50 protein-coding genes, 2 pseudogenes and 1 riboswitch (2 of these 53 cut by a window edge) are annotated in these 56,496 nt (G+C 71.8%); of the genes and pseudogenes, 19 read left to right on the forward strand and 33 right to left on the reverse strand.

All coding sequences use genetic code 11. The features are described 5' to 3' along the window. Positions 1-382 carry the 3' portion of a TrkA family potassium uptake protein gene (locus ACFY0K_RS40070; protein WP_351491936.1) on the forward strand. 290 nt of this gene lie to the left of the window's left edge, so the window shows 382 of its 672 coding nt (coding positions 291-672); the start codon falls outside the window, past its left edge; its stop codon occupies positions 380-382. Between the two features lie 106 nt (positions 383-488). On the opposite strand, the gene ACFY0K_RS40075 is transcribed toward ACFY0K_RS40070, so the two are convergent. The 8 genes from ACFY0K_RS40075 to ACFY0K_RS40110 form a co-directional block, all read right to left on the reverse strand. Next, positions 489-1,247 carry a DUF3159 domain-containing protein gene (locus tag ACFY0K_RS40075; protein WP_390644007.1) on the reverse strand — a complete coding sequence of 253 codons (759 nt, stop codon included), beginning with the start codon at positions 1,245-1,247 and terminating at the stop codon, positions 489-491. Positions 1,248-1,250: 3 nt separating this feature from the next. Next, on the reverse strand, positions 1,251-1,649 hold the full coding sequence (locus ACFY0K_RS40080; RefSeq protein WP_390644008.1) for an OB-fold nucleic acid binding domain-containing protein: 399 nt from the start codon (positions 1,647-1,649) through the stop codon (positions 1,251-1,253). A 60-nt stretch (positions 1,650-1,709) separates the two neighbouring features. Next, on the reverse strand, positions 1,710-2,423 hold the full coding sequence (locus tag ACFY0K_RS40085; protein WP_351960178.1) for a response regulator: 714 nt from the start codon (positions 2,421-2,423) through the stop codon (positions 1,710-1,712). Next, positions 2,420-4,978 (reverse strand): ATP-binding protein, encoded by a 2,559-nt coding sequence (locus ACFY0K_RS40090; RefSeq protein WP_390644009.1) that lies wholly within the window; start codon positions 4,976-4,978, stop codon positions 2,420-2,422. The genes ACFY0K_RS40085 and ACFY0K_RS40090 overlap by 4 nt, the downstream gene beginning before the upstream one ends. A 151-nt stretch (positions 4,979-5,129) precedes the next feature. Continuing rightward, on the reverse strand, positions 5,130-6,299 hold the full coding sequence (locus ACFY0K_RS40095; RefSeq protein ID WP_390644010.1) for an alginate lyase family protein: 1,170 nt from the start codon (positions 6,297-6,299) through the stop codon (positions 5,130-5,132). A gap of 198 nt (positions 6,300-6,497) precedes the next feature. Further along, positions 6,498-7,262 (reverse strand): DUF3710 domain-containing protein, encoded by a 765-nt coding sequence (locus ACFY0K_RS40100; protein WP_390644011.1) that lies wholly within the window; start codon positions 7,260-7,262, stop codon positions 6,498-6,500. A 1-nt stretch (position 7,263) separates the two neighbouring features. Beyond that, positions 7,264-7,845, reverse strand: coding sequence for a dUTP diphosphatase (gene dut, locus ACFY0K_RS40105; protein WP_390644012.1), 582 nt, complete (start codon positions 7,843-7,845; stop codon positions 7,264-7,266). After that, complete coding sequence (locus ACFY0K_RS40110) at positions 7,842-8,432, reverse strand: PaaI family thioesterase (protein WP_390644013.1); 591 nt, start codon at positions 8,430-8,432, stop codon at positions 7,842-7,844. Before ACFY0K_RS40110 ends, dut begins: the two co-directional genes overlap by 4 nt. Positions 8,433-8,490: 58 nt before the next feature. On the opposite strand from ACFY0K_RS40110, the gene ACFY0K_RS40115 reads away from it, so the two are divergent. Then, entirely contained in the window at positions 8,491-8,958 is a 468-nt protein-coding gene (locus ACFY0K_RS40115; RefSeq protein WP_390644014.1) for a DUF3093 domain-containing protein, read from the forward strand. Positions 8,959-9,054: 96 nt separating this feature from the next. Here ACFY0K_RS40115 and ACFY0K_RS40120 read toward each other — a convergent pair whose 3' ends face one another. From ACFY0K_RS40120 to ACFY0K_RS40135, 4 genes are all read right to left on the reverse strand, one after another. After that, positions 9,055-10,008, reverse strand: a complete 954-nt coding sequence (locus ACFY0K_RS40120; protein WP_390644015.1) for a hypothetical protein — start codon at positions 10,006-10,008, stop codon at positions 9,055-9,057. A 13-nt stretch (positions 10,009-10,021) separates the two neighbouring features. After that, positions 10,022-10,318 (reverse strand): DUF4193 domain-containing protein, encoded by a 297-nt coding sequence (locus ACFY0K_RS40125; protein WP_003997302.1) that lies wholly within the window; start codon positions 10,316-10,318, stop codon positions 10,022-10,024. A gap of 401 nt (positions 10,319-10,719) precedes the next feature. Beyond that, the gene (locus tag ACFY0K_RS40130; protein ID WP_390644119.1) at positions 10,720-11,970 is read right to left on the reverse strand and encodes a sensor histidine kinase; all 1,251 of its coding nucleotides are present in this window, start codon (positions 11,968-11,970) and stop codon (positions 10,720-10,722) included. 5 nt (positions 11,971-11,975) lie between these two features. Next, positions 11,976-12,629 (reverse strand): response regulator transcription factor, encoded by a 654-nt coding sequence (locus tag ACFY0K_RS40135; RefSeq protein ID WP_003993508.1) that lies wholly within the window; start codon positions 12,627-12,629, stop codon positions 11,976-11,978. A gap of 419 nt (positions 12,630-13,048) precedes the next feature. Between ACFY0K_RS40135 and ACFY0K_RS40140 the strand changes: the two genes are divergently transcribed. Next, positions 13,049-13,222, forward strand: coding sequence for a hypothetical protein (locus ACFY0K_RS40140; protein ID WP_167450044.1), 174 nt, complete (start codon positions 13,049-13,051; stop codon positions 13,220-13,222). A gap of 399 nt (positions 13,223-13,621) precedes the next feature. On the opposite strand, the gene ACFY0K_RS40145 is transcribed toward ACFY0K_RS40140, so the two are convergent. Further along, positions 13,622-14,437 (reverse strand): inositol monophosphatase family protein, encoded by an 816-nt coding sequence (locus ACFY0K_RS40145; protein WP_390644016.1) that lies wholly within the window; start codon positions 14,435-14,437, stop codon positions 13,622-13,624. 8 nt (positions 14,438-14,445) lie between these two features. After that, positions 14,446-15,573: a ferrochelatase gene (locus ACFY0K_RS40150; protein ID WP_382729602.1), complete on the reverse strand. Its 1,128-nt coding sequence runs from the start codon at positions 15,571-15,573 to the stop codon at positions 14,446-14,448. Positions 15,574-15,736: 163 nt separating this feature from the next. On the opposite strand from ACFY0K_RS40150, the gene ACFY0K_RS40155 reads away from it, so the two are divergent. The 4 genes from ACFY0K_RS40155 (at position 15,737) to sepH (ending at position 20,514) form a co-directional block, all read left to right on the forward strand. Then, positions 15,737-16,975 (forward strand): MFS transporter, encoded by a 1,239-nt coding sequence (locus tag ACFY0K_RS40155; RefSeq protein ID WP_390644017.1) that lies wholly within the window; start codon positions 15,737-15,739, stop codon positions 16,973-16,975. Next, a complete protein-coding gene (locus ACFY0K_RS40160) occupies positions 16,935-18,254 on the forward strand; it encodes a D-arabinono-1,4-lactone oxidase (RefSeq protein ID WP_390644018.1) in 1,320 nt (439 codons plus the stop codon). The genes ACFY0K_RS40155 and ACFY0K_RS40160 overlap by 41 nt, the downstream gene beginning before the upstream one ends. 29 nt (positions 18,255-18,283) lie before the next feature. Beyond that, positions 18,284-18,673 (forward strand): hypothetical protein, encoded by a 390-nt coding sequence (locus ACFY0K_RS40165; RefSeq protein ID WP_390644019.1) that lies wholly within the window; start codon positions 18,284-18,286, stop codon positions 18,671-18,673. An 803-nt stretch (positions 18,674-19,476) separates the two neighbouring features. Continuing rightward, complete coding sequence (sepH, locus tag ACFY0K_RS40170; protein ID WP_351960190.1) at positions 19,477-20,514, forward strand: septation protein SepH; 1,038 nt, start codon at positions 19,477-19,479, stop codon at positions 20,512-20,514. Between the two features lie 55 nt (positions 20,515-20,569). On the opposite strand, the gene ACFY0K_RS40175 is transcribed toward sepH, so the two are convergent. Then, positions 20,570-21,412 carry a sulfurtransferase gene (locus tag ACFY0K_RS40175; RefSeq protein WP_390644020.1) on the reverse strand — a complete coding sequence of 281 codons (843 nt, stop codon included), beginning with the start codon at positions 21,410-21,412 and terminating at the stop codon, positions 20,570-20,572. A 313-nt stretch (positions 21,413-21,725) separates the two neighbouring features. Between ACFY0K_RS40175 and ACFY0K_RS40180 the strand changes: the two genes are divergently transcribed. Further along, entirely contained in the window at positions 21,726-22,529 is an 804-nt protein-coding gene (locus ACFY0K_RS40180) for a VOC family protein (protein ID WP_390644021.1), read from the forward strand. An 87-nt stretch (positions 22,530-22,616) separates the two neighbouring features. Here the strand turns inward: ACFY0K_RS40180 and ACFY0K_RS40185 are convergent, their stop codons facing one another. The 5 genes from ACFY0K_RS40185 to ACFY0K_RS40205 all read right to left on the reverse strand — a co-directional run bounded on the left by ACFY0K_RS40185 (position 22,617) and on the right by ACFY0K_RS40205 (position 29,128). Then, the gene (locus tag ACFY0K_RS40185; protein WP_390644022.1) at positions 22,617-23,378 is read right to left on the reverse strand and encodes an SDR family NAD(P)-dependent oxidoreductase; all 762 of its coding nucleotides are present in this window, start codon (positions 23,376-23,378) and stop codon (positions 22,617-22,619) included. A 57-nt stretch (positions 23,379-23,435) separates the two neighbouring features. Further along, complete coding sequence (locus ACFY0K_RS40190; RefSeq protein WP_351960194.1) at positions 23,436-24,086, reverse strand: thymidine kinase; 651 nt, start codon at positions 24,084-24,086, stop codon at positions 23,436-23,438. 52 nt (positions 24,087-24,138) lie between these two features. Further along, positions 24,139-25,332, reverse strand: a complete 1,194-nt coding sequence (locus ACFY0K_RS40195) for an alkaline phosphatase family protein (RefSeq protein WP_390644023.1) — start codon at positions 25,330-25,332, stop codon at positions 24,139-24,141. Continuing rightward, the gene (locus ACFY0K_RS40200; RefSeq protein WP_093498645.1) at positions 25,332-25,928 is read right to left on the reverse strand and encodes a DUF5998 family protein; all 597 of its coding nucleotides are present in this window, start codon (positions 25,926-25,928) and stop codon (positions 25,332-25,334) included. Before ACFY0K_RS40200 ends, ACFY0K_RS40195 begins: the two co-directional genes overlap by 1 nt. Before the next feature lie 125 nt (positions 25,929-26,053). Next, complete coding sequence (locus ACFY0K_RS40205) at positions 26,054-29,128, reverse strand: GNAT family N-acetyltransferase (RefSeq protein ID WP_390644024.1); 3,075 nt, start codon at positions 29,126-29,128, stop codon at positions 26,054-26,056. 177 nt (positions 29,129-29,305) lie between these two features. Here ACFY0K_RS40205 and ACFY0K_RS40210 point away from each other — a divergent pair, with 177 nt between their 5' ends. After that, positions 29,306-29,587 (forward strand): HPr family phosphocarrier protein, encoded by a 282-nt coding sequence (locus tag ACFY0K_RS40210; RefSeq protein WP_007385204.1) that lies wholly within the window; start codon positions 29,306-29,308, stop codon positions 29,585-29,587. Positions 29,588-29,839: 252 nt separating this feature from the next. Here ACFY0K_RS40210 and ACFY0K_RS40215 read toward each other — a convergent pair whose 3' ends face one another. The 4 genes from ACFY0K_RS40215 to ACFY0K_RS40230 all read right to left on the reverse strand — a co-directional run bounded on the left by ACFY0K_RS40215 (position 29,840) and on the right by ACFY0K_RS40230 (position 34,806). Beyond that, positions 29,840-30,535 carry a GntR family transcriptional regulator gene (locus tag ACFY0K_RS40215; protein WP_351502842.1) on the reverse strand — a complete coding sequence of 232 codons (696 nt, stop codon included), beginning with the start codon at positions 30,533-30,535 and terminating at the stop codon, positions 29,840-29,842. Between the two features lie 360 nt (positions 30,536-30,895). After that, a complete protein-coding gene (locus ACFY0K_RS40220) occupies positions 30,896-31,651 on the reverse strand; it encodes a M23 family metallopeptidase (RefSeq protein ID WP_390644025.1) in 756 nt (251 codons plus the stop codon). Positions 31,652-31,663: 12 nt separating this feature from the next. Beyond that, a riboswitch (cyclic di-AMP (ydaO/yuaA leader) is annotated at positions 31,664-31,827 on the reverse strand. A gap of 190 nt (positions 31,828-32,017) precedes the next feature. After that, complete coding sequence (locus ACFY0K_RS40225) at positions 32,018-33,406, reverse strand: M16 family metallopeptidase (RefSeq protein WP_390644026.1); 1,389 nt, start codon at positions 33,404-33,406, stop codon at positions 32,018-32,020. Then, on the reverse strand, positions 33,403-34,806 hold the full coding sequence (locus ACFY0K_RS40230; RefSeq protein WP_351960199.1) for a pitrilysin family protein: 1,404 nt from the start codon (positions 34,804-34,806) through the stop codon (positions 33,403-33,405). Before ACFY0K_RS40230 ends, ACFY0K_RS40225 begins: the two co-directional genes overlap by 4 nt. A gap of 301 nt (positions 34,807-35,107) precedes the next feature. Between ACFY0K_RS40230 and ACFY0K_RS40235 the strand changes: the two genes are divergently transcribed. Further along, complete coding sequence (locus ACFY0K_RS40235) at positions 35,108-37,564, forward strand: DNA topoisomerase (ATP-hydrolyzing) subunit A (protein WP_390644120.1); 2,457 nt, start codon at positions 35,108-35,110, stop codon at positions 37,562-37,564. Here the strand turns inward: ACFY0K_RS40235 and ACFY0K_RS40240 are convergent. Beyond that, positions 37,561-38,646: a CobW family GTP-binding protein gene (locus ACFY0K_RS40240; RefSeq protein ID WP_390644027.1), complete on the reverse strand. Its 1,086-nt coding sequence runs from the start codon at positions 38,644-38,646 to the stop codon at positions 37,561-37,563. The genes ACFY0K_RS40235 and ACFY0K_RS40240 overlap by 4 nt on opposite strands. Before the next feature lie 925 nt (positions 38,647-39,571). Between ACFY0K_RS40240 and ACFY0K_RS40245 the strand changes: the two genes are divergently transcribed. Then, positions 39,572-40,387: an SAM-dependent methyltransferase gene (locus tag ACFY0K_RS40245; protein WP_388604589.1), complete on the forward strand. Its 816-nt coding sequence runs from the start codon at positions 39,572-39,574 to the stop codon at positions 40,385-40,387. A gap of 230 nt (positions 40,388-40,617) precedes the next feature. Further along, a pseudogene (locus ACFY0K_RS40250) lies at positions 40,618-40,912 on the forward strand (IS5/IS1182 family transposase); the annotation flags it as partial. A gap of 277 nt (positions 40,913-41,189) precedes the next feature. Here the strand turns inward: ACFY0K_RS40250 and ACFY0K_RS40255 are convergent. Further along, on the reverse strand, positions 41,190-42,227 hold the full coding sequence (locus tag ACFY0K_RS40255) for a sugar phosphate isomerase/epimerase family protein (RefSeq protein WP_390644028.1): 1,038 nt from the start codon (positions 42,225-42,227) through the stop codon (positions 41,190-41,192). Positions 42,228-42,375: 148 nt separating this feature from the next. Between ACFY0K_RS40255 and ACFY0K_RS40260 the strand changes: the two genes are divergently transcribed. After that, positions 42,376-43,467 (forward strand): Gfo/Idh/MocA family protein, encoded by a 1,092-nt coding sequence (locus tag ACFY0K_RS40260; RefSeq protein WP_390644029.1) that lies wholly within the window; start codon positions 42,376-42,378, stop codon positions 43,465-43,467. A 4-nt stretch (positions 43,468-43,471) separates the two neighbouring features. Here ACFY0K_RS40260 and ACFY0K_RS40265 read toward each other — a convergent pair whose 3' ends face one another. Next, on the reverse strand, positions 43,472-44,770 hold the full coding sequence (locus ACFY0K_RS40265) for an ROK family protein (RefSeq protein WP_351960204.1): 1,299 nt from the start codon (positions 44,768-44,770) through the stop codon (positions 43,472-43,474). A gap of 55 nt (positions 44,771-44,825) precedes the next feature. On the opposite strand from ACFY0K_RS40265, the pseudogene ACFY0K_RS40270 reads away from it, so the two are divergent. From ACFY0K_RS40270 to ACFY0K_RS40290, 5 genes and pseudogenes are all read left to right on the forward strand, one after another. After that, positions 44,826-45,374 (forward strand): annotated as a pseudogene (locus ACFY0K_RS40270) (formyltetrahydrofolate deformylase); the annotation flags it as partial. Positions 45,375-45,479: 105 nt separating this feature from the next. Continuing rightward, positions 45,480-46,736: a citrate/2-methylcitrate synthase gene (locus ACFY0K_RS40275; protein ID WP_390644030.1), complete on the forward strand. Its 1,257-nt coding sequence runs from the start codon at positions 45,480-45,482 to the stop codon at positions 46,734-46,736. Between the two features lie 68 nt (positions 46,737-46,804). After that, on the forward strand, positions 46,805-47,749 hold the full coding sequence (locus tag ACFY0K_RS40280; RefSeq protein ID WP_390644031.1) for a sucrase ferredoxin: 945 nt from the start codon (positions 46,805-46,807) through the stop codon (positions 47,747-47,749). 82 nt (positions 47,750-47,831) lie between these two features. Beyond that, positions 47,832-49,505, forward strand: a complete 1,674-nt coding sequence (locus ACFY0K_RS40285; RefSeq protein WP_390644032.1) for an ATP-binding protein — start codon at positions 47,832-47,834, stop codon at positions 49,503-49,505. Then, on the forward strand, positions 49,502-50,182 hold the full coding sequence (locus tag ACFY0K_RS40290) for a response regulator (RefSeq protein ID WP_390644033.1): 681 nt from the start codon (positions 49,502-49,504) through the stop codon (positions 50,180-50,182). Before ACFY0K_RS40285 ends, ACFY0K_RS40290 begins: the two co-directional genes overlap by 4 nt. 18 nt (positions 50,183-50,200) lie before the next feature. Here ACFY0K_RS40290 and ACFY0K_RS40295 read toward each other — a convergent pair whose 3' ends face one another. From ACFY0K_RS40295 to ACFY0K_RS40305, 3 genes are all read right to left on the reverse strand, one after another. After that, positions 50,201-51,244 (reverse strand): ABC transporter substrate-binding protein, encoded by a 1,044-nt coding sequence (locus tag ACFY0K_RS40295; RefSeq protein WP_390644034.1) that lies wholly within the window; start codon positions 51,242-51,244, stop codon positions 50,201-50,203. A 61-nt stretch (positions 51,245-51,305) separates the two neighbouring features. Next, positions 51,306-52,172 carry an ABC transporter permease gene (locus ACFY0K_RS40300; protein ID WP_390644035.1) on the reverse strand — a complete coding sequence of 289 codons (867 nt, stop codon included), beginning with the start codon at positions 52,170-52,172 and terminating at the stop codon, positions 51,306-51,308. Beyond that, entirely contained in the window at positions 52,162-52,977 is an 816-nt protein-coding gene (locus ACFY0K_RS40305) for an ABC transporter ATP-binding protein (RefSeq protein WP_352363923.1), read from the reverse strand. Before ACFY0K_RS40305 ends, ACFY0K_RS40300 begins: the two co-directional genes overlap by 11 nt. A 158-nt stretch (positions 52,978-53,135) precedes the next feature. Here ACFY0K_RS40305 and ACFY0K_RS40310 point away from each other — a divergent pair, with 158 nt between their 5' ends. Next, entirely contained in the window at positions 53,136-53,828 is a 693-nt protein-coding gene (locus ACFY0K_RS40310; RefSeq protein WP_390644036.1) for a response regulator, read from the forward strand. Positions 53,829-53,843: 15 nt separating this feature from the next. On the opposite strand, the gene ACFY0K_RS40315 is transcribed toward ACFY0K_RS40310, so the two are convergent. The 3 genes from ACFY0K_RS40315 to ACFY0K_RS40325 form a co-directional block, all read right to left on the reverse strand. Continuing rightward, positions 53,844-55,436 (reverse strand): cation acetate symporter, encoded by a 1,593-nt coding sequence (locus tag ACFY0K_RS40315; protein WP_390644037.1) that lies wholly within the window; start codon positions 55,434-55,436, stop codon positions 53,844-53,846. Continuing rightward, complete coding sequence (locus tag ACFY0K_RS40320) at positions 55,433-55,990, reverse strand: DUF485 domain-containing protein (protein ID WP_390644038.1); 558 nt, start codon at positions 55,988-55,990, stop codon at positions 55,433-55,435. The genes ACFY0K_RS40315 and ACFY0K_RS40320 overlap by 4 nt, the downstream gene beginning before the upstream one ends. Before the next feature lie 69 nt (positions 55,991-56,059). After that, positions 56,060-56,496 carry the 3' portion of a response regulator transcription factor gene (locus tag ACFY0K_RS40325; RefSeq protein ID WP_217552983.1) on the reverse strand. Its footprint extends 247 nt past the window's final position, so the window shows 437 of its 684 coding nt (coding positions 248-684); the start codon falls outside the window, past its right edge; it ends in the stop codon at positions 56,060-56,062.

A 56,496-nucleotide genomic window follows, 5' to 3' on the forward strand; every position in this document is an offset into this window, starting at 1 on the left:
GGTCAACAACCCGAAGAACGAGTGGCTGTTCAACGAGGCCTGGGGCGTGGACGTCGCCGTCTCGACGCCGCGCCTGATGTCGGCGCTGGTGGAGGAGGCGGTGTCGGTCGGCGACCTGGTCCGGCTGCTGCGCTTCAGCCACGGCGACGCGAACCTGGTCGAGCTGACGCTGCCCGAGGAGTCGGCGCTGGCCGGCACCCAGGTCGGCGACGTGGAGTGGCCCGAGGACACCTCGCTGGTCACGATCATCCGCGGCACCCGGGTCCTCACCCCGTCCAAGGAGGACTCCCTGGAAGCCGGCGACGAGCTGCTGTTCGTGGCGGCCCAGGCCCGCGAGGAGCAGCTGGAGGACCTGCTGTCGGTACGGCGCGAGGACAGCTGACGCAGCTGACGCGGACAAGAACGAACCCGCCCACCTCTCGACTCACCGAGTCGGGTGGTGGGCGGGCGAGGTCTCGGGGGTCCGGGGGCGGAGCCCCGGGGGACGGTCACCCCTCGCGGCGGTGCCGCGCACCCGCGGCCTCAGCCGCGGTCTGCTTTTCCTCGGCCGCCTTCTCCGCCGCCTCCATCTCCGCGAACACGTCGATCGGCGCCGGTGCCTTCGCCAGGAAGACCCAGGTGAGCCAGACCGCGAGCAGGAACGGCGGGATCTTGAGGGCGACCAGGACCCAGCCGAGCTGGGCGGTGTTGGCCCACCAGTACAGCGGGAAGAGGATCGCGCACTTGGCGAGCAGGATCAGGCCCCACGCCCAGCTGGCCTTGGCGTACGCCTTCTTGCGGCCGGGGTTGCGGGTGCGCCAGGAGAGGTTCTCCTTGAAGACCGGGCCGAGGATCAGGCCGATCAGCGGGACCCCGCACAGGGTCGTGACGATGTACGCCAGCGCCAGGCCCAGGGTGTAGAGCATGCCGGGGAGGTAGAAGTCCTTGGCGTTGCCGGTCATCATCGCGAAGACGACACCGAAGGCGACCCCGAAGACACCGCTGAAGGCGTGCTTGACGGTGTCCCGCATGGCGAGGCGGACCACGACCAGCACCACGGAGACCGCGAGGGCGGCGATCGCCGACCAGTGCAGGTCCTTGTTGACGGTGAAGATCGTGACGAAGAGCAGGCCGGGCAGGACCGTCTCGACCATGCCCCGGACACCGCCGAACGCCTCGAAGAGCGCGGCCTCGGTCACCGCCCGCGCGTCTTGCTGCGGGGCGTCCTCCGCCTGCGTTTCTTCGGTCGGCTTGTCGAGCGACGTCACCGGCTACTCCCTACCGAGGGGTCTCAGTTCGTACTTGGGATTGAACAGCACCCGGCGGCCCCGGCTCAGCGAGATCCGGCCCGATGCGATCAGCCTGCGTCCCGGTTCTATGCCGACGATGGAACGCCTGCCGAGCCACACCACGTCCAGCGCGGCCGAGCCGTCGAACAGCTCGGCCTCCAGGGCCGGGACTCCGGCGCGCGGCCGCAGGGTGACCGTGCGCAAGGTACCAGTTACGGTGACGATCTGCCGGTCGTGGCAGTCGCCGATCCGGATGCAGCCCGCGGTGTCGGCGTCCTCGCGCAGCTCCTCCGACTCCAGGTCCTCCTGGGACGTGGAGAGCCGGTCGAGCATGCGCCGGAACCGGCCGGCCGGCTTCTCGGAACGAGGAACAGCACTCATGTGTGAAGCGTACCGGGGCACACCGACACCGCCGTAGTCCAGCTCACTTCGCGATCCGCCTCACTCTCCGAACCGCCCCGATCCGTCCTGTCTCTCGAACCGGTACCCCATCCCGGGTTCCGTGATGAAGTGCTTCGGGTGCGAGGGATCCGCCTCCAGCTTCCTGCGCAGCTGTGCCATGTACACGCGCAGGTAGTTGGTCTCCGTCCCGTACGACGGCCCCCACACCTCCTGCAGCAGCTGCTTCTGGCTGACCAGGCGGCCGGTGTTGCGGACCAGCACCTCCAGGAGGTGCCACTCGGTCGGGGTGAGCCGGACGTCCCGGCCCGCCCGGTTTACCTTCTTCGCGGCCAGGTCGACGGTGAACCCCTCGGTCTCCACCAGGACGTCGTCCTCGCCGCCCCCGGCGACGGGCTCGGCCCGGCGTACCGCGGCCCGCAGCCGGGCCAGCAGCTCGTCCATGCCGAAGGGCTTGGTGACGTAGTCGTCGGCGCCCGCGTCGAGCGCCTCGACCTTCTCGTCGGAGGAGTGCCGGGCGGAGAGGACCAGGATCGGCACCCGGGTCCAGCCGCGCAGCCCCTTGATCACCTCGACGCCGTCCATGTCGGGCAGGCCGAGGTCGAGGACGACCACGTCGGGGTGGCGGGAGGCGGCCAGTTCGAGGGCGGTACGGCCGTCGGGGGCCGCGTCGACCTCGTACTTGCGCGCCTTGAGGTTGATCACGAGGGCGCGCACGATCTGCGGCTCGTCGTCGACCACGAGCACACGGGTCATGAGGCCTGCCTTTCCGGTTCTGCCAGGGGTTCTGCCACGGCCTGCGCCGCTGCGGTGACCGATCCTGCCGCGCGGAGGCTGAGGACCATGGTGAGCCCGCCGCCGGGCGTGTCCTCCGCGTTCAGGGTGCCGCCCATCGCCTCCGCGAAGCCCCGGGCGACCGCGAGCCCGAGCCCGACCCCGGCGCCGCGCGGAGCGTCACCGTAGCGCTGGAAGGGCTCGAATATGCGCTCCTTGGCCTCGTCGGGCACACCGGGCCCGCGGTCCACGATCCGCACCTCCACCCGGTCCGCGATGGCGCTGGCGGAGACCAGCACGGGCCGGTCGGGCGGGCTGTACTTGACGGCGTTCTCGACCAGGTTGGCCACCGACCGCTCCAGGAGCCCGGCGTCGGCCTCGACCATCGGCAGGGTCTCGGGGACGTCCAGGTCCACGCTGCCGTCCGGCACGCCGACCAGCGCCATCGGGACCACCTCGTCGAGGTCGGTCTCGTGGACGATCGGGGTGACGGTGCCGGTCTGCAGGCGGGACATGTCGAGCAGGTTGCCGACGAGGTGGTCAAGGCGGTCGGCGCCCTCCTCGATGCCTTCGAGGAGCTCGGCCCGGTCCTCCTCGGACCAGTCCACGTCGTCCGAGCGCAGCGAGGTGACCGCAGCCTTGATGCCGGCCAGCGGGGTGCGCAGGTCGTGGCTGACGGCGGCGAGCAGGGCGGTACGGATCCGGTTGCCCTCGGCGAGCGTGCGGGCCTGCTCGGCCTCCTCCTGGAGGCGCCTGCGGTCCAGGACGACGACCGCCTGGGCGGCGAAGGCGGCCAGCACCCGGCGGTCCTCGGCGGGCAGCACCCGGCCGGTCAGCGCGAGGGCCATGTGGTCGCCTATGGGCATGTCGACGTCGCCGTCCTCGGGCCGCTCCAGGGCGGGTCCGAAGCCGGCGCGCCCGGCGCAGCTCCACGGCTCGACGTCGCTCGCCCGCTCCAGGAGGGCGGCGGACTCCATGCCGAAGGTCTCGCGAACCCGCTCAAGGAGCTCTTCCAGGCTCGTCTCCCCTCTCAGCACGTTGCCGGCGAGGAAGGAGAGGATCTCCGACTCGGCGCGCAGCCGGGCCGCCTGGTGGGTGCGGCGGGCCGCGAGGTCCACGACCGAGGCGACGGACAGCGCGACCCCGAAGAAGATCACGATGGCCACGATGTTCTTCGGGTCGGCGATGGTCAGCCGGTGCAGGGGCGGGGTGTAGAAGTAGTTCAGCAGCAGCGACCCGAAGGCCGCCGAGGCGAGCGCCGGGAAGAGCCCGCCGAGCAGCGCGGCCGCGACCGTGAGGGTCAGGAACAGCAGCATGTCGTTGGCGAGGCCGAGGTCGACGGTGTTGAGCAGCACCGCCATGACGGCCGGGCCGGCCAGTCCGACCAGCCAGCCCGCGATGATCCGGCCGCGGCCGAGCCGGGCGCCCCGGGCCACCGGCAGTCCGCGGCCTTTGCCGGCCTCGCCGTGGGTGACGATGTGGACGTCCAGGTCGGGTCCCGACTCGCGGGCGACGGTGGCGCCGACGCCGGGTCCGAGGACGTACTGCCAGGCCTTGCGGCGGGAGGAGCCGAGGACGATCTGGGTGGCGTTGACGCCGCGTGCGAAGTCGAGCAGGGCCGCGGGGATGTCCTCGCCGACGACGTGGTGGAAGGTGCCGCCCAGGTCCTCGACCAGGGTGCGCTGGACGGCGAGTTCCTTCGGGGAGGCGGACGTCAGGCCGTCGCTTCGGGAGATGTAGACGGCGAGCACCTCGCCGCCCGCGCCCTTCTCGGCGAGCCGTGCGGCCCGTCGGATCAGGGTCCGCCCCTCCGGTCCGCCGGTGAGCCCGACGACGATCCGCTCCCGGGAGCCCCAGATCGCCGAGACCTGGTGCTCGTTGCGGTACTGCTTCAGGTACTCGTCGACCCGGTCGGCCACCCACAGCAGGGCCAGTTCGCGCAGGGCGGTGAGGTTGCCCGGCCGGAAGTAGTTGGACAGGGCCGCGTCGACCTTGTCGGACTTGTAGATGTTGCCGTGCGCCATGCGCCGGCGCAGCGCCTGGGGCGACATGTCGACCAGCTCTATCTGGTCCGCGCGCCGTACCACCTCGTCGGGCACCGTCTCGCGCTGGCGCACGCCGGTGATGGACTCGACGACGTCGCCGAGCGATTCGAGGTGCTGAATGTTGACGGTCGAGATCACGTCGATCCCGGCGGCCAGCAGTTCTTCCACGTCCTGCCAGCGCTTGGCGTTGCGGGAGCCGGGGACGTTGGTGTGGGCGAGCTCGTCCACCAGGGCGACGGCGGGGGCCCGGCGCAGTACGGCGTCCACGTCCATCTCCGTGAACACGGCGCCCCGGTAGTCCAGTTCCCTGCGCCGGATCTGCTCCAGGCCGTGCAGCATCACCTCGGTGCGCTGCCGTTCGTGGTGCTCGACGAAGGCGACCACGCAGTCGGTGCCCCGCTCCACCCGCCGGTGCGCCTCGGAGAGCATGGCGTAGGTCTTGCCCACGCCCGGTGCCGCACCGAGATAGATCCGAAGCTTGCCGCGTGCCATGGTCCTATTGTCTTCCTGCAACTGCCGTCAACGCAGCGTCGACCTTACGGCCAACAATCCCGGCGAATGGTGCAGGGGGCCCGGCAGCGGGCATCTTTGACGCAACCCTGATGGGCGCCGGTGCCGCGGCTCCGGCGCCCGTACCGGCGGCTCAGTTGGGGTTGTCGCCGTGGGTGAGGGTCTCCCAGGCCACGAAGAGATTGTTGGTGCCTGCGGGGCGGTTGTTCTGGGTGAGCGTCTGGGTGTTGGTCATGGCGATGCCGAGGCGGTTGTGGAGCGCGTTGTAGCCGACCTCGGTGACGGGCCCGAGCCCCAGGTTCAGGGAGCCGCCGCAGAGCCAGCTGGGGACGGCGGTGCCCAGCTGGTACTTGGCCTGGAAGCCGAGCGCCTGCCGCAGCCGCTCGCCGACGTCCGTGCCGTACAGGTCCTGGCCCTGGATCCGGCTGGTCTCGGCGACGTGCGAGATCGCGGAGATGCCGTACCCGGTGTGGGTGAAGTCCCGGCAGGTCTCCTGGGTGAGGCCGGTGACGAAGGTGGACTGGCCCTGCCAGTAGGAGACGATCTTCGCGGTGGTGTCCAGGTTCTGACTGGGCACCGTCTTCGGCACCGACCCGTCGGAGGCCAGGTAGACGTAGGCGGCGGTGCGGGTGCGGAACTTCGCCATGGCCGTGTCGTACGAGGTCTTGTCCTCCAGGAAGACGGAGATGCCGACGGCGGCCTCCATCATCGACAGCTCCCAGTTGCCGTTGGAGTTGGAGCCCTTGATCACGGTGGGGAGGTAGACGTTGCGCAGCATGGTGGCGAAGCGGGCCTCGTTCGTCCAGGTGCCGGTGTACGTGTACCTGATGATCTCGGCGGCCTTGGGCCAGGAGGAGCCGGCCCAGCCCGTCTGGAGTGGCGCGTTGCTGTTGGTGTGACTGGTGATGGTGGCCGACCAGGCGTCCATGATCTGGATGGCCTTCTGGGCGTAGCGCGCGTCCTTGGTGATGTACCAGGCGAGGGCGTCGGTGTAGGCGGCGATCGCGTCCTCGCGCTCGTCGGTGCAGCCGTAGTTGGGGTTCGAGTACGAGCCGCACTCGACCGTGGCCCAGGGTGTGGGGGTGCGGTTCAGGTCGGCGTACTTGCTCGCCATCATCTGGTCGTAGGCCGCCTTCCAGGGCTGGGCGCCGGCCAGCACCTCGGTGCGGGCGAAGTCCAGCTGGGCCTTGGAGACGGTGACCCCGGGGTGCACGAAGGTGCTCGGGGCGGAGTGGGCGGCGGGGGCCGCGAAGACGCCAAGGAGCAGGGCTCCCACGGCCGCGAGCAGGGGGATGCGACGCACAGCGACTCCGTTCTCGTATGTTCACGTAGGTGAACCTGGAGCGCCTCTGTGAACATAGGCGTTGACCCGAGACCGTAGGTACGGACCAGACTTCCGTCAAGGTGTGAAGTAAGCGGCAGCCGTTCACACCGCGGCATCCGCGCATGTGAAAGGGCCGCACCCCGGGTGCGGGGTACGGCCCTGTCGCTCTCGGCTCCGCTAGCGGACCTCGGTGATCTCCGGTCCGCGCTGGAGCTGGCCCATGCCGCCGGAGAAGCGCGAGGACTCCTCCTGCTGGACGCCCTCGGGGACCATCTGGGCGTCGTTGGGCAGCTTCAGGACGATCGGGTCGCGGGGCGCCATCGGGCCCTCGCCGCGGACCACGACGGTGTCCCGGAAGATCTGCTCCAGGAGGCCGGCCGCCTGCGGCTGCACCGCACCCTGCCCGGAGATCACCCCGCGCAGGAACCAGCGCGGACCGTCCACGCCGACGAACCGCACGACCTGGAAGCCGCCCGTGCCGTCCGGCAGCTGCACCGGCACCTGGGCGCGCAGCTCCCAGCCCAGCGGACCCTCGACCTCGTCGACGATGCCGCCCTGCTGGGTGATGCCGGTCGCGATCTCCTCGCGGACCTCACCCCAGATGCCCTCGCGCTTGGGGGCGGCGAAGGCCTGCAGCTGGATGGCGCTGTCGCGCAGTACGACGGTCGCCGCGACGATCGCGTCGCCCGCGACCTCGACCCGGAGCTCCATGCCGTCCACGCCGGGCACGAACAGACCGCCCAGGTCCACCCGGCCCTCGCCGGGCTCGCGCACCTCAGTGTCGTCCCACGGCCCGTCGGGCCGGGGCTCCGGCTCCAGACGAACGCGCTCGCGCTCGCCCTCCGCTTCCTCGTCCGCCTCGGTGTCGACGCTGTCGACGACCTGCTCGGCCTCGCCGGCCGCGTCCTCGGCGGCACCCTTCTTGTTGCGACGTCCGAACACGTCACTGTCCTTCCCGGTCGGATACGACCGAAGCGTATCGATTCCCACCCGTCCGACCGCCCTCGGCGGCCTGACCGCTTGTGCCGCTCACATCGCCCACCGCGGCATGACCGCCGGTGGACCCGAAGCCCCCCTCGGCCCGCGCCGAGCCGGGAAGTTCCGCCACCTCGTGGAAGCGGACCCTCTCGACCTGCTGGACGACCAGTTGGGCGATCCGGTCGAAGCGCTCGAACCGCACCGCCTCGCGCGGGTCGAGATTCACCACGATCACCTTGATCTCCCCACGGTACCCGGCATCAATCGTCCCCGGGGCGTTCACGAGGGCCACACCGCACCGGGCGGCGAGCCCCGAACGAGGGTGCACGAAGGCCGCGTACCCCTCCGGGAGGGCGATCGACACCCCCGTGGGCAGTACGGCCCGTTCCCCGGGCCTCAGCTCGCACGCCTCGGTGGTGCGCAGATCGGCTCCCGCGTCACCCGGGTGCTCGTACGCCGGAAGCGGTACGTCAGGGTCGACGCGGCGGACGAGGACGCCGAGCGGGGCCACCGAGCGGGCCGGGGTCAGGAATTCTGCAGGGTTCACGGATTCACCTCGAAGGCGCGGGCGCGCCGGGCCTGGTCCGGGTCCTTCATGGCGGCCTGGATCTCTTCCGTGCGGCCGTGGTCGACGAAGTGTTCGACCGGGACCTCGACGAAGAGGGCGTCGGCACGGACGGCGACGGGGCCCGTGGGGCCGTCCACGCGTCCGGTGGCGGTCGAGTAGATCTTCCGGCCGGCCACGGCGACCACCTCGGCCGCCAGGTGGAGCGTGGTGCCCACGGGGACGGGCCGTACGAAGTCGGTCTCCAGCCGTCCCGTCACGGCGATCTTCCGCAGCAGCCAGTTGAGCGAGCCCAGCGTCTCGTCCAGTGCGGTGGCGAGCACCCCGCCGTGCGCGAGGCCCGGGGCGCCCTGGTGGGCGGGGCGCACGGTGAACTCGGCGGTGAGGGAGACGCCCTCGCCGGCCCGTACCTCCAGGTGCAGCCCGTGGGACTGGGACTGCCCGTGCCCACAGCCGAAACAGTGTTCGTAGTGTGCACCGATGAGCTCGCCGGGCGCGGGCGCGTCGGGGTGCCGCTCCGGTTTCCGGGCACTGGCAGGAGGCTGAAGAGCTGCGGAACTACCACTCACAGCCGCAGACCTTACCCGCGCGTCCAGTGAATCCGGACACCGTGCCAAGCTTGGCTCCATGCAGCTCTCCGCCACACCGTACGAAGAACGCCTCACCGCTCCCCGGTCCTGGTGGTTCATCAGCTTCCTGGTCGGCGTCTCGTTCGCCCTGATCCTGCTGCCGTTCGGCACCCTGCCGATGCTGGGCGGCCTGGTCGGCGGCACCGCCGCGGCAGCGGTGGTGGCCAGTTCGTACGGCTCGCCGCGGATCCGGGTCGTCGGTGACTCGCTGATCGCGGGCGAGGCGAAGATCCCCGTGTCTGCCCTGGGCCCGGCGGAGATCCTGGAGCCGGACGAGGCGCGCGCCTGGCGCACGTACAAGGCGGACGTGCGCGCCTTCCTGCTGCTGCGCTCCTACATCCCGCGGGCCCTCCGGGTGGAGGTCACGGACCCGGAAGACCCGACCCCGTACCTGTACCTGTCGACCCGGGAGCCGGAGGCCCTGGCGGCGGCGATCGAGGCGGCGAAGAGCAGCACGAAGGCGTAGGCGCGCCAGGCGCGCCGCCGGGGTGCCGCGATCCTGCCGAGCCGCAACGGGCTTCGCCGGACCCGCTCCGCGGCCCGCTGAGACCGGTCGGCCTGGTCAGCCGCCGAAGTCCTCCGGCAGTTCGGCGATCGGCAGCGGCTCAGCCGGCTTCTCCAGCGGCGGCAGCTCCGGCAGTTCCTCCCAGGGCACCTGGATCTTCCTCAGGTCCGCCCGGATCCGCGCGGCGAGCTTTCTGGTGTCCCGGCGGTTCATGACCGCCCCCACCGCGGCGCCCACCATGAACGGCATCAGGTTGGGCAGGTCGCGCACCATCCGCTTCATGATCTGCTGGCGCAGCTCGCGCTTCATCTGCCCGCCGAGGGCGTTGTTGAACGTCGACGGCTTCATCACGTCGATCCCGCGCTCCCCCGACCAGGAGGACAGATACGCGGTGCTGCGGGCCTTCAGGTTCCCCGGCGGCCGCACGCCGTACACCTCGTGGAGCTCGGCGATCATCTTCAGCTCGATCGCCGCGACCCCGGTGATCTCCGCGGCCAGCTCGGTCGGCATCGCCGGCGGCACCGGCAGCATCGCCGCCGCCCCGACCCCGGCCCCGACCGCCGAGGTCGCGCCCGCCGCGCCCGCCACCAGCTTGTCGGCGAGCTGTTCGGGCCCGAGGTCCGGGAACTGCCGGCGCAGGGTCTCGAGGTCCCGTACGGGGACACGAGGGGCGATCTCGATGATCCGGTCCGCGAGGTACGCCAGCCCCGCTTTCGCGCGGCTGCCGCCCTTACGGGCCCCTTCCCGGGCCATGTCCACGGCCCTGTCCCGGATGGCCGCGGCCCTCCCCCGCTCTCGACTTCGCTCGAGCGGGGGGACCCCCACCCGTGCGACGGGCGCGGGGCTGTCCGCCGGTGCCGGGAGGTCACCCCGGCCGGCCGCCGGTTCGAGCGAGGCTCCCGCGCCGGGAGAGCCCCGCTCGTCATCACGCGCGCGTGGGCCGCCGGACGGCCCAGAGTCCGCTCCCGGGAGCGGGAAGCGGCGCTTCCGAGGTGGGGTCGAGCCAGTCATGCCCGACCCGCCCTCAGTCGCAGTCGCGGCAGATCGGCTGACCGTTCTTCTCCCGGGCCAGCTGGCTGCGGTGGTGCACCAGGAAGCAGCTCATGCAGGTGAACTCGTCCTGCTGCTTGGGCAGCACCCGGACGGCCAGCTCCTCGTTCGAGAGGTCCGCGCCGGGCAGCTCCAGGCCTTCGGCAGCCTCGAACTCGTCGACGTCCACCGAGGACGTTGACTTGTCGTTCCGCCTGGCCTTCAGCTCTTCAAGGCTGTCCGAGTCGACGTCGTCGTCGGTCTTGCGTGGAGTGTCGTAATCGGTTGCCATGTCGCTCTCCCCCTCTGGGTGTCTGCGGTGTCTCCAGCGCACGTAACGCGTGAGAGGCCGGACTTGTGCCCGACCCGAGGCGGAGATTTTGCCTCACATCAAGGTCTGTTACTCAATCGACACCCAACCGGATCCCTCGAGAGTGATCGGGTTGAATGGCGATGGGGACCGTACACGGTCCTGTCGAGGCACTTCAAAGGCGCCTCACCCTGTACTTCCCGTGATCAAGACCCCTGAAAACAGGGATTTTCCCGGCTTTATTCCCCTGCCCATGATCACGGACAGTAGATGGCCGGAAATCCGCCCTTGTGATCGATCACACAGAGGGGAATGTGCCACGCCGCTGGAAATTTCAGCGCAAAGCGAACACCCCCCGCGTGTGTCGCGATCTTGTAACGGCGTCAGACCGGCAACGTGACCCGCATCACGAGTCCACCGCCCTCCCGGGGCTGGGCCACGATGTGCCCGCCGTGCGCCCGCGCCACGGACCGCACGATGGACAGGCCGAGGCCCACCCCCTTGTCACTGCCCGTCCGCTCGGTACGGAGCCGCCTGAAGGGCTCGAAGAGGTTGTCGATCTCGTACGCCGGGACCACCGGCCCGGTGTTCGCGACGTACAGCACCGCCTGCCCGTGCTGGATCTCGGTGTTGACCTCGACCCAGCCGTCCTCGGGCACGTTGTAGCGCACCGCGTTCTGCAGCAGGTTCAGGGCAATCCGCTCCAAGAGCACGCCGTTGCCCTGGACCACGGCCGGTTTCTGTACGCCCCGGACCGTCACGCCCTTGGCCTCCGCCTCGGCGCGCACCTGGTCGACGGCCTGGGAGGCCACCTCGGCCAGGTCGACCGGTTTGCGCTCGACGATCTGGTTGTCGCTGCGGGCGAGCAGCAGCAGGCCCTCCACGAGCTGCTCGCTGCGCTCGTTGGTGGCCAGCAGCGTCTTGCCGAGCTGCTGCAGCTCCACGGGTGCGCCGGGGTCCGAGAGGTGCACCTCCAGGAGCGTGCGGTTGATCGCCAGGGGTGTGCGCAGCTCGTGCGAGGCGTTGCCGACGAAGCGCTGCTGGGCGGTGAAGGCCCGCTGCAGCCGCTCCAGCATGTCGTCGAAGGTGTCCGCGAGCTCCTTGAGCTCGTCGTCCGGGCCGTCCAGCTCGATCCGGCGGGACAGGTCCGAGCCGGCCACCGCTCGGGCGGTGCGGGTGATCCGGCCGAGCGGGGAGAGCACCCGGCCGGCCATCGCGTAGCCGAACGCGAAGGCGATCACCGCCAGGCCCAGCAGGGCGAGGAGCGAGCGGCTGAGCAGGTTGTCCAGGGCCGCCTGGCGCTGGCGGTCCACGCACTGGGCGATCGCGGCGTTGAAGTCCGAGATCTGCAGGTTGTTGGTCCCGGTGATCGCCGGGCAGTTGTCGCTGGAGACCCGGATGTTCGTGCCATCGATGATCTTGAAGAATGGCTGGTTGCCGGTGCTGATGGCCTGGGCGGCCAGCAGGTAGATGATCGAGAGCAGCAGGATGCCGGCGATCAGGAACATGCCGCCGTACAGCAGCGTGAGCCGTATCCGGATGGTCGGGCGCAGCCACGGCAGGACCGGCTGCGGCCTTCTCGGGTCCCAGGTGGGCTTGGGTGGTGCCTGTGGGGGTGCGGGGGTGGTGGCCACGGTCATCAGATCCGGTAACCCGAGCCGGGGACGGTGACGATCACCGGGGGCTCGCCCAGCTTGCGGCGCAGGGTCATCACGGTCACGCGCACGACGTTGGTGAAGGGGTCGGTGTTCTCGTCCCACGCCTTCTCCAGGAGCTGCTCGGCGGAGACCACCGCGCCCTCGCTGCGCATCAGCACCTCCAGCACCGCGAACTCCTTCGGCGCGAGCTGGACCTCCTTGCCGTCGCGGAAGACCTCGCGGCGGTTCGGGTCCAGCTTGATGCCGGCGCGCTCCAGGACGGGGGGCAGCGGCACGCTGGTACGGCGGCCCAGGGCGCGTACGCGCGCGATGAGCTCGCTGAAGGCGAAGGGCTTGGGGAGGTAGTCGTCGGCGCCGATCTCCAGGCCCTCGACGCGGTCGCTGACGTCACCGGAGGCGGTCAGCATCAGCACGCGGGTGGGCATGCCGAGTTCGACGATCTTGCGGCAGACGTCGTCGCCGTGCACGAGGGGGAGGTCGCGGTCGAGGACGACCACGTCGTAGTCGTTGACGCCGATGCGCTCCAGGGCGGCCGCACCGTCGTACACGACGTCGACGGCCATGGCCTCCCGGCGCAGTCCGGTGGCCACCGCATCGGCGAGCAGTTGCTCGTCCTCGACGACGAGTACGCGCACGTCGCTTGTCCTTCCTCTGTCCACCCGCGTAGCGCGCACCGGCGCACCCGGGCAGGGGTCTCCATGGGATGTGTGACCTCCATCCTGCCCTTTTCGGCCATAAGTCGGCAGTAAGACAGGGGCCCGGGCAGCCGGATCCGAGGCGGCCGGGCGGGAATGCGGGATTTTCTCCTGCGGTTGAGGTTTCCACGGAGAGGAGCGGGGGGAGGACGGCATGTACACCCCGCGATCACGCTCTGCATGTGCCGCAGCACCATGCGGTACGTACACCGCCGCTACAGCAGAGTGGACGATGGGGGTGTCCGGCGCCGTCGCCGCCCAGCAGGGCAGCGCTGGGCACCCGCGAGAGACGTGATCGCCCCTTCCGAACGGCACACCCCCGTGCCACCGACCCACGACCCAGGACGAGGGGGCGCAGCATGGACGCATTCACCGCAGGACTTCTGCAGCGCATAAAGGCGACCGAGTCCGACATCACCCGGGCTCGTGACGAGGGTGACGACTTCCTCGTCGAAGTGGAACAGGCCGAGCTCGACGACCTGCGCCGCCTCGCAGCCGAACACGGTGTGGAAGTCGGCGCGACCAGCGTCTGACAGTCCCGCAGCACAGCACCACGAGAACAGGGCCCCGGCGAATCCAGCGCCGGGGCCCTGCTCTTGCCTGATCCCTTCCCCCGCATCGGCGTTCGATTCCTGCCGACCGCCAAGCCCCGAGATCTTTTTCCCGTGCCCGAGAGGTCCGGGCACGGGACCTCTCGGGCACGGGTCATCCGGACTCCCGGACCCTTGCGACACCGATGCCCAGAACTCTGAGCGCTCCGCTGGAGGTGCCGCGCGACGCGCTTCGGTCGACCGCGGCACCGTCGTGGCTGATCGCGCAGTTCCCCGCGCCCCTACGGGGCGCGAACCACCCAGCGGACTTCGCCGGACCCGCTCAGCAAGCCCGATGTCCGGAATCCTCTCCCGCCCGCCGCCGCGGCGGGCGGGGGGGATTCAGTCGTGCCAGGCTCCGAAGTCCTCCAGGAGGCGCTGGAGGGGCTCGAAGACGCCGGGGGTGCCGGCGACCGTCAGGGAGCGTGCGGGGCGTTCTCCGGGGCGGCCGCCGGTCAGGGCGCCGGCCTCACGGGCGATGAGGTCGCCCGCTCCCCAGTCCCAGGCGTTGAGGCCGCGCTCGTAGTAGCCGTCCAGCCGGCCGCAGGCCAGGTCGCACAGGTCGATCGCGGCCGACCCGCTGCGCCGGATGTCACGGAGCAGCGGGATCAGCCGGGCCGCGACCTCGGCCTGGTGGGTGCGGACGGCGGTGACGTAGTTGAAACCGGTCGACACCAGCGCCTGGTCCAGCGGCGGCGCCGGGCGGCAGCGCAGCTCCCGCTCGCCCTCCCACGCCCCGGTCGCCCACGCCCCGCCGCCGCGCACCGCGTGGTACGTCTCGCCGCGCATCGGGGCCGCCACGACGCCGACCACGGTCTCCCCGTCCTGCTCGGCGGCGATGGAGACCGCCCAGGTCGGCAGCCCGTACAGGTAGTTCACCGTGCCGTCGAGCGGGTCGATCACCCAGCGGACGCCGCTCGTGCCCTCCGTCGACGCGCCCTCCTCGCCGAGGAAGCCGTCGTCGGGGCGGTGGCCGGCGATCAGGTCGGTGATCAGTTTCTCCGCCGCGATGTCCATCTCGGTCACCACGTCGATCGGACTGGACTTGGTCCGGGCCACGGCGAGGTCGGCCGGCCGTCCGTCCCGCAGCAGCTCGCCCGCGCGGGCGGCCGCCTCCCGGGCGAGGTCCAGCAGGTCCGTGTGCAGGGCGTCGGTCACGGGGTTCCTCACGCGTAGGGGCTGTCGGCACCGGCCGCGGCCGGGCGGGGGGCGCGGGCCGGGCAGCAGCCGACCGGGCAGACGTTGTGGCTCGCGCCGAGCGCGCCCAGGGCGCACGGCGTGACCTCCCGCCCGCTCTCCGCGGCGGCGCGCTCCAGGACCAGGTCGCGGATCGCGGCGGCGAACCGTGGGTCGTCCCCGACGGTCGCGGACCGCCGTACCGGCAGGCCCAGCTCCCCGGCCTTGGCCGTGGCCTCCGTGTCGAGGTCGTAGAGGACCTCCATGTGGTCGGAGACGAACCCGATGGGGGCCATGACGACAGCCGGGACGCCGGCGCCGTGCAGCGCCTCCAGGTGGTCGCAGATGTCCGGCTCCAGCCACGGGATGTGCGGGGCGCCGGAGCGGGACTGGTAGACGAGCCGCCAGGGGTGGTCGACGCCGGTGCGCTCCCGGACCGCGTCGGCGATCAGCTCGGCCACGTCCAGGTGCTCCTCGACGTACGCGCCGCCCTCGCCGTGCGTCTCGACCGGGCCCGAGGTGTCGGCGGACGCGGTCGGGATGGAGTGGGTGGTGAAGGCGATGTGAGCGCCCGCGCGGACGTCCTCGGGGAGGTCGGCGAGGGATGCCAGCACTCCGTCGATCATCGGATCGAGGAAGCCGGGGTGGTTGAAGTAGTGCCGCAGCTTGTCGACCCTGGGGAGTTCGAGGCCCTCGGCCGCCAGCTCGGCGAGCGAGTCCGCGAGGTTCTCGCGGTACTGGCGGCAGCCCGAGTAGGAGGCGTAGGCGCTGGTGGCGAGCACCAGGATGCGGCGGCGGCCGTCGGCGACCATCTCGCGCAGGGTGTCCGTCAGGTACGGCGCCCAGTTCCGGTTGCCCCAGTAGATCGGCAGGTCCAGGCCGTGCTCGGCGAAGTCCTTGCGCAGGGCGTCCAGCAGGGCGCGGTTCTGGTCGTTGATCGGGCTGACCCCGCCGAACAGGAAGTAGTGCTGCCCGACTTCCTTGAGACGTTCCTTCGGGATACCGCGCCCGCGCGTCACGTTCTCCAGGAACGGGACCACGTCGTCCGGGCCTTCCGGGCCGCCGAAGGAGAGCAGGAGCAGGGCGTCGTAGGGGGTGGCATCGAGCGCGTCTGACATGTGCCGATCCTGCCACCCGGCACTGACGGCCCGGAAACAGGAGCGTGAAGAGTCGGATTCGGGAGGTTTATCCCCGGTGCCGGGCGGGTGCAGGACGGCAGTCCCACTCGTAAGCTGTATCAGCCGCCATCACGCCTTACTCGCACATCTGCCGGAGAGCCCCGTGCCCAGCCCCTACCGCGCCCTGTTCGCCGCCCCCGGCAGCAAGGGCTTCTCCGCCGCGGGCTTCGTCGGCCGGATGCCGCTGTCGATGATGGGCATCGGCGTGGTCACGATGATCTCCCAGCTCAGCGGGCGGTACGGGCTCGCGGGCGCACTGTCGGCCACCATGGCGCTGTCCGCCGCCGCGCTCGGGCCGCAGGTGTCCCGGCTGGTCGACCGGCACGGCCAGCGCCGCGTCCTGCGCCCCGCGACCCTGCTCGCGCTCGCCGCGGCGGCCGGGCTGCTGCTCGCCGCGCACTACGAGGGGCCGGACTGGGTGCTGTTCCTGTGCGCCGCGGGAATCGGCGCGGTGCCGAGCCTGGGCGCGATGATCCGGGCCCGCTGGGCCGCCCTCTACCGGGGCACCCCGCAGCTGCACACCGCCTACTCGTTCGAGTCCGTCGTCGACGAGGTGTGCTTCATCTTCGGGCCGATCCTCTCCATCGGCCTGTCCACGACCTGGTTCCCGGAGGCGGGCCCGCTGCTGGCCGCCTGCTTCCTCGCCGCCGGTGTCTTCTGGCTGACCGCCCAGCGGGCCACCGAACCCGAGCCGCACCCGCGCGACCACCACGGCGGCGGTTCGGCGCTGCGCGCGCCCGGCCTCCAGGTGCTGGTGGCGACCTTCGTGGCCACCGGAGCGATCTTCGGGGCGGTCGACGTGGTGACCGTCGCCTTCGCCGACGAACAGGGCCACAAGGCCGCCTCCAGCGTCGTCCTGGCGCTGTACGCGGCGGGCTCCTGCGTGGCCGGCGCGGTCTTCGGTCTCATGCGGTTCGCGGGGAGACCGGAACGCAGGTGGCTGCTGGGCATATGCGCGATGGCCGTGAGTATGATCCCCCTCCTACTGGTCGGAAACTTGCCGCTTCTGGCCGTGGCGCTGTTCGTTGCGGGCCTGTCCATCGCACCGACGATGATCACGACGATGTCCCTCATCGAAAAGCACGTACCTCGCGCGAAACTCACCGAGGGCATGACCTGGGTGAGCACCGGCCTCGCGGTCGGGGTGGCGCTCGGCTCCTCGGTCGCCGGCTGGGTGATCGACGCGGCCGGCGCCCGTGCCGGGTACGGGGTTCCGGCCGTGTCCGGTGCCGTCGCGGTCGCGGTCGGTTTCCTCGGGTACCGCCGGCTCAGCAGGCCGGTCACGGGTCGGGGAGGCACCGTTGAGCAGTACAGCGAGCGGGAAGAACGGCACGTGGCGTAACTGGGGAGGGAATGTCACCGTCCGCCCCGCGCGGGAGGTCGTGCCCGCCTCCGTGGACGAACTGGCGGCGGCCGTACGGCAGGCGGCGGAGGACGGCCTGAAGGTGAAGGCGGTCGGCAGCGGCCACTCCTTCACCGCGATCGCCGCGACCGACGGTGTCTCGGTCCGCCCCCAGCTGTTGACCGGCATACGCGACATCGACCGCAAGGCCATGACCGTCACGGTCGAGGCCGGTACGCCGCTCAAGCGACTCAACGTGGCCCTGGCCCGTGAGGGCCTGTCGCTGACCAACATGGGCGACATCATGGAGCAGACGGTCTCCGGGGCCACCAGCACCGGCACCCACGGCACCGGGCGCGAGTCGGCGTCGCTCGCCGCGCAGATCAGGGAACTGGAACTGGTCACCGCGGACGGCTCGGTGCTGACCTGCTCGGAGAAGGAGAACCCGGAGGTGTTCGCGGCCGCGCGGGTCGGGCTCGGCGCGCTGGGCATCGTCACCGCGATCACGTTCGCGGTGGAGCCGGTCTTCCTGCTCACCGCGCGCGAGGAGCCGATGCCCCTGGACCGCGTGCTGGCCGAGTTCGACCAGCTCCGGACCGAGAACGAGCACTTCGAGTTCTACTGGTTCCCGCACACCGGCAACACCAACACCAAGCGCAACAACCGCAGCGCCGGCCCGCCGCAGCCGGTGGGGCAGCTGGCCGGCTGGTTCGAGGACGAGTTCCTCTCCAACGGGGTCTTCCACGCCGCGCAGTTGCTCGGCCGCGCGGTACCCGCCGTCGTCCCGACGGTCGCCCGGATCTCCAGTACGGCGCTGTCCGCGCGGTCGTACACGGACATTCCCTACAAGGTCTTCACATCCCCGCGCCGGGTGCGGTTCGTGGAGATGGAGTACGCGGTGCCCCGCGAGGCGCTGGTGGACACGCTGCGGGAACTCAAGGCGATGGTCGACCGTTCCGGTCTCAGGGTGAACTTCCCGGTCGAGGTCCGCACCGCCCCCGCCGACGACATCGCCCTGTCCACCGCCTCCGCCCGGGACAGCGCCTACGTCGCCGTGCACATGTTCCGGGGCACGCCGTACCAGGCGTACTTCACCGCCGCCGAGCGCATCTTCACCGCGCACGAGGGCCGTCCGCACTGGGGCAAGGTGCACACCCGGGACGCGGACTACTTCGCCGGGGTCTACCCGCGCTTCGGTGAGTTCACCGCGCTGCGGGACCAGCTCGATCCGGACCGGCTGTTCCAGAACGACTATCTGCGGAGGGTTCTGGGCCCGTAGCCGTGGCGCCGCCGGCGGAGTCGCCGGGCGTGGGGGCCGCGCTCGGCTGCCCGCTCGCGGACCCGCTCGGTGCCGGTGCCGCGGTCTCCGTGTTCGGCGGGGCGGGGGGCGCCGCCGAGGAGGAAGCCGGCGACGGGGTGGGCGAAGCGGCCGTACCGTCGCCGGAGCCCGAAGAGCCCGCGGGTCCCGGGGAGTCCGTGGCGCCGGAGGAGCCGGAGTCGCCGGAGGCGCCGGAGGTGCCGGCCGACCCGGAGGACGTGGTGCTGCGGGTGACCGCGCCGCTGACCGTCGTGCCGTGGCCGCCGCTGAAGCTGGTGCCGGCGACCAGTTCCCAGGCCGTGATGCCGGCCATGGTCACCCCGAACACCAGAGCGGCCGCGACCAGCGGGCGACGCCAGGTCCGCACCCGGGCACGGTAGACGGTGCCCTCGTTGAACTCGCCCGAGGCCGGGGGAGCTTGCTCCCGGGGGCGCTGGGTTCTGGGCCCGGTCACCGTCGCGTCGCGGAACTGTTCGCCGGTGCGCCGGAAGAAGTGCTGGAACACCGAGCCGCCGCAGGTGGCGACCACACTGACGACTCCGGCGCCCAGGATCGTCCCGTACACCCCGAAGTAGGACGCCAGTTTGGCGGCCACCACCGCGGCCACCGCGCTGCCCGCGACCTGGGGCACGTTGAGATCGATCCGCTTCGAACTTCTCTTCACCTCCTCCCCCGTACTGGTCTCGTCACCGGAACCGGGCCTTTCACGCATTACCGAACCTTGCCTGCCTTTCCCGCACTTGTTCGATCGACTGCATGAGAAAGGGACGTACGGACGAAACCATTAGTTCCGTTTCTGAGGATTGCGTGAAGTATGCCACGTTCAAGATCGCCCGATACGGGTAAACAACGGCCGGGGAGCGGTTGTTGCCAGAAGTTGGGCGGCGCGCCAATCCACGCACGTGGTCCGAATGGAGTACTGTTGCGAGCCCTGGGTCCGGTCTCCCGCCAGGGCGTCCGAGGCCTTGCAGGACCGCCGGGAGGGGGCTAGTTGCACAGGGTGACGGAGTTGGTCACTTAGCGTTGCGAATAGGTAACCGTGCCATAACGGCGGTGCAGGGCCCGTGCCCGACACGCCGGGCAACTCGGCAAGGTTGTGGCAGGCTGCACCCGGGCAGGCCACACTCGACTAGCGGAAGCAGCGACGCACGTGACGTCGGCAGGCACCACCCGGGAGGTCCCCATGCCCGAACTGCGTGTCGTGGCCGTCTCCAATGACGGCACACGGCTGGTGCTCAAGGCTGCCGACTCAACGGAGTACACCCTTCCGATCGACGAACGGCTCCGTGCCGCCGTACGCGGCGACCGGCCCCGGCTCGGACAGATCGAGATCGAGGTCGAGAGCCATCTCCGGCCACGGGACATCCAGGCGCGGATACGAGCGGGCGCGACGGCGGAAGAGGTCGCGCAGCTCGCCGGGATCCCCGTCGACCGGGTGCGGCGCTTCGAGGGTCCGGTACTGGCCGAGCGCGCCTTCATGGCCGAGCGGGCCCGCAAGACACCGGTCCGCCGGCCCGGCGAGAACTCCGGGCCACTGCTCGGCGAGGCCGTGCAGGAGCGGCTGGTGCTGCGCGGTGCCGAGAAGGACACCGTGCAGTGGGACTCCTGGCGCCGCGACGACGGCACCTGGGAGGTCCTGCTCGTCTACCGGGTCGCGGGCGAACCGCACTCGGCGAGCTGGACCTACGACCCGCCGCGGCGGCTCGTCCAGGCGGTCGACGACGAGGCGCGCTCGCTGATCGGCGAGTCCGAGGACCTCGCCGTACCGGAGCCCAGCTTTCCGTTCGTGCCGCGCATCGCGCGGCTGCCGCGGGACCGGCCGCTGGACCGTTCCGGCGACCGGGACCGCGAGCGGCCGAGCCTGCCCGCCCAGTCGTCCGACCCGGTCGAGGAGACGATCGGCGAACGGGACTCGCTGACCAGCCTGCTGGAGGCGGTACCGAGCTTCCGGGGCGACATGGTGGTCCCGGAGCGCCCGGTGGAGGTCCCGGAGGAACCCGCTCCGGAACCGGCCGCGGAGGAGCCCCCGGCCCCCGCCGCCTCGGCCGGCTCCGCCTATGCGGACGTCCTCATGCCGCGCTCCGTCGGCAGCCACCGGGACCGGCTGATCGGTGCCACCGACCGCCAGGCCGAGGCCGACGGCGTCCGCCCCGGCCGCCGTGCCGCCGTGCCGAGCTGGGACGAGATCGTCTTCGGGACGCGGCGCAAGAAGCAGGAGTAAGAGGCTGAAAGGAAGGAGGGGGGCACGCGCGCGTGCCCCCCTCCTTCCCGTTGCGCTACTGCGGGTCGGGGCCGACCGCCACCGGACGGGACGGGTCGGCGGACCACTCCGACCAGGAACCGACGTACAGCGCGGCCTCGATGCCCGCGACGGCCAGCGCCAGCACCTCGTGGGCACCGGAGACGCCCGAGCCGCAGTACACGCCCACCTCGGCGCCCGCCGAGGCGCCCAGGCCCTTGAACCGGTCCCGGAGCACGGCGGCGGGCAGGAAACGGCCGTCCGGGCCGACGTTCTCGGTGGTCGGCGCCGACACGGCGCCCGGGATGTGGCCGCCGACCCGGTCGATCGGCTCCACGTCACCCCGGTACCGCTCCCCCGCACGGGCGTCGAACAGCACACCCGAGCGGGCCAGCGCCGCCGCCCCGTCCGCGTCGAGCAACTGCCCGGCCCCCGGGGCCGGTTCGAAGTCACCCTCGGCCGGCTCGGGCACGTCAGCCGAAAGAGCGCCGGTCCAGGACGGCAACCCGCCGTCGAGGACCCGCACGTCCGGGTGACCCGTCCAGCGCAGCAGCCACCAGGCGCGGGCCGCCGCCCAGCCCTGCCCGCCGTCGTACACCACGACCGGCCGGCCCGCCGACACCCCCGCACGGCGCATCGCCGCGCCGAAGACGGCCAGGTCGGGCAGCGGATGACGGCCGTTCACGCCGGGCGGCGAGGCGAGTTCGCCGTCCAGGTGCACGTAGACGGCGCCCGGCAGATGCCCGGCCGCGTAGGCCGCCCGGCCGTCGAAGGGCGGGGTGCCGGGCGGGGTCAGCTGCCAGCGGACGTCCAGCAGGACGGGCGGGTTCGGCCCGGTCAGGCCGTCGGCGAGTTCGCTTGCGGTGATGATGGCTTCCATGGCCCCATCCTTACGCCAGGGGTGGCCGCATCGTCCAGGTACGACTACTCTGCTCGGCCGGACAGGCTCGATCACCGGGCGTACGGGATCGGGCACATGCTGTACAGCTGATGGCCACCCGACGGCAATCGGCCGGAAACGGGCGAGAAACGGCAGACCAGGCATCCTCGCGGCAAAGCCGCCCCACGGCCGTGGACGCAGGACGCCACGGAGGGTGCGAGCATCGGCACGGTGCGTGCCCGCGGCTGCGGCACAGCCGGTCCGGACAGCGGAAGCGACACGGCCACCGCGAGGGGCCGAGGAGAGAGTGACGATGACCGAGGTACGGGGAGCGGCCGGCCCGAACGGCGACACGCACGCTCGGCGCGCGCCCGGCACCCCCTGCTGGGTGAGTCTGATGGTGCACGGCTTGACCGCGACAGAGGAGTTCTACGGAGCCTTGTTCGGCTGGGAGTTCGAGCCCGGCCCGCAGCAGCTCGGCCCTTATGTCCGGGCGCTGCTCGGCGGGCGGGAGGTCGCGGGCATCGGGCAGCTGCCGCCGGACCTGCATCTGCCGATCGCGTGGACGCCGTACTTCGCCTCGGACGACGTGGACCTGACGGCCGAGACGGCCCGGCTGTGCGGCGGCACGGTGGGCGTCGGCCCGCTGGACGCCGCCGAGGCCGGCCGGATGGCCATCGCCTCCGACCCCTCGGGCGCGGTGTTCGGCATCTGGCAGGGATCGGCCCATCTCGTCACGGCCCTGACCGGTGTCCCGGGCACACCGGTCTGGGACGAGCTGCTCACCTTCGAGACGTCGAGCGTCGCCAAGTTCTACGCGGCGGTGTTCGGTTACGAGGAGGAGCCGGTGGTCTCCGCCGGCTTCGACTACGTGACCCTGCACGTCGGGGGCCGCCCGGTGGCCGGCATCCACGGAGTCGGCCTCTCGCTGCCCCGGGGCCGGGGGCCGCACTGGCTGACGTACTTCGAGGTGGCCGACACGGACGTGACCCTGCGGGAGGTCGCCGAGCTCGGCGGGCAGGTGCTGAAGCCGGCCCGGGACAGCGCGCACGGGCGGGTCGCGACGGTGGCCGACCCGGAGGGCGCGGTCTTCTCGGTGGTCCAGAGCCCGCGTTGAGCCGCCGCCGGTGCGGGACGGCGCGCGTCCGCCCGTCCCGCACCGCGGACGCGCGGGACCGGAACGCAGGGGTGGTCGTCCGCCGGATCAGGTGGTGACGCCGCCGTCGACGACGAGGTCGTGGCCGACGACGAAGCTCGACTCGTCGGACGCCAGCCACAGCACCGCGTTGACGATCTCGTCCGTGGTCGCGACGCGGGCGATCGGAACCGTCGTGGCAAGCCGGGCCGCGCGATCGGCGTCGGTCTCGCCGGGGCGCAGCGACATGCCGGTGTCCGTGGCGCCGGGGCTCACCGCGTTGATGCGCACGTTGTCCTTGATGTGGTCCAGGGCGGCGACCCGGGTGAGGGTGCTCACGGCGGCCTTGGACGCGGCGTAGGCGGCCATGCCGGGGCGGCGCCCGTGGTATCCGATGTTGGACGCGGTGTTGACGATGACACCGCCGCCGTGCGCCCGCATGTGCCGGATCTCCGGCTGCATGCTGAGCAGGACACCGTTCAGGTTGACGTCCAGCACGGACTGCCACGCCGACAGGTCCAGGTCGGCGACCGGGGCGGGCCTGCCGAAGACGCCCGCGTTGTTGTGCGCGACGTGCAGTCCGCCGTGGCGGTCCACCGTGGTGCGCACCAGGCGTTCCATGTCCTCGGGCCGGGTGACGTCGGCGACGACAGCGGCGGCCGTGCCGCCGTCCGCTGCGACGAGCCGCACCGTCTCCTCGATGGACTCCGGCCGGGCCCCGGCGGCGACCACGGTGGCACCCTCACGGGCGAAGGCCCTGGCGCTGGCCCGGCCGATGCCGGCTCCGGCCCCGGTGACGACGACGACCTTGTCCTTGAAACGGGCGGTCATGGAGGCTGCTCCTTTGCGCGAGGCCGGGATCAGGCGGCCGGAATCAGGCGGCCGGAATCAGTCGGAGGTCACCGGCAGGACGTCCGGCGAGAGCGCGCCGGCGTGGGCGGCAGCGCTCGTCACACGGCGGCGGTGGTGACGTCGGCACAGCACCTCGTAGCCGACCTCCGCCGCGGGACTGCTCACGTCACCGACGACGACCTGTTCGCCTTCCACCACCATCTCGCCGCCCACCGTGCGGGCGTTGTGCGTGGCACGCGCCCCGCACCAGCACATCGCCTCCACCTGGAGCGTCTCAAGGCGGTCCGCCAGTTCGATCAGCCGCCGCGAGCCGGGGAAGAGCTTCGTGCGGAAGTCGGTGGTGATGCCGAAGGAGAAGACGTCCAGGCCCAGGTCGTCCACGACCCGCGCCAGTTGGTCGATCTGCTCCGGCTCCAGGAACTGCGCCTCGTCGACGATCAGGTAGTCGACCCTGCCGCCCTGCGAGATCCGGTCGACGACGTGGGCGTACAGATCCATGCCCGGCACCGCCTCGACCGCGTCGGTCACCAGACCGAGCCGCGACGAGAGCTTCCCCTCCCCCGCCCGGTCGTCCCGGGTGAAGATCAGACCCTGCAGCCCCCTCGCCGACCGGTTGTGCGCGATCTGCAGCGCCAGCGTCGACTTCCCGCAGTCCATCGTTCCGGAGAAGAACACCAGCTCGGGCATGGGGAGTTGAACACCTTTCGGTCAGTGGTGGGGGCAGGGCGGGGGCAGGGTGTCAGGAGCGTACTTCGAGCAGCGGCACGAGCTGCTCGGCGGGGGTCATCGAGCCGTGGTTGCCGACCATGGCCGACTCCTTGGGCTCCCGCTCCGAGGCGATGATCAGGACGTCGTCGTGCGCGGCCGCGACCACGTCGCCGATCCGGTCGTACACCCGCTCCTCGAACCGGTCCGGCGGGCCGAACCAGCCGGCCGCGATCGCCTCGTCCCGGGAGGCCACCCAGAACTGCTCGCCGAGCACCTCGCGCCAGCAGGTCAGGACGTCGTTCGCGGCGCCGGGCACCGCGTAGACGTGCCGGGCCCGTCCCTCGCCGCCGAGCAGGGCGACGCCTGCCTTGAGCTCCCAGTCCTCGTCGAAGTCGATGCGGTGCTCTTCGTCGAACGGGATGTCGACCATGCCGTGGTCGGCGGTGACGTACAGCGCGCTGCGCGCCGGGAGTTGCTCGGCGAGCCGCTGCACGAGCCGGTCGACGTGCATGAGCTGGCCGCGCCAGGTGTCGGAGTCCACGCCGTAGCGGTGCCCGGCGCCGTCCAGTTCGGCGTAGTACGTGTAGACCAGGGCGCGGTCGGCGGCGGCGAGCTGCTCCGCCGCGAGGTCCATCCGCTCCTCGCCGGTCAGCCGCCCGTGAAACGTTCCGCCGCTGAGCGCGACCTTGGTGAGCGGGGTGTGCTCGAAATGCGGGGAGGACACCTGGGCGGCGTGCACGCCGGCGTGCTGGGCGAGCTGGAAGACGGTGGGGTACGGCTGCCAGGCGGCCGGGTCGGTCCAGGGCTGCCAGCGCAGCTGGTTCATCAGCTCCTGGGTCTGCGGGTTGCGGACCGTGTAGCCGGGCAGGCCGTGCGCGCCCGGCGGCAGGCCGGTGCCGACGGAGGCGAGGGAAGTCGCGGTGGTCGCCGGGTAGCCGGCGGTGAGGGGCCGTCCGGTGCCGCCGCGCGAGCTGCCGAGCAGCGAGGTCAGGAAGGGCGCCTCGTCCGGGTGGGCCCTGATCTGCTCCCATCCCAGACCGTCGATCAGGAAGACGCAGTTGCGGTCGGCGGGCGTCAGCTCCGTGATCGACGCGGTCATTCCGGGTACGGCCATGCCCGCGGCCAGGGTGGGCAGCAGGTCGGCGAGGGAACCGCTGCCGTACTCGGGCAGCGGCGCGGATCCGAGGGCGAGAGGTTCGGGATGGTCCCAGGCGGCGTACGCCATCAGCGGGTGACGTCCGCGGTCGCCTCGGAGATGGCCTGCGCGAAGGCGAGCGCCTGGCGCACCGTCTCCGGGCCGTCCCCGGCCTCGCTGACCCGCAGACTGAGGTCGTCCGCCGTGGAGTTGCCGGTGTAGCCGTGGTCCGCCTCGCAGTTGGGGTCGCCGCAGGCGGCGGGCTCCAGGTCGATGCGGGAGACGGCGCCCCAGCCGATGGTCAGCACGATCTCGCGGGGCAGGGTGCCCGGTGTGTACTGCTCCGGGTTGGCCACGACCCGGCTCACCACCACCGACGAGATCCGGCCGAGCTTAACCGACTCGGTGGAGGTGGTCGCGTACGGCGTCGGGGAGGTGCTGTCGGCGGCCTGCTCGTCGGTGTGGCTGACGATGAAGCGGTTGCCGGTGAGGACGAGCACGGTGACGTGCCGCCGCACCTCGTTCTGGTCGAACGTCGTCTCCTGGTGGACCAGGTACGACCGGATCGGCTCGCCGCCGATGGCGGCCTCCACCGCCTCGGCCACGAGGGCCGGGTAGTAGCCGCTGCGCTCGATCGCGACACGCAGCCCCTGGGTCGTCGTACTGGTCTTGGCCATGGCGTCCATCCTAATCCGTGGGCAGGGGGACCCGGGCCAGTCGTGCGCGGTCGCGTCCGGCGCCACGGCGGTCGCCCGCGGCGCCGTCGAACGGCGACGGGGCGTGCGGGCGTTCGTCCCGGAGGGCCGGCGGATCAGTAGGCGGGCAGGGTGCGCGGGCCCAGATCGTCGCGGGCGGGAGGCGGGGCGAGACGCACGGTTGCGCCCAGCACGCTCACGCCCTGCGGGGCGACCACGACCGGCTCCAGGGTGACCGCGACGACCTCGGGGTGGTCGTCCACCAGCCGGGAGACCCTGAGCAGCAGCTCCTCCAGAGCGGGCGTGTCGACGGGGGCCGAGCCGCGCCAGCCGAACAGCAGGGGTGCCGTCCGGATCGAGCGCACCAGTGAGGTGGCGTCCCGGTCGGTGACCGGAACCAGCCGGTGCGCCATGTCCCCGAGCAGCTGCGAGGCGGCCCCGGCGAGGCCGAAGGACACCACGGCTCCGGCGGCCGGGTCGATCACGGCCCGGACGACTGTGTCCACGCCCCGGGGCGCCATCCGCTGCACCACCGGCCGCAGCTCCTCGGGCGCCCCGAACAGCTCGCTCAACTCGTCGTACGCCCGCCGCAGTTGCTCCTCGTCCGCCAGGTCGAGCCGGACACCGCCCAGGTCGGCGCGGTGCCGCAGGTGGGGGGCGGTGGCCTTGAGGGCGACGGGGTAGCCGAGGGCGCGGGCGGCGTCGGCGGCGGCATCGGGGGTGGGGGCGGGCAGGGCGCGGTGCACGTCGATGCCGTACCTGCCGAGGAGCCGGCAGGTCTCCTCGGCGCCGATGGTGAGCCCCTCGCCGCGTTCGAGCAGCCCGCCGATCAGCTCGGCGGCGCCCCGCTCGTCGATGTCGTCGTACTCGGGCACCTTCCCGGGCTCGGCGGCCTCCCGCTGCCACTGCGCGTACTTCACGGCCTCGGCGAGCGCCCGAACGGCCCGCTCGGCGGCGGGGTAGGCGGGGATGAGGCGGGAGTGGGGGTGGGGGGTCCGGGAGGCCTCGGGGATCTCGGCGGCGAAGCGCTTCGGAGACCGCGGCAGCGTGACCGACGGTGCCACCACTCCTGTGGGGCCCCCGGCCTCCGCGGCGGGCAGGCGTTCCGCGGCTCCCGCGGCAGGCAGGCGTTCCCCCGCTCCCGCGGCTCCCGCGCCTTCCACGGTGGGCAGGCTTCCCCCCGCTTGCGCGGCTTCCGCGGCTCCCGCGGTGGGCAGGCGTTCCCCCGCTTGCGCGGCTTCCGCGGTGGGCAGGCGTTCCGCAGGGCGGAACGGGTGGGCACCGCCACCAGTGCCGGGTGCCGTCGCACCAGCCGAAGGTGCGGTACGGCCCGCGGCCGAAAGCGCCTCCGCCAGCCCCCCGAGCTCCACGTGCACCACCAGCACCGGCTTCCCCGGAACCTCTTCGGCCGCCGAGCGCAGCGCGTCCGCCAGCTCCGCGTCCCCGACCGCCCCCTCACCGATCGTCGGGATGGCCGTGACGACCACCGCGTCGCACGAGTCGTCGGCCAGCGCCCGCGACAGCGCCTGGTGGAAGTCCGCGGCACTCGCCCGCGTCGTCAGGTCCTGCGGCCGGGCCGGCCGCAGCCCCTCCGCGAGGCACCGGTCGTAGGTCAGCAGCCCGAGCGACTCCGAGTTGCCGAGGATCGCCACCCGCGGCCCCGCAGGCAGCGGCTGCCGGGCGAGCAGCAGCCCCGCGTCGACCAGTTCGGTGATCGTGTCGACGCGGATCACCCCGGCCTGCCTGAGCAGCGCGGACACCGTGGCGTGCGGCAGCCGCGTCGCCCGGACCGCGTGGCCCGGCGGCGCCTGCCCCGCGCCCTGCACCACGACGAGCGGCTTCGCCGCCCCCGTCCGCCGCGCGAGGCGGGTGAACTTGCGCGGGTTGCCGATGGACTCCAGGTACATGAGGACGACGTCGGTCTCGGGGTCGTCGTACCAGTACTGGAGGACGTCGTTGCCGGAGACGTCCGCGCGGTTGCCGGAGGAGACGAAGGTGGAGACGCCGGTGGTGCCGGTGACGCCGCCGCCGCGCCGGTGCAGCCGGGAGAGCAGGGCGATGCCGATGGCGCCGGACTGGGCGAACAGGCCGATGCGGCCGGGGCGGGGCATCTCGGGTGCGAGGGAGGCGTTCAGCCGGATGCCGTCCGCGGTGTTGATGATCCCGAAGGCGTTGGGGCCGATGATGCGCATGCCGTAGGTGCGGGCCTGCCGGACGAGGGCGCGCTGGCGCTCGCGGCCGTCGGGACCGCTCTCCGCGTAGCCCGCGGCGAGGACGACGAGTCCCTGGACGCCGTGCTCGCCGCACTCGGTGACGACGTCGGGGACGTGCTCGGCGGGTACCGCGACCACCGCGAGGTCGACGGGCCCGTCGATGTCCCGCACGGAGCGGTGTGCCGGCACCCCGTCGACCTCCTTCAGGTCGTCGGGGAAGGCCCGGTTCACGGCGTGCAGGCGGCCGGTGAAGCCGGCGTCCCGCAGATTGCCGAGGACGCTGCGGCCGACCCCGCCGGGCGTGCGGCCGACGCCGATCACGGCCACGGACCCCGGTGCCAGCAGCCGTCGTACCGAACGGGCCTCCGCGCGCTGCTCGCGGGCGCGCTGCACGGCGAGGGAGCGGTCGGTGGGCTCCAGGTCGAACTCCAGGCGGACGACACCGTCCTCGAAGCTGCGCTTCTGGGTGTAGCCGGCGTCCATGAACACCTTGATCATCTTGGTGTTGGCGGGCAGCACCTCGGCGGCGAAGCGGCGGATCCCGCGCTCACGCGCGACGGCCGCGATGTGCTCGAGCAGGGCGGAGGCGACGCCCCGGCCCTGGTGGGCGTCCTGGACGAGGAAGGCGACCTCGGCCTCGTCGGCGGGCGCGGAGGCGGGCGTCCCGCCCGGGCCAATGCGGTCATAGCGTACGGTTGCGATGAACTCGCCGCCGATGGTGGCCGCGAGCCCCACCCTGTCCACAAAGTCGTGGTGCGTGAAGCGGTGGACGTCCTTGGCGGAGAGCCTGGGGTAGGGCGCGAAGAAGCGGTAGTACTTCGACTCGTCCGAGACCTGCTCGTAGAAGCTGACCAGGCGCTCGGCGTCATCGACGGTGATGGGCCGGACGCGCGCGGTACCCCCGTCGCGCAGCACCACGTCAGCCTCCCAGTGGGACGGGTACTCGTGCCGGTCCTGCGGGTCCGCCGGGGTCTGCATGGGCCCCAGAGTACGGCTCGCGTCCGACAACGGCGCGAGGCAGTCTGTGGAGGACGGACGTCGGACCGAGGCCGCGGTCCGGCGACCCGACCCGGAGGGGCACACGCCCCCTCCGGGCACGCTTCACGATATGGGAAACTGGTCTAGACAACCCTGAACACCGAAGGGCAGCATCACATGGCTGAGCGCCGCGTCAACGTCGGCTGGGCCGAGGGCCTCCACGCCCGCCCCGCTTCCATCTTCGTCCGGGCCGCCACGGCCGCAGGCATCCCGGTGACGATCGCCAAGGCCGACGGCAACCCCGTCAACGCGGCCTCCATGCTGGCTGTCCTGGGGCTGGGCGCCCAGGGCGGCGAGGAGATCGTCCTCGCCTCCGACGCCGAGGGCGCGGACGCCGCGCTCGACCGCCTGGCCAAGCTGGTCGCCGAGGGTCTCGAAGAGCTCCCCGAGACCGTCTGAGCGACCTGCGCCCGCACGTCCGGGGCCGCGCCACCCCCACAGGGGTCGGCGCGGCCTCGCCGTTTCCCCGCCGCCCATACGGAACCCGCACCCGGCTTTACGACGATCCCGCCCGGGAGTTCACGGAAACCCGGCACCCGACTTTACCGCGGGCATACGAAACGAGCGCGCCCGTTAATTCCCGGCGCGCTTGAATTCGGGCAGCGAAAATACGCCCCGCCGAATAACACCTCTTTGTATACGGCGCGCGTGTTAATGCCGCAGGCCCGACATGTTTACGGGATGTTGCGAAGTCCTCACACCGTTCGCCCGTTCGGTGGCGCCGGGAAATCGCAGCCGGTGGGAGACCGTCGAGCGTTCGGTGTGCAGGGCCGTGATCGCCCGGGCACGGTCGCCGTCCCCCCGCGCCACCGCGTCCACGATGGCGCCGTGCTCCGTCCAGGACTCCACGGGGTTGGCGGGCGTCTCCACGGTGTACATCCAGGCGATCTTGTGACGCAGCTGGGTGAGCGTCGAGGTCAGGGCGTGGCTGCCGGAGGCCTGCGCGAGCGTCTCGTGGAACCAGCCGCCCAGGGAGCGCAGATCCTCGCTGTTGCCCCGCCGGGCCCGCTCCTGCCCCAGCCTGACCAGTCCGCGCAGCACCTTGAGGTGGGCCTCGGTGCGGCGCTGGGCGGCCCGGGAGGCGCCGAGCGGCTCCAGGAGCATGCGCATCTCCAGCAGGTCGGCGGCCTCCTGCTCGGTCGGTTCGGCCACGCACGCGCCCGCGTGCCGGCGCGTCACCACGAAGCCCTCGGCCTCCAGGGTGCGCAGGGCCTCACGGACGGGGACGCGCGAGACCCCGTAACGACGGGCCAGGAGTTCCTCGGTGAGCCGGCTGCCCCGCTCGTAGACACCCGCGACGATGTCGTCCCGGATCGCCGTGCATACCGAGTGCGCCGGAATACGCATGTCCGACCTCCGCCTTAATCCCCGTGAAACGCCGCCGAGTGGCGCTCGTTCCGTGACTCTATTGCAATGAGCCGGAATTTCCGAAGGGGGGCCGGAATCCAGGGATATATTTTGGACAGCAGCGGCACGAAAACGACGAAAGCCCCGGCGCACGGGCCGGGGCTGCGGAACTTCTCACGAGTTGTTGTCGCACGGTGGTCGGCTGCGGGCGCGTCGTGGCCGGTCGCGCAGTTCCCCGCGCCCCTGAAGGGGCGCTGCCCGTGACGCCCCTGAAAGGGGCGCGGGGAACTGCGCGAGCAACCCCCACGCACCCGCACCCGGCCGAGGCCACGTCGGCCTCAGCGCAGCCGTCCGGCTCCCTCAGACGTTCACGCCGTGCTTGCGGAGGTAGGCGACCGGGTCGACGTCGGAGCCGTACTCGGGGGTCGTACGGGCCTCGAAGTGGAGGTGGGGGCCGGTCGTGTTGCCGGTCGCGCCGGAGAGCCCGATCTGCTGGCCCGGCGTGACCTGCTGCCCCACCGAGACGCCGATGGACGAGAGGTGGCCGTACTGGGTGTACATGCCGTCGGCCATCTTGATGACGATCTCGTTGCCGTACGCCCCGCCCCAGCCGGTGGAGACGACCGTGCCGGTGCCGACCGCGTGCACGACCGTACCGCTCGCTGCGTGGAAGTCGATGCCGGTGTGGGCACCGGAGGACCACAGGGAGCCGCCGGTCTTGTAGCCGGTGGAGACGTAGGAGCCGCTGATCGGCGCGACGAAGGTGTTGAGGCGCTTGCGCTCGGCCTCGCGGGCGGCGCGCGCCTTGGCAGCACGCTCCTTCTTGGCCTGCTCCGCGGCCTTCTTCCGGGCGGCCTCCTCGGCCGCCTTGCGCTCGGCGACCGCCTTCTGGGCGACGGCCTGGGCGTCGATCTGCTCGGCGACGGAGTCGCTGATCGTGATGACCGGGGTGAGGCCGGTCTGCTCCACGGAGTTCTCGGCGGCGACCGCCGGGGCTGCGGAGACGGTGCCGATGACACCCGTGGTGGTGAGGGCCGCGATGCCGGCGGCCTGCGCGGTGGTGCGCTTCACCCGGCCGGGACGACGGTGCTTCCCGGAGGCGCACATGAACGCCATGTAGAGGCTGGTCCTTTCCTTCCCTCTCGCCTACCGGGTTAGCTGACGGGTTCGGAGCAGGAAGGTCTCCTACGGACCCCCTCGCGACATGCGCGGGCGCCCGATTCACCCCAGGGACTGCGTGGGTCCCCGGCTCCCCTGGCTCGCGCCGTACGGGGACTCGGCGATGGCTGTCCGGTGCCGCGGACGCGGCGCGATGCCTGACGGACAGCCCGGAAGAACCTACGAGGGCCCACCTTCAATGCTCAAACGGATCACGGTTTTTGTCGCACATCCCACAGGGCAGACAGGCAACCTCCGCCCCAATTCGGACATTCCAGAGCCCTGGTGACCGGGTGGTCACCAGGGCTCCGCACGCGCGTGCCGCTACTCGGCGGCGACGACCGTGACTTCGCCGATCCCGAGGGCCTCCACGGGCTCCTTGATCTGCGCCGCGTCCCCGACGAGGACCGTCACCAGGCGGTCCACCGGGAAGGCGTTCACGACCGCCGCGGTGGCCTCCACGGTGCCGGTGGCGGCCAGTTGGCGGTACAGCGTGGCCTGGAAGTCGTCGGGCAGGTACTGCTCGACCTGATCGGCCAGGGTGCCCGCGACGGCCGCCGCCGTCTCGTACTTGAGCGGCGCCACCCCGACGAGGTTCTGCACGGCCACGTCGCGCTCGGCGTCCGTGAGGCCCCCGGCGGCGAGCGTGCGCAGCACCGTCCACAGGTCCGACAGGGCCGGGCCGGTGTTCGGGGTGTCCACGGAGCCGCTGATGGCGAGCATCGAGGCGCCGGTGCCGTCGGGGGCGGACCGCAGGACCTGCCCGAAGGAACGGACGCCGTAGGTGTAGCCCTTCTCCTCGCGCAGGACGCGGTCCAGGCGGGAGGTGAGGGTGCCGCCCAGGCAGTAGGTGCCGAGCACCTGGGCGGGCCAGACCCGGTCGTGCCGGTCGGGGCCGACGCGGCCGATGAGCAGCTGGGTCTGGACGGCGCCGGGGCGGTCCACGATGACGACCCGGCCGGTGTCGTCGGCCGTCACCGCCGGGACCGGGCGGGGCTGCGCGGTGGAGCCGCGCCAGGCGCCCAGGGTCTCGCCGAGCAGCTCGTCCAGGTCGATGCCGGTCAGGTCGCCGACGACGACCGCCGTGGCCGTGGCGGGGCGCACGTGCCGGTCGTAGAAGGCACGGACGGCGGCCGCGTCGATCTTCTCGACGGTGTCCTCGGTGCCCTGGCGCGGCCGGGACATCCGCGCGGTCGACGGGAACAGCTCCTTGTAGAGCTCCTTGGCGGCGCGGCGGCTGGGGTTGGCCAGCTCGTGCGGGATCTCGTCGAGGCGGTTGCGGACCAGCCGCTCGACCTCGCTCTCGGCGAAGGCGGGCGCCCGCAGGGCGTCGGAGAGCAGCCCGAGGCCCTTGGCGAGCCGGGAGGCCGGGACCTCCAGGCTGATCCGGACGCCGGGGTGGTCGGCGTGCGCGTCGAGGGTGGCCCCGGCCCGCTCGAGCTCGGCGGCGTACTCCTCGGCGGAGTGCTTGTCGGTGCCCTCGGAGAAGGCGCGCGCCATGATCGTGGCGACGCCGTCCAGGCCGGCCGGCTCGGCGTCCAGGGGCGCGTCCAGGAGCACCTCGACGGCGACGACCTGCTGACCGGGGCGGTGGCAGTGCAGCACGGTCAGGCCGTTGTCCAGGGTGCCGCGGTCGGGTGCCGGGAAGGCCCAGGGCTTGGCCTCGCCGGGCTGCGGCTGGGGGTGGAAGTCCATGGTGGCGAGCTCGGTCACTTGGCCGTCTCCTCGTTCTCGTTGCCGGCCTCTACGGTCGCTTCCTGCTCCGGGTCCTCGCCGCGCCCCGCCTCCTGGGTGTGCTCCGCGGACTCCGCGGACAGCGGCTCGTAGACGAGCACCGCGCGGTTGTCGGGCCGCAGACGGGCCTTGGCGACCTCCTGGACCTCTTCCGGGGTGATCTGGAGGACGCGCTGGACGGCGGTCAGGGCGAGCTGCGGGTCGCCGAACAGGACGGCGAAGCGGCACAGTTCGTCCGCGCGGCCCGCGACGGTGCCGAGCCGGTCCAGCCACTCGCGCTCCAACTGGGCCTGGGCGCGCTCCATCTCCTCGGGCGTCGGGCCCTGTTCGGCGAACCGGGCGAGCTCCTCGTCGATGGCGGCCTCGATGACCGGCACCTCGACGTCACCGGAGGTCTTCACGTCCAGCCAGCCGAGCGAGGGCGCACCGGCGAGCCGCAGCAGGCCGAAGCCGGCCGCGACGGCCGTACGGTCGCGCCGGACCAGGCGGTTGTAGAGGCGGGAGGACTCGCCGCCGCCGAGGACGGTGAGGGCCAGGTCGGCCGCGTCGGACGCGCGCGTGCCGTCCTCCGGGAGCCGGTAGGCGGCCATCAGCGCCCGCGCGGGCACCTCCTCGACGACGACCTCGCGCAGCTGCTCGCCGATGACCTCGGGCAGCGAGCCGTCGCGCGGGGTGGGCTTGCCGTCGTGCGCCGGGATGGAACCGAAGTACTTCTCGATCCAGGCGAGGGTCTGCTCCGGGTCGATGTCGCCGACCACGGAGAGCACCGCGTTGTTGGGCGCGTAGTAGGTGCGGAAGAACGCGCGGGCGTCCTCCAGGGTGGCCGCGTCCAGGTCGGCCATCGAGCCGATCGGCGTGTGGTGGTACGGGTGGCCCTCCGGGTAGGCGAGCGCGGTCAGCTTCTCGAAGGCCGTGCCGTAGGGGACGTTGTCGTAGCGCTGGCGGCGCTCGTTCTTGACGACGTCCCGCTGGTTCTCCATCGACTCGTCGTCCAGGGCCGCGAGCAGCGAGCCCATGCGGTCGGCCTCCAGCCAGAGGGCGAGCTCCAGCTGGTGGGCGGGCATGGTCTCGAAGTAGTTGGTGCGCTCGAAGCTCGTGGTGCCGTTGAGCGAGCCGCCGGCGCCCTGGACGAGCTCGAAGTGGCCGTTGCCCTTCACCTGGGCGGAGCCCTGGAACATCAGGTGCTCGAAAAGGTGAGCCAGGCCGGTACGCCCCTTGACTTCGTGCCGGGAGCCGACGTCGTACCAGAGGCAGACCGCCGCGACCGGGGTCAGGTGGTCCTCGGAGAGCACCACGCGCAGACCGTTGGCCAAGCGGTGCTCGGTCGCTGCCAGGCCCCCGGAGCCTGTCTCGGCCGTGGTCGTGTGACCCATGGGCATGTACGTCCCTTCGCTCGCGGAAGCGGTCCCGAACCGCGGTTTTTCTACCGGTCCTGCCACTGTATGCAAGCGTGCGGGGGCCGGGCGAAGTTCCCGCCCGACGTACGCCCACAGCGGATCGCGCGGGTGGATCGCGTAGCCTGCGTCCGACCCGCCTCGAATATCTCCGGGCCGCGCTCCGGGCGGCCTCCGGGCACCGGGGCGGGCCGCGGAGACCGGGTCCTGGCCCGGGTTGTCAGTGCCGCGGTCCACAATGGTCCGCGTCAGATCCCGTTCACGCATGAGCAAGGAGCCGGCAGCGATGGCCCGCCGCAGCACGAAGACCCCGCCGCCCGACGACTCGTTCGAGGAGAGAATCCTCGACATCGACGTCGTGGACGAGATGCGCGGCTCCTACCTCGAGTACGCGTACTCGGTCATCTACTCGCGCGCCCTGCCGGACGCCCGCGACGGCCTCAAGCCGGTGCACCGCCGGATCGTCTACCAGATGAACGAGATGGGTGTGCGCCCCGACCGCGCCTACGTGAAGTGCGCGCGTGTGGTCGGCGAGGTGATGGGCAAGCTGCACCCGCACGGCGACTCGTCGATCTACGACGCGCTGGTGCGCATGGCCCAGCCGTTCTCGATGCGGGTCCCGCTGGTCGACGGCCACGGCAACTTCGGCTCGCTGGGCAACGACGACCCGCCGGCCGCCATGCGGTACACCGAGTGCCGGATGGCCGAGGCGACCAGCCTGATGACCGAGTCGATCGACGAGGACACGGTCGACTTCGCGCCCAACTACGACGGCCAGGAGCAGGAGCCGGTGGCGCTGCCCGCCGCGTTCCCGAACCTGCTGGTGAACGGCTCGTCGGGGATCGCCGTCGGCATGGCGACGAACATGCCGCCGCACAACCTCGGCGAGGTCATCGCGGCCGCCCGGCACCTGATCCGCTACCCGAACGCGGACCTGGACGCGCTGATGAAGCACGTCCCCGGCCCCGACCTGCCCACCGGCGGCCGGATCGTCGGCCTGGAGGGGGTCCGGGACGCCTACGAGACGGGCCGCGGCACCTTCAAGATCCGGGCCACGGTGGCGGTGGAGACGGTGACGGCCCGCCGCAAGGGCCTGGTCATCACCGAACTGCCCTTCACGGTCGGCCCCGAGAAGGTCATCGCCAAGATCAAGGACCTGGTCAACGCCAAGAAGCTGCAGGGCATCGCCGACGTCAAGGACCTCACCGACCGCGAGCACGGGCTGCGCCTGGTCGTCGAGATCAAGAACGGCTTCGTGCCGGAGGCGGTCCTGGAGCAGCTCTACAAGCTGACGCCGATGGAGGAGTCCTTCGGCATCAACAACGTGGCCCTGGTGGACGGCCAGCCGCTCACCCTCGGCCTCAAGGAGCTGCTCGAGGTCTACCTGGACCACCGCTTCGACGTGGTCCGCCGGCGCAGCGAGTTCCGCCGCGGCAAGCGTCGCGACCGCCTGCACCTGGTGGAGGGTCTGCTCACCGCCCTCGTCGACATCGACGAGGTCATCCGGCTGATCCGCTCCAGCGAGAACAGCGCGCAGGCCAAGGAGCGCCTGATGGAGCGCTTCTCGCTGTCGGAGATCCAGACGCAGTACATCCTGGACACGCCCCTGCGCCGTCTGACCAAGTACGACCGCATCGAGCTGGAGTCGGAGAAGGAGAGGCTCACCGCGGAGATCGCCGAGCTGACCCGGATCCTGGACTCGGACGCGGAGCTGCGCAAGCTGGTCTCGGCCGAACTGGCCGCGGTGGCCAAGAAGTTCGGCACCGAACGGCGCACCGTCCTGCTGGAGGCCTCGGGCGCCCCGGCGGCCGTGGTGGACCTCCAGGTGGCCGACGACCCGTGCCGGGTGCTGCTGTCCTCGACGGGCCTGCTCGCCCGCACCATGAACGGCGAGCCGTTCCCGGCGGACGCCGACGGCAAGCGCGCCAAGCACGACGTCATCGTCTCGGCGGTCCCCGCGACCGCGCGCGGTGAGATCGGCGCGGTCACCTCGACGGGCCGGCTGCTGCGCGTCAACGTCGTCGACCTCCCCCAGCTCCCGGAGACGGCGACCGCCCCGAACCTGGCCGGCGGCGCCCCGCTCTCCGAGTTCCTCTCGCTGGAGGACGGCGAGACGGTGGTCTGCCTGACCACCCTGGACGAGTCCTCGCCGGGTCTCGCCCTCGGCACCGAGCAGGGCGTGGTCAAGCGCGTGGTCCCCGACTACCCGTCCAACAAGGACGAGTTGGAGGTCATCACCCTCAAGGAGGGCGACCGGATCGTCGGCGCGATGGAGCTGCGCACCGGCGAGGAGGACCTGGTCTTCATCACGGACGACGCGCAACTGCTGCGCTACCAGGCCTCCCAGGTGCGCCCGCAGGGCCGTCCGGCGGGCGGTATGGCGGGCATCAAGCTCACCGAGGGCGCGAAGGTCATCTCCTTCACCGCCGTCGACCCGGCGGCCGACGCGGTGGTCTTCACGGTGGCCGGCTCGCGCGGCACCCTCGACGACTCGGTGCAGACGACGGCCAAGCTGACGCCGTTCGACCAGTACCCCCGCAAGGGCCGGGCCACCGGCGGCGTGCGCTGCCAGCGGTTCCTGAAGGGCGAGGACTGCCTGTCCTTCGCCTGGGCGGGCCCGGTCCCGGCGAAGGCGGCGCAGAAGAACGGCACCCCGGTCGACCTCCCGGAGATCGACCCGCGCCGCGACGGCTCCGGCGTGTCGCTGGCGAAGACGGTGTGGGTGGTGGCGGGCCCGGTCTAGGCCTCGTACCCGTCTCCGTCGGGGCCGTCCGTCAGGCCCTGGACGTAGCGCAGGACGCCCCACATGCCGTGTTCGTCGGCGTGTGGGGCGTCGTTCGTGCACGCCTCCAGCTCCTTGCGGAGCGCGGTCGCGTCGACGCCGGAGCCGATCAGCACGAGCTGCGTGAGCCGTTCCTCGCCGCGCCCCCGGGCCTCCGGGTAGAACCGCAGGAACCGGCCCACGGCATGCACGGCGTACCGGTTGCCCGGGTCGTACGGCCCGAAGTCGACGTACCCCTTGATCCGGTAGAGCCCCTCGGGACGGCTGTCGAGGAAGGCCATCAGCCGACGGGGGTCGAGGGGCAGCGCGGTGGCGAAGGACAGGGTGTCGTAGGCGGCGTGCAGATGCCCCTCGTGCTCACCGCCGTCGGCGTGGCCGTCGTGGTGGTCGTGCAGGTCGTCGAAGGACAGCTGTCCGACGCGCTCGGTGCTGGGCCGGCAGTCGAACAGGAACTCGGGGTCGACACGGCCGTAGGTCGCGGGGACGACGGCGGCCCCGCGGTCGCTGAGCGACCGGACCAGCCCGAGGACGCGCTCGCCGCCCTCCGCGGCCCGGTCGAGCTTGTTGACGACGACCAGGTCGGCGAGGGCGAGGTGCCGGTCGATCTCGGGGTGCTTGGCGCGGGTGTCGTCGAACTCGGCGGCGTCGACGACCTCGACGAGGCCGCCGTAGACGATGCCGGGGTGCTCGCTGGCGAGCAGCATCCGGACGAGTTCCTCGGGTTCGGCGAGACCGCTGGCCTCGATGACGACGACGTCGACTCCGGTGCCGGGCCCCGCGAGCCGCTCCAGGTAGACGTCCAGTTCACTGGCGTCGACGGCGCAGCACAGGCACCCGTTGCCGAGCGAGACGGTCGAGTCGCCGAGGGCGCCGGCCACGGCCATCGCGTCGATCTCGATGGCCCCGAAGTCGTTGACGATCGCCCCGATCCGGCTGCCTCCGCTGCGGTGCAGCAGGTGGTTGAGGAGCGTGGTCTTCCCGGACCCCAGGAATCCGGCGAGGACGACGACCGGGATCTGCCGGGGGGTGGGGTGGTGCTCCAACGGGGGCCTCTTTCGCGCGGGCGGAGGTGGCGGGCCGGTCCAGGATAGGAAATCCCGCAGGCCCGGACACCGCGCCCCGGTCCGGCTACACGGCGACGCCGGCCACCTCCGGTTTCGGCCCCAGGCCGCTCCTCCAGCACCGCGCCCGGTTCGTCAACCCAGGTTCACCCGTAGGGATTGCTGCCGGGCCACGACGTGCCATGGCCCGTGTGCCTGCCGTAGCGTTCTGGTACTGCGCCTGCCGGGGAAGCGCGGTAGGCCGTACCGGGGAGAGGACGGCGTCGGGGTGGTCGGAGATGAACGGGAGCGGCGCGCTGGTGCGGGGCCGGCCGACCGTGTCCTCCAGGCGGCCGCGAAAGCGGCACCCGCGGCGCCCCGGCATCCGGGCCTCCGCCCCGCCGTCAGGCACCCCTGAGGCGGGCTCGGTCCTGCGGTGCGGCGGGTCAGAACGACAGGACGCGAACGAGCAGGTGCCGGGCGGAAGGCGACCATCGCCGTTCCTCTCGGCGCGGCCGGCCCCGCACCCGTTCCGGGCAGTGACAGGCTGCGCCTTCGCCCTGATAATTTCAGCAACGCGGTTATCACCTTGGTGACGACGTCAAGTCGTTCCGCAGGTAGGGTCGTTGGCAGCTCTCCAGGAGGTTGGGCGTGACTGATCCCCGTTCCAGCAGCGACGCACCGGCGGCCGTTCGTGAGATGCGCGGACGTCGGCTGCAGTGCGTGCGGCTCGCGTCGTCTGGCCTGGGACACGGGATACGAAGCGCTTGTGCGGCGGAGCGGACTGCGGGCCGTCCACCGCGACGAGCCTGCTCGTCGGCGATCGTTCCGCCGTGGCCGCAAAGTGACGGGCGGTGAACGGCAGGGACTGCAGCGGGGCCCATTCCTGGCCTGCGGGCTGAAGACATACACGCACGAAGGGGAGAACATGACCACCAGCCAGGCCGGCCGAGAACTCGACACGAGCAAGGCGCACTCGGCCCGGATGTACGACTACTTCCTGGGCGGGAAGGACCACTTCGAGATAGACAAGGAAGCGGCCCTGGTCGCCGCCACCGCCCACCCCGGCATCTACGTGACAGCCCGCGAGAACCGGGCGTTCATGCACCGTGCCACCCGTGTCCTGGCGCAGGAGCACGGCATCCGCCAGTGGCTCGACATCGGCACGGGCATCCCGACCGAACCGAACCTGCACCAGGTCGCCCAGTCCGTCGCGACCGACGCCCGCGTCGTGTACGCCGACAACGACCCCCTCGTCCTGAAGTACGCCGAACGCCTCATGCGCAGCACGAAGCAGGGACGTACGGCCTATGTCGAGGCCGACGTCAGAGACCCCGACGCGCTGATGAGCGCCGTACAGGACGCGGACGTCCTGGACTTCGACCAGCCCATCGCGCTCTCCCTCAACGCGCTCATGCACTTCATCACCGACCCGCACGACCCGTACGCCATCATCCGCCGGCTGCTCGACCCGCTTCCGGCCGGCAGCGCCCTCGCAATGAACCACTGCACGCCCGACTTCGATCCCGATACCTGGAACAAGGTCGCGGACGTCTACACCAAGTCCGGGGCACCCGTGCAGTTCCGTTCCCACAGCGACGTACGCCGTTTCTTCGACGGACTCGACCTGATCGAGCCCGGCATCGTGTGCTGCCACCGCTGGCGTCCTGCCAAACCGGCCGACGGTACGGAGCCCACGGACGCGCAGATCAGTCTGCTGGCGGGCGTAGGTATCAAGCGCTAGTGCTGGATTCCTCAAACGGTGTAGACGTACTGGCGGCGTAGGAGGCGGGTTGGCGGTGTAGGTCTGCCCCTGTCCAGGGCCGAGCCCGCGCGTTGAGCCGGGCTGTTGCCAGACGAGTGAGGCGGGCGGCTTGGTCGATCTCGGACGGTCCGGCGAAGGATTGGCCCGCGATGGCGGCCGCAGGCCAGGCGGGCGACGCCTCGGCCGCCGAGATCCTCGTGGCCGGCATCCGTGTTGCGCGAAGCGGGCCCGGAAGACAGAGGACTCGACCCGATGCGGTGCCGGCGGACCGCGCGTACTCATCCCGCGCGATCCGAGGTCACCTTCGCCGGCGTGGAATCCGAGCCGTCATCCCCAGCCGTCCGACCGGACCGGCCACCGCTTGCGTCGAGGCCGCGCCTGCGGCCGCCCACCGGCCTTCGACGCCGAGGCCTACGGCGATGCAGCGCGGTCGAGCGATGCATCAACCAGCTGAAGCAGTGGCGCGGCCTGGCCATGCGAACGGACGAACTCGCCGTCGCCTACCTGTTCCCAGCCGGGGGTGTTCCACCGGGCGCTGTGAGCCAGGCGGCGCAGCGCCCAGCCCATGCCGTTGACCACGGCAAGCCCGGCGTCCGGGTGGGCGGCCTGAGCCTGTTCGCGCTGCTGGTCCACGCGGTGAGCAGGTCGAGGATCCCGGCGGCGCACTTGCGCCCGGCCGGGCAGCCAATCTCCTACACCTCAGCCAGACGCCGGACCAGGAAGCCGGCGAAGCCCGCGTCACGCTCGCTCTCCCAAGGTCGTCTGCCCCCGCCCGGCGCGCTCACTGGTTGCTGAACGCCGAGTCGAAGGACGCCTTCGGCAGCGGCCACAGGGCGGAGCGGATCCGGCCGACGGCCTCTGCCGCGCCGTGCAGCCGGTCCATGCCCGCGTCCTCCCACTCCACCGAGACGGGCCCGTCGTAGCCGATGGCGGCCAGGGCGCGGAAGGCGTCCTCCCAGGGCATGTCCCCGTGGCCGACGGAGACGAAGTCCCAGCGCCGGCGCGGGTCGCCCCAGGGCAGGTGGGAGCCGAGGATCCCGGCGCGCCCCGACGGCGGCCGCAGGCGGGTGTCCTTGCAGTCGACGTGGTAGATGCGGTCGGCGAAGTCCGTGATGAAGCCGACGGGGTCGACGCCCTGCCAGATCATGTGCGAGGGGTCCCAGTTGAAGCCGAAGGCCGGGCGGCGGCCGATCGCTTCGAGGGTGCGCTCGCTGGTCCAGTAGTCGTAGGCGATCTCGGACGGGTGGACCTCGTGGGCGAAGCGCACGCCCTCGGCGTCGAAGACGTCGAGGATCGGGTTCCAGCGGCGCGCGAAGTCCTCGTACCCCTCGTCGATCACCGCCTGGGAGACCGGCGGGAACATCGCCACGTACTTCCAGATCTTCGATCCGGTGAACCCGACGACGGTGTCTGCGCCGAGCCTGCGGGCGACGCGGGCGGCGCGCTTCATGTCCTCGGCCGCGCGCTGCCGTACGCCCTCCGGGTCGCCGTCGCCCCAGACCTCCGGGCGCAGGATCGCCTGGTGGCGGAAGTCGATCGGGTCGTCGCAGACGGCCTGGCCGCCGAGGTGGTGGGAGATCGCCCAGACCTTCAGCCCGTGGCGCTCCAGGATCGCCTGCCGGTGGGGCAGGTAGTCGGGGTCGGCCTCGGCGCGGGCCAGGTCCAGATGGTCGCCGGAGGCCGCGATCTCCAGTCCGTCGTAGCCCCACTCGCTCGCCAGCCGCGCCACCTCCTCGAACGGCAGATCCGCCCACTGACCGGTGAAGAGGGTGACCGGCTGCCTGGCCGGTTCCCGGCTCTCTGCCTGGCTCTGGTTCATGTGCGGCCTCCTTGGCGTTCCCGCCACTTTAGCTTACGGTGAGCAAAAGTCGACCTTGCGGGAGTCATCGCTCTCCGCTTTTTCGATCTGTTCACGCGTTAGCTCCGGTAGCTCCGTCAGCTCCTGGGAGAGAGAAGAGGTGCGTGTCATGCGTGTCGGTGTCATCGGTACCGGTTTCATGGGGGCCGTGCACACCCGGTCCGCGCTCGTAGCCGGCGGCGACGTGGTGGGCGTGGTCGGGTCGACGCCGGAGAAGGGCCGGCGCGCCGCCGCGGAGTTCCGGGCCGGGCAGGGCTTCGGCTCGGTCGAGGAGCTGCTGCGGCACGGGGTCGACGTCCTGCACGTGTGCACGCCCAACGCCACGCACGCCGGGTTCTGCCGCGCGGCCCTCGCCGCCGGGGTGCCGGTCGTCTGCGAGAAGCCGCTGGCCACCGACGCCGCGACCGCACGCGAGCTCACCGAACTGGCGGCGGAGCGCGGGCTCGTCACCGCCGTGCCCTTCGTCTACCGCTACTACGCGTCCGTACGGGAGGCGCGCGAGCGGATCCGGCGGCCCGGTCACCGGCCGCCCTGGCTGATCCACGGCAGCTATCTGCAGGACTGGCTCGCCGGCACCGAGGCCACCAACTGGCGGGTCGACCCGGCGGACGGCGGTGCCACGCGCGCGTTCGGGGACATCGGGGTCCACTGGTGCGATCTCGCCGAGTTCGTGACCGGGCAGCGGATCACCCGGGTGAACGCGTCCTTCGCCCGCGCGGTCCCGGTGCGACCGGGGGCCGACGGCACCCCGCGCCCGGTCGAGACCGAGGACGGCGCGGTCGTCCTCCTCGAAACCGACGCCGGCGCGATCGGATCGGTGGTGGTCAGCCAGGTCTCCGCCGGGTACAAGAACGCGCTGTCGTTCTCCTTCGACGGCCCGGACGCCAGCTACGCGTTCCGCCAGGAGACCCCCGAGTCGCTGTGGATCGGCGGCCGGACCGCCAACGAGGTGCTGCTGCGCGACCCGAACCGGCCCGGCGCCCCCACCGGGCGGGCGGCCGGTCTGCCGGCCGGGCATCCGCAGGGTTACTACGAGGCCTTCGCCGACTTCGTGGCCGACGCCTACGCGGCGGTCCGCGGCGAACGGGTCACCGGGATGCCGTCCTTCGCGGACGGACTGCGCGCGGCGGAGCTCGCCGAGGCGGTCGTCGACTCGGCGCGCGGCGGCGGCTGGGTCGACGTACCGGCCGCGGGCAGCTGAGCCGCTACCGCGCCCCCGCCAGCGGCACGTCGAGGGGAAGCGGCCCGGTGAGGTCGCCGGTACGGGCGCGGATCCCGCGCGGGCTGCCCTGCCGGAGCCACTGGTCGAGCAGGTCCGGGTGCAGCAGCTCGTCCACGGCCAGGGTCGCCGCTCCGACGACTCCCTCGGCGCGGCCGAGGTCGACCCGGGCGATGACGAGTTCGTCGGTGGCCAGCGGCAGGGAGCGTCTGGCCACGACCTCGGCGACGGGGTCCCGGAACACGTCGCCGGCCTGCGCCAGCACTCCGGCGAGGTAGACGGTCGAGGGGTTGAAGACGCTGACGAGCGTCGCCAGTTGCCCGCCGACCAGCTCGCCCGCCCTGGTGACGAGCTCGGTGCTGACCCGGTCGCCGGCCCGGCAGCCGTCGAGCACGTCGGTGACGGCCAGCGGCGCGTCCCGGCGCTCCAGCCGCTCCAGGCGCTCGGCCAGGAAGGGGCTGCGCCCCTCCAGGGCCGCGGCGCGGGCGTCACGGCTGAGGGCCCAGCCGCCCGCGAAGGCTTCGAGGCACCCGAACTTGCCGCACCGGCACCGGTGCCGGGACTCCTCGGCGACGATGGTGTGCCCGAGGTCGCCGGCCGCGCCGCGCGCTCCCCGGTGCAGCCGGCCCCTGGACATCAGCCCCAGGCCGATGCCGGTGCTCGCCTTGACCAGCAGGATGTTGTCACCGGCGGTCGCCCGGGTCCGGCTCCAGGCACCGAGCGCCATCAGGTTGGCGTCGTTGTCGACCCAGGCCGGCACGTCGTAGTGCGCCTCGAGCCGGTCCCGGAGCGGGAAGCCGTGCCAGCCGGCCATGATGGGCGGCCGCACCGGCGTCCCGCGCGCGAAGTCGACCGGCCCGGGGACGCCCACGCACACCCCCCACAGGCGCTCCCGCAGCTCCGGGCTCAGCAGCCGCTCCGCCGTCCCGACCAGCGTGGCCAGGGATGCCTCGGGGCCCGACTCGATGTCCCACGGCACGCGTCGGTCGGCGAGCGGGGTCCCGTCGAGGTCGGTCACCGCGGCGTGCAGGTGGGTGGCGCCGAACACCGCGCCGAGGACGGCACCGCGGCCGGACGCGATCCGCAGGATGCGGGAGGGCCGTCCGCCGGTGGAGGGGGCCGGCTCGCCCTCGGCCACCAGGCCGACCCGGACCGCGTGGTCCACCCGCTGCGTGATGATCGTCCGGCCCAGCCCGGTCTGCCGGCCGAGGTCCGGCCTGGTCACGGCCGCTCCGCTCCTGATCAGACCCAGGACCAGGGAGAGGGTACGGGTGTGGTCGGTCATGCAGTGAGCTTATGGTCCTGGCGACCGCTGCCGTCACCGGCGGCGGCGCGACCACTGCCTGCTGGACCTGCTGTGGCGGCACCGGCGGGGCGAACTCCAGGTCAGCGTCGCCATGGTGATCTCCAACCACCCCGACACCGCGGAGGAGGTACGCGGCTTCGGCGTGCCCTTCTTCCACGTGCCGTCCGCGGGCCCGGACAAGTCGGCGGCCGAACACCTGCGACTGCTCCAGGACGACGTGGACTTCGTCGTGCTGGCCCGCTACATGCAGATCCTCTCCGGCGACTTCATCGAACGGGTCGGGGTGCCGATCATCAACATCCACCACTCCTTCCTGCCCGCCTTCATCGGCACGGGCCCCTACGCCCAGGCCAAGGAACGGGGCGTCAAGCTCGTCGGCGCGACCGCGCACTACGTCACCGAGGACCTCGACGAGGGCCCGATCATCGAACAGGACGTCGTGCGCGTCACCCATGCCGACACCGCCGCCGACCTCCGGCGCCGGGGCGCCGACGTCGAGCGTGCGGTCCTCTCGCGGGCCGTGCTGTGGCACGCCGAGGACCGTGTCGTCCGGCACGCCAACCACACCATCGTCTTCGCCTGAGCCACTCGATCCCTGTCAACCCAGGGCCACCGTCAACCCTGAGCCACTCGACCCCTGTCAACATTGATCGAGTCAACCCGTGCCGAAGCGGCTACGGTGACGCCCATGCGCGATCAACACCCCGCTCCCGGCAGTCCCGCGCGGCGGCTGAGCACCAGGGAGACAGCCGAACTGCTCGGCGTGAAGCCCGAGACCGTGTACGCATACGTGAGCCGGGGTCAGCTCAGCAGCAGACGCGAGCCCGGGGGCCGCGCCAGCACCTTCGACGCCGGGGAGGTGGCGGCGCTCGCCCGGCGCAACAGGCGGGAGGCCGCCGGGAGTCCGGGCTCCGGCGGCGACCTGTCGGTGCGCACCAGGATCACGCTGATCGACCAGGACCGGTACTTCTTCCGGGGCGTCGACGCCACCGAGCTCGCCGCGCACCACTCCTACGAGGAGGTGGCCGAGTGGCTGTGGACGGGCCGCATGACCCGGGGCACGGCCTTCACCGCCCCGGAGGCCCCCGTCGCGGCCGCCCGCCGGGCCGTCGACGCGCTGCCCGAGCACACCTCGCCCACCGACCGGCTGCGGGTGGCCACGATCGCCGCGGCCGCCGAGGACCCGCTGCGCTTCGACCTGTCCGAGGAGTCCGTCCTCGGCGCCGCGCGCGTACTGATCCCCACGCTCGTCGCCGCCCTCCCGGTGCGGCGCCGGCCGGGGCACGACGACGGTCCACTGGCGCACCGCCTGTGGCGCCGGCTGACCGGCATCGACCCCGGCGACGCGGAGCTGCGCGTTCTGGACACCGCGCTCGCGCTGCTCGTCGACCACGACCTGGCCGCCTCCACCCTCGCCGTCCGGGTCGCCGCCTCCGCTCGTGCGCACGCGTACGCGGCCGTGTCGGCAGGGCTCGGCGTGCTCGAAGGCCCCTTGCACGGCGCCTCCAGCGGCCTCGCCCACCGGATGCTGCTCGACGTCCTCGACCAGGGCACCGCGGTCACGGTGATCGCGGACGAACTCCGCGCGGGCCGCCGCATCCCCGGCCTCGGCCACCGCCTCTACCAGGGCGAGGACCCACGCGCGCGTGCGCTGTTCGCACTCCTCGAGGACGTCCCCCGTGCGGAGCCCGCCCTGCTCGCGGCCCGGGACATCGTCGCCACGACCGCCCGGCACACCCCGCTGCACGCCAACGTCGACCTGGCGCTCGCCGTGCTCACGGCCTCCTGCGGGATGCCGGCCACGGCGGGCGAGACGATCTTCGCCGTCGCCCGGACGGCGGGCTGGATCGCCCACGCCCTGGAGGAGTACGGGGAACGCCCGCTGCGCATGCGCCCCAGCGGCCACTACGTCGGCCCGAAGCCGCCGCAGCCCCTGCCGGAATAGCCCCACTGGAGGCGTGCGGGGGCGAGGCCGGAACTCACCCGGGCCGAAGTCAGGTTAGGCTCACCTCTGTGATTAGGTGCGCAACCGTGTCCCGGATGCTCGACGAGCCCGTTTCGGGCACCGCGGCCACCGCGACGACGTGGCTGCTGCTGGAACAACCCGGCCCGTGGGGTCCCAAGGCGCTCACCTCGAGCCACCTGGACCCCGCGCTGGGCCGCGCCCTGGAGGCGGCCGCCGAGGGAACCGGCGTACGGGTCGCGCTCATCCGCCGCCCCGGCCGCCACGCCGACCCCGGCGTCCCCGCCGTACGCCAGGTGTACGTCGCCCACACGGTCCCCGGCAACGTCTGGCTGCACAGCGCCACCACCCGCGATCCGGCCCGCCTGCTCGACCTCGACCTCGCCGCGCTCGGCGCGGGCGACCACCGTTCGTTCGGCGCGGCCCTCGGCGGCCGGCCGCACCCGGGCAGTCCGCTCGCGCTCGTCTGCACCAACGGCAGGCGCGACCGCTGCTGTGCCCTGCTGGGCCGCCCGCTCGCCGCCGAGCTGGCCACGTCCGGAGTGGAGGGCATCTGGGAGGTCACCCATCTGGGTGGTCATCGTTTCTCCCCGACGGTGCTCGTCCTGCCGTACGGCTACGCCTACGGCCGCGCCGAGGCCCATGCCGTCAAGGAGGTCCTGCACGGCATCCACGAGGGCCGCGTGGTGCTGGACGGGTGCCGCGGCTGCTCCGCCTGGGAACGGCCCGGCCAGGCGGCCGAACTGGCGGTGCGCGAGGCGGCGGGCGAGTACACGGCCGGCGCGCTGAGTGTCGTGGGGACCGAGGGCGCGGCCCCGCGCTGGGAGGTCACGGTCGCCCACACCGACGGCCGCCGCTGGCGGGTGGGCGTGGTCCAGGGCGCCTCGCTGCCGCCGCGCCCGGAGAGCTGCGGGGTGTCGGTGCTGGGGGCGCCGGCCCGGATGGACGTGGTGTCGCTGCGGGAGCTGCGGAGGGCCACGGCCCTGGCGAGCTGACCCGGACTTTCCCAAGAACTGGTCAAGAGATCCACGCCACACCCCCTTAGCACGGCGTATCCGCGCACGTACCGTCGTGGGTATGAGCCCCACGCCCCCCGTGCGCCGTCTGCGCCCCCGGCTGCCCCGGAAGGTGTTCTCCCAGGTCCTGTTGATGCAGCTGGCGATCGCCGCGGGGGTCGCGGTGCTCGCCACCGGGCTCTTCCTGGCGCCGCTGAGCAAGCAGCTGGACCAGGAGGCGATGCGCAGGGCCCTGGCGATCGCCCAGACCACGGCGCAGGACCCGCAGATCGCGGAGGGCGTGCTGACCACCACGCCGACCGCGAACGGGCCCGTGCAGAAGGAGGCGGAACGGATCCGGTTGGCCACCAACGCCGAGTACATCGTGGTGATGGACCACGGCGGATTCCGCTGGTCGCACACCACTCCCTCGGAGATCGGCCGGCATGTGTCGACCTCCCCCAAGGAGGCGCTGGACGGCAACGAGGTCATGCAGATCGACAACGGCACCCTCGGCCGCTCCGCGCGCGGCAAGGTGCCGCTGTACGACGCGGAGCACCGCATCATCGGGGCGGTCTCCGTCGGCATCGCGTACGACAGCGTGCGGGCCCGGCTGCTCAGTACGATCCCCGGGCTGTTCGCCTATGCCGGCGGCGCCCTCGCGGCCGGCGCCCTGGCCGCCTGGCTGATCTCCCGGCGGGTCCAGCGGCAGACCCGCGACCTGGCCTTCTCCGACATCTCGGCGCTGCTCGCGGAGCGCGAGGCGATGCTGCACGGCATCCGGGAGGGCGTCGTCGCCCTCGACCGCGGCGGCCGCATCCGCCTGCTGAACGACGAGGCGCGGCGGCTCCTGGGCATCGGTGACGAGGCCGTCGGCCGCTCCCCCGACGAGGCGCTCGGCGCCGGCCGTACGACCGACGTCCTGGCCGGCCGGGTCACCGGCACGGACCTGCTCACCGTGCGCGGCCAGCGGGTCCTGGTCGCCAACCGCATGCCCACCGACGACGGCGGTGCGGTGGCCACCCTGCGCGACCGCACCGAGCTGGAGCAGCTCGGCCGCGAACTCGACTCCACGCGGGGCCTGATCGACGCCCTGCGCGCCCAGGACCACGAGCACGCCAACCGCATGCACACCCTGCTCGGGCTGCTGGAACTGGAGATGTACGACGACGCCGTGGAGTTCGTCGGCGAGGTGGTCGGCGACCACCGGGTCACCGCCGAGCAGGTCACGGAGAAGATCCAGGACCCGCTGCTGGCCGCCCTGCTGGTCGGCAAGGCGACCGTCGCGGCCGAGCGCGGGGTCGCCCTGTGGGTGTCGGACCGTACCTGGCTGCCGGACCGGCTGATCGACCCCAGGGGCCTGGTCACGGTCGTGGGCAACCTGGTGGACAACGCGCTGGACGCGGTCGCCGGCACCCCGCACGCGCGCGTGGAGGTCGAGTTGTGCGCGGAGGGCCGTGCGGTGGTCCTCAGGGTGCGTGACACGGGGCCCGGGATCCCGGCGGAACAGCGGGAGTTGGTCTTCACGGAGGGCTGGTCCACCAAGAAGCCGCCCGCGCACGGCAAGCGCGGCATAGGGCTCTCCCTGGTGCGCCGGCTCGCCGAACGGCAGGGCGGTACCGCGGCCGTGGGCGGACCGGAGGGCGGTGGCGCTCAGTTCACGGTCGTGCTCCCCGAGGCGCTGACCGAGCCGGAACTGGAGCCGGCGCCGGCGTTCGGGTCGGCGCTCACCGCGGCCGAGGAGGAGGCGCGATGATCGAGGTCCTGGTCGTGGACGACGACACCCGAGTCGCCCGGGTCAACGCCGCCTACGTCGGCAAGGTGCCCGGCTTCCATGTGGCCGGTGAGGCCCACAACGCGGCGGAGGCCCTGCGCCTGTTGGAGACGCTGCCCCGCCTCGACCTGGTCCTCATGGACCACTACCTGCCCGACGACACGGGCCTCGCGGTGGTCCAGGAGATGCGCCGGCGCGGCCACCATACCGACGTGATCATGGTGACGGCGGCCCGGGACGTGTCGACCGTGCAGGCGGCGATGCGCCATGGCGCCCTGCAGTACCTGGTCAAGCCGTTCGCGTTCGCCGGGCTGCGCGCCAAGCTGGAGGCCTACGCGCAGCTGCGGCGCACCCTGGACGGCGGCGGCGAGGCCGAACAGGCCGAGGTGGACCGCATCTTCGGCGCCCTGTCCGCGCCGTCCGAACCGGGGCTGCCCAAGGGTCACTCCCCCACCACCGCCGAACTGGTGCGCCAGTCGCTGATGAGCGCCGAGGGCCCGCTGTCGGCCCAGGAGATCGCCGAGCGGACGGGGGTGAGCCGGCAGACCGCCCAGCGCTATCTGAAGCTCCTGGAACGCACCGGACGGGCCCGGCTGACCCTCAAGTACGGCGACGCGGGCCGCCCCGAACACCGTTACGTGTGGGCGACCCGCGGCTGAGGCGTGTTGCCTGACCGCCTACTTGGCCGCCTCGACGAACTCCGTGGTGTACGTCTTGCTCAGGTCGACATCGGCGTTCTGGATGTTCGTGTTGAACGCCTTGAGCACCTTCTCCACTGTCTCCGGGCCGTTCTCGGGCATGACCCCGTCGTCGGTGAACATCGGCAGCGTGCTCTTGATGGACTGCGTGTAGAGGGCCTTGTCGCCCTGCGCGTAGTCGGCGGGCATCTTGGCCGCGATCTCGGCGGCGCTGTGCGTGGACATCCACTTGAGCGTCTTGACGAATGCATTGACCAGCTTCTGGACGGTGTCCTTGTGACTGTTGACCCAGTCCGTCTGCATGTACAGGCTCGACGACGGGTACGGCCCGCCGAGCGCCTTCTGGGATCCTTCCGGCGTCCGCATGTCCACCAGGACCTTGCCCGCCTTCTTGTCCAGGATCGTCGCGACGGTCGGGTCGGTCGTCATGCCGCCGTCGATGGAGCCCTGCTGGAGCGCCGAGATGAAGGTCGCGCCCGCTCCGACGGCGACCGGTGAGAAGTCGCTGACCTTCACCCCGTTCTTGACGGCGAGGTACTTGGTGAGGAAGTCGGTCGACGAGCCGAGGCTGGTGATGCCGAGCTTCTTGCCCTTGAAGTCCTTGGGCGAGGTGATGTCCCCGGCCGCCTTGGTGGAGACGACCTCCACCTCGCCGGGAGCGTGCGAGAACTGCACGACGGACTCCACGGCCTTGCCCTTGGTCTGCAGGTCCAGCGTGTGGTCGTAGAAGCCGACCGTCCCCTGCACCTGCCCGGCGACGAGCGCCGTCTCGGCCTGGACGCCGGCCGGCTCGGTCAGCAGTTCCACGTTCAGGCCCTCGGCGTCGAAGTAACCCAGCCGCTGGGTGAGCATGGCGGGCATGTAGATGACCTTGTCCAGGCCGCCGACCATGATCTTGACCTTCGTGCCCTTGCCGGAGCCGGTGGAGGCCGTGCTCGCCGCGTCGTTGGCGCAGGCGGTGAGGGAGGAGAGGGCGAGCAGGCCGGCGGCGGCCAGGGTGCTGTATCTGGCGGACTTGCGCATGTGGTTCACGTCCTTGTGAGAGGGCGGTGCGGGGAGAAGCAGAGAAGGCAGGAGTGGGCGGTCAGCTGTCGGAGTCCGACGGCCTCCACCGGAAGATGCGGCGCTCGGCGAAGGTGAGCAGCCCTTCGGCGGCGAGCGCGACGACGGCGAGGATGACCATCGCGGCATACACACCGGCCGCGTTGAAGGTGCCCTGCGACTGTGCGACGAGCAGGCCGATGCCCTTGGTGGCGCCGATGTACTCGCCGACGATGGCGCCGATCAGGGCGAAGCCGAAGCTGACGTGGAGGCTGGTGAAGATCCACGAGGTGGCCGACGGAATGACGACCTGGAGGGTCACCCTGCGGTCGCTCGCGCCGAGGATCCGGGCGTTGGCGACCAGGTTGCGGTCGACCTCGCGGGCGCCCTGGAAGGCGTTGAAGAACACCGGGAAGAACACCAGCACGACGGCCGAGGCGACCTTGGAGGACGCGCCGAGCCCGAACCAGATCACGAAGATCGGGGCGAGCACGATCCTGGGGATCGAGTTGAGCACCTTGATGTATGGACCAAGGACATCGGCCAGGAAAGCGATCCGCCCGAGCGCGATACCGAAGACCACACCGGCGACGACACCGATGACCCAGCCGAGCAGCGCCTCGTAGAGCGTGTACCAGATCTGCTCGCCCAGGGGGCCGAGGGCGGTGCCGTGGGTCACCCAGGTCCAGATCTGGTCCCAGATCTTCGACGGCATCGAGAAGTTGAACGGATCGATGACCTTGGCCCGGGACAGGGCCTCCCACAGGCCGAGGACGGCCACCAGGAGCAGCACGCGCACGGCGAACACGATCGCCCTGCGTCTGCGGGCGGCCTGGGCCCGCGACTTGGCGCGGTCCGGGCCGGCCTTGACCGTGTCGACGACCGGTGTGCTGAGCGTCTCAGGCGACATTGGCGGCACCCCTCTCGCGGGTGATGCGGACCTCTTCGCCGAGCGACTCCCAGATCTCGCGGTAGATCTCGATGAACCGCGGCTCCAGACGCACCGACTCGACCTTGCGGGGACGGGGCAGGTCGATCTCGAAGACCTGCTTGACGGTCGCGGGCCCGGCGGTCATGACGACGACCTTGTCGGCCAGCGCGATGGACTCCTCCAGGTCGTGGGTGACGAAGACGACCGAGGCGCCGGTGCCCTCCCACAGGTCGAGGAGTTCGTCCGACATCAGGGCCCGGGTCTGCACGTCGAGCGCGGAGAACGGCTCGTCCATGAGCAGGATCTCGGGGTCGTTGACGAAGGTCGCGGCGAGCGCCACGCGCTTGCGCTGGCCGCCGGAGAGCTGGTGCGGATAACGGTCCTCGAAGGCGGCGAGCCCGACCTTGGCCAGCCAGGCGCGGGCCTTCTCCTTGGCTTCCGCCTTGGGCACGCCCCGGAAGCGGGGCCCTGCCATCACGTTGGACAGCACCGTCCGCCAGGGGAAGGTGGCGTCCTGCTGGAAGACGAAGCCGACCTTGTCGCCGACGCCGGCGACCGGCTCACCGGCCACCAGCACCTCGCCCTCACTGGGCTCCTCCAGGCCGCTGACCAGGGTCAGCGTAGTGGACTTGCCGCAACCCGTCGGCCCCACGACGGCCACGAACTCCCCACGCCCGACGGTGAGGTCGAGGTCGCGGACGGCCGTGTGCAGACCCCCCGACGGGGTCTTGAAGATCTTGCTAGCGCCCCGCAGCTCGATGGCGGGGCTGGTGTCTGCGCTCATGGGCCGGGACGGTAGGTGCGACCCGGACCACCGCAGCAGTCTTCTGGCCGCAAGCCGTTCTTTTGCTCGCAAGCATCTGTTGTGCTCTTTTTGCTCGCGCTACAACTGCGGAGCCGAAACACGGGCTTAACGCTCGCCGGCCTTGAAGGAGAGGCCTGATGATTGACGTCCTGGTGGTCGACGACGACTTCCGCGTCGCTGAGATAAACGCAAAGTACGTGGGGAAGGTTCCCGGCTTCCGGGTGGCCGCCCGCGCGCACAGCGCCGCCCAGGCGCTGGCCGCCGTGAACCGCGGCGCCATCGACCTGGTCCTGCTGGACCACTACCTGCCGGACCAGACCGGCCTCGAACTCGTCCACCGCATGCGCGAACAGGGCCACGGCACCGACGTCATCATGATCACGGCGGCCAGCGACGTGACCACCGTCCAGAAGGCGATGCGCCTGGGCGCCCTGCACTACCTGGTCAAGCCGTTCACCTTCGCCGCCCTGCGCACCCGCCTGGACTCCTACGCCGCCCTGCGCCGCACCGTCGACCGGGTCGGCGGCCGGGGACTGACGGGCCAGGAGCAGGTCGACCGCATCTTCGGCGCCCTGCGCACCTCACCGGCGCCCTCCGCGCCCGGCCTGCCCAGCGGCCACTCCGAGCCCACCACGGACCTCATCTGCGGCGTCCTGCACCGAGCCGACCATCCGCTCTCCGCCCACGAGGTCGCCGCCGAGACCGGCCTCAGCCGCTCCACCGCCCAGCGCTACCTCCGCCACCTGGAACAGGCCGGCCGCCTCCGCCTCTCCCTGAAGTACGGCGACACGGGCCGCCCGGAGCACCGCTACGCCTGGGTGGCGCCGTAGCCGTTCCGGGTGGCCCTAGACGGCCCCCGCCCCCGTCAGCGACCGCACCTCGGTCTCCGCGTGCCGGGCCTCGTCCGGGACCTCGTCAGAGGTGACCGTGCCGAGCCAGCCGGCCAGGAAGCCGAGGGGGATGGAGACGATGCCCGGGTTCTGCAACGGGAAGTACTGGAAGTCCACCCCCGGGAACAGCGCCCCAGGGCTGCCGGACACCACCGGTGACAGCACGACCAGCGCCAGCGCGGGCACGAGCCCGCCGTATACGGCCCACACCGCGCCGCGTGTCGTGAAGTTCCGCCAGAACAGCGAGTAGAGCAACGCCGGCAGGTTCGCCGAGGCCGCCACCGCGAAGGCGAGGCCCACCAGGAAGGCGACGTTCATGTCCCGGGCCAGCAGGCCGAGGGCGATCGCCACGACACCGATGCCGACCGCCGCCGTGCGCGCCACCGTGACCTCGCTGCGCTGCCTGGCGTGCGGCCTGCGCAGGGAGGCGTAGAGGTCATGGGCGACGGACGCCGAGGACGCGAGGGTGATCCCCGCGACCACGGCGAGAATCGTCGCGAAGGCAACGGCGGCGACAATCGCGAACAGAACCGTTCCGCCTGTGGAACCCGCGCCGCCGCCCAGGTCGAGCGCCAGCAGCGGAACCGCCGTGTTCCCCGACGCGTTCGACGAGCGCACCGCGTCCGGCCCGACCAGGGCCGCCGCCCCGAAGCCGAGCACGATCGTCATCAGGTAGAAACTCCCGATCAGCCCGATCGACCAGACCGCCGAGCGCCGCGCCGCCCGCGCGGTCGGCACCGTGTAGAAGCGGGACAGGATGTGCGGCAGACCCCCCGTGCCCAGTACCAGCGCCAGCCCCAGGCTGATGAAGTCCAGCCGCGCGCTCCAGTTCCCGCCGTACCTGAGTCCCGGCGCCAGGAACGACTTCCCGTGCCCGCTGCGGTCGGCGGCCGTGAGCAGCAGCCGGTCGACGTCACCGTGGAAGCGCAGCAGCACCAGCACGGTCAGCGCCACCGTCCCGCTCAGCAGCAGCACCGCCTTCACGATCTGGATCCAGGTGGTGGCCCGCATCCCGCCCAGCGAAACGTAGATCACCATCAGCGCGCCGACCCCGATGACCGTCCACGCCTGCGCCGCCTCGCTGGTCCGCCCCAGCAGCAGCGCGACCAGACTGCCCGCCCCGACCATTTGCGCCACCAAATAGAGAACGGACACGGTGACCGACGACGTTCCCACCGCGATCCGCACCGGCCGCTCGCGCATCCGCGCCGCGACCACGTCGGCCAGGGTGAACCTCCCGCAGTTCCGCACCAGTTCGGCCACCAGAAACAGCACGACAAGCCACGCGACCAGGAACCCGACCACATACAGGAGCCCGTCGTAGCCGAACAGCGCGATGAGCCCGGTCACGCCGAGGAAGGAGGCCGCCGACATGTAGTCACCCGCGATGGCAAAACCATTCTCCATCGGGGAGAAGAGCCGACCGCCGGCATAGAACTCCTCCGCCGAACCGTGCCGCTTCCGGCTCACCCACGTCGTGATCCCGAGCGTCACGGCGACGAAAGCGCTGAACAGCAGCAGCGCCAGCGTCTGGTGCTGACCCGTCATGACGCACCGCCCTGGACGCCCCGGGTCAGCTCCTGGGTGTCCCAGCGCAGTTCCAGCGCGGCACGGTCCCTGCGCAACCGCGCGTGCCGGGCGTAGGCCCAGGTGAGCAGGAACGTGGTGAGGAACTGCCCGAGCCCCGCCACCATTGCCACGTTCACCGCGCCGGCGACGGGCCGCGCCATCAGCCCGGGCGCCGTCGTCGCGGCCACCACGTACCCCACGTACCAGGTCAGGAAGACGGCGACCCCGGGCACCACGAATCTGCGGTACCGGCTGCGCACCTCCTGGAAGGCCGCACTGCGCTGCACCTCCAGATAGACGTCACGGGCGCGAACAGCCGCCCCGTCCCGCTCCGTTCGCGCCCCGGGTACGGCCGGCGGCGGCTCCCCGGTGCCGTCCCGCTCACCCCAGCCGGAGGCCAGTGCGTCGTACCAGGGGTCCTCGTACCCGGCTTCCCGGGAGGCCGTGCCGTACTCGCCCTGGTCCTCGTGCCGCCCGGCCGAACTGTCGGAGCCGCCCCCGCCGTCGCGGCGACGCCCGTTGCTTGACTGCATGCCCAAGGATGGACAGATCGGGAAGATCCCCGACTCTTCTTCCCCGGGCTCTTCACCCCATCAGGTGACTCAATCCGCTGGTGGCCGCACCAGTCCCTTCCCATAGGCGTAACGCACCGCCTGCGCCCGGTCCTTGAGCCCCGTCTTGGCGAACAGGTTGTTGATGTGTGTCTTCACGGTCGCGGTGGAGACGTGCAGTTTCCGGGCGATCTCCTGGTTGGTGAACCCCTCCGCGATCAGCACGAGGACCTCGGTCTCGCGCGCGGTCAGCCCGTCGGGCGCCTCGGTGGCCACGGGTGCCGGTTCAGGCTGCGACAGCCGCTCCAGCAGTCGCCGCTGGATGCTCGGCGACAGCCCCGCATCCCCCGACAGCACGCTCTCCACGGCTCGCACGATCTCGTCCCCGCCCGCGTCCTTGGTCAGGTACCCACGGGCGCCGGCCCGCAGCGCCGGGAACAGTGACTCGTCGTCCGCGAACGTCGTCAGCACCACCACCTGGGTCCCGG

This window comes from Streptomyces sp. NPDC001507, from assembly GCF_042894765.1.
Lineage (GTDB): Bacteria > Actinomycetota > Actinomycetes > Streptomycetales > Streptomycetaceae > Streptomyces.

Bases quoted from the DNA above. Each gene is read 5' to 3' on its own strand.
- ACFY0K_RS40175 (WP_390644020.1), bottom strand. From the start codon at position 21,412: ATGGAAGCCATCATCACCGCAAGCGAACTCGCCGACGGCCTGACCGGG.
- ACFY0K_RS40210 (WP_007385204.1), top strand. From the start codon at position 29,306: ATGGCTGAGCGCCGCGTCAACGTCGGCTGGGCCGAGGGCCTCCACGCC.
- ACFY0K_RS40140 (WP_167450044.1), top strand. From the start codon at position 13,049: ATGGACGCATTCACCGCAGGACTTCTGCAGCGCATAAAGGCGACCGAG.
- ACFY0K_RS40195 (WP_390644023.1), bottom strand. From the start codon at position 25,332: ATGGCGTACGCCGCCTGGGACCATCCCGAACCTCTCGCCCTCGGATCC.
- ACFY0K_RS40120 (WP_390644015.1), bottom strand. From the start codon at position 10,008: ATGACTGGCTCGACCCCACCTCGGAAGCGCCGCTTCCCGCTCCCGGGA.
- ACFY0K_RS40310 (WP_390644036.1), top strand. From the start codon at position 53,136: ATGATTGACGTCCTGGTGGTCGACGACGACTTCCGCGTCGCTGAGATA.
- ACFY0K_RS40300 (WP_390644035.1), bottom strand. From the start codon at position 52,172: ATGTCGCCTGAGACGCTCAGCACACCGGTCGTCGACACGGTCAAGGCC.
- ACFY0K_RS40090 (WP_390644009.1), bottom strand. From the start codon at position 4,978: ATGGCACGCGGCAAGCTTCGGATCTATCTCGGTGCGGCACCGGGCGTG.
- ACFY0K_RS40150 (WP_382729602.1), bottom strand. From the start codon at position 15,573: ATGTCAGACGCGCTCGATGCCACCCCCTACGACGCCCTGCTCCTGCTC.
- ACFY0K_RS40295 (WP_390644034.1), bottom strand. From the start codon at position 51,244: ATGCGCAAGTCCGCCAGATACAGCACCCTGGCCGCCGCCGGCCTGCTC.
- ACFY0K_RS40255 (WP_390644028.1), bottom strand. From the start codon at position 42,227: ATGAACCAGAGCCAGGCAGAGAGCCGGGAACCGGCCAGGCAGCCGGTC.
- ACFY0K_RS40305 (WP_352363923.1), bottom strand. From the start codon at position 52,977: ATGAGCGCAGACACCAGCCCCGCCATCGAGCTGCGGGGCGCTAGCAAG.
- ACFY0K_RS40285 (WP_390644032.1), top strand. From the start codon at position 47,832: ATGAGCCCCACGCCCCCCGTGCGCCGTCTGCGCCCCCGGCTGCCCCGG.
- ACFY0K_RS40180 (WP_390644021.1), top strand. From the start codon at position 21,726: ATGACCGAGGTACGGGGAGCGGCCGGCCCGAACGGCGACACGCACGCT.
- ACFY0K_RS40235 (WP_390644120.1), top strand. From the start codon at position 35,108: ATGGCCCGCCGCAGCACGAAGACCCCGCCGCCCGACGACTCGTTCGAG.
- sepH (WP_351960190.1), top strand. From the start codon at position 19,477: ATGCCCGAACTGCGTGTCGTGGCCGTCTCCAATGACGGCACACGGCTG.
- ACFY0K_RS40315 (WP_390644037.1), bottom strand. From the start codon at position 55,436: ATGACGGGTCAGCACCAGACGCTGGCGCTGCTGCTGTTCAGCGCTTTC.
- ACFY0K_RS40205 (WP_390644024.1), bottom strand. From the start codon at position 29,128: ATGCAGACCCCGGCGGACCCGCAGGACCGGCACGAGTACCCGTCCCAC.
- ACFY0K_RS40245 (WP_388604589.1), top strand. From the start codon at position 39,572: ATGACCACCAGCCAGGCCGGCCGAGAACTCGACACGAGCAAGGCGCAC.
- ACFY0K_RS40265 (WP_351960204.1), bottom strand. From the start codon at position 44,770: ATGACCGACCACACCCGTACCCTCTCCCTGGTCCTGGGTCTGATCAGG.
- ACFY0K_RS40185 (WP_390644022.1), bottom strand. From the start codon at position 23,378: ATGACCGCCCGTTTCAAGGACAAGGTCGTCGTCGTCACCGGGGCCGGA.
- ACFY0K_RS40290 (WP_390644033.1), top strand. From the start codon at position 49,502: ATGATCGAGGTCCTGGTCGTGGACGACGACACCCGAGTCGCCCGGGTC.
- ACFY0K_RS40275 (WP_390644030.1), top strand. From the start codon at position 45,480: ATGCGCGATCAACACCCCGCTCCCGGCAGTCCCGCGCGGCGGCTGAGC.
- ACFY0K_RS40085 (WP_351960178.1), bottom strand. From the start codon at position 2,423: ATGACCCGTGTGCTCGTGGTCGACGACGAGCCGCAGATCGTGCGCGCC.
- ACFY0K_RS40115 (WP_390644014.1), top strand. From the start codon at position 8,491: ATGCAGCTCTCCGCCACACCGTACGAAGAACGCCTCACCGCTCCCCGG.
- ACFY0K_RS40200 (WP_093498645.1), bottom strand. From the start codon at position 25,928: ATGGACGCCATGGCCAAGACCAGTACGACGACCCAGGGGCTGCGTGTC.
- ACFY0K_RS40080 (WP_390644008.1), bottom strand. From the start codon at position 1,649: ATGAGTGCTGTTCCTCGTTCCGAGAAGCCGGCCGGCCGGTTCCGGCGC.
- ACFY0K_RS40125 (WP_003997302.1), bottom strand. From the start codon at position 10,318: ATGGCAACCGATTACGACACTCCACGCAAGACCGACGACGACGTCGAC.
- ACFY0K_RS40260 (WP_390644029.1), top strand. From the start codon at position 42,376: ATGCGTGTCGGTGTCATCGGTACCGGTTTCATGGGGGCCGTGCACACC.
- ACFY0K_RS40190 (WP_351960194.1), bottom strand. From the start codon at position 24,086: ATGCCCGAGCTGGTGTTCTTCTCCGGAACGATGGACTGCGGGAAGTCG.
- ACFY0K_RS40220 (WP_390644025.1), bottom strand. From the start codon at position 31,651: ATGGCGTTCATGTGCGCCTCCGGGAAGCACCGTCGTCCCGGCCGGGTG.
- ACFY0K_RS40215 (WP_351502842.1), bottom strand. From the start codon at position 30,535: ATGCGTATTCCGGCGCACTCGGTATGCACGGCGATCCGGGACGACATC.
- ACFY0K_RS40320 (WP_390644038.1), bottom strand. From the start codon at position 55,990: ATGCAGTCAAGCAACGGGCGTCGCCGCGACGGCGGGGGCGGCTCCGAC.
- ACFY0K_RS40230 (WP_351960199.1), bottom strand. From the start codon at position 34,806: ATGCCCATGGGTCACACGACCACGGCCGAGACAGGCTCCGGGGGCCTG.